General features: G+C 71.1%; 51 protein-coding genes, 1 tRNA gene and 1 pseudogene (1 of these 53 only partly in view). 21 read left to right on the top strand and 32 right to left on the bottom strand.

What is annotated here, in order from left to right; translation table 11 throughout:
• Nucleotides 1–439, top strand: partial view of a serine hydrolase domain-containing protein gene (locus ADL25_RS28360; RefSeq protein WP_059130675.1) — the end only. Its footprint begins 719 nt before the window's first position; 439 of the gene's 1,158 nt are visible here — the last part of the coding sequence; its start codon lies beyond the left edge, outside the window; it ends in the stop codon at nucleotides 437–439.
• A gap of 80 nt (nucleotides 440–519) precedes the next feature.
• On the opposite strand, the gene ADL25_RS28355 is transcribed toward ADL25_RS28360, so the two are convergent.
• From ADL25_RS28355 to ADL25_RS28320, 8 genes are all read right to left on the bottom strand, one after another.
• Nucleotides 520–795: a DUF1876 domain-containing protein gene (locus ADL25_RS28355; RefSeq protein ID WP_059130823.1), complete on the bottom strand. Its 276-nt coding sequence runs from the start codon at nucleotides 793–795 to the stop codon at nucleotides 520–522.
• A gap of 66 nt (nucleotides 796–861) precedes the next feature.
• A complete protein-coding gene (locus ADL25_RS28350) occupies nucleotides 862–1,284 on the bottom strand; it encodes a PPOX class F420-dependent oxidoreductase (protein ID WP_059130674.1) in 423 nt (140 codons plus the stop codon).
• A 17-nt stretch (nucleotides 1,285–1,301) separates the two neighbouring features.
• Nucleotides 1,302–2,246, bottom strand: a complete 945-nt coding sequence (locus ADL25_RS28345; protein WP_267889281.1) for an NAD(P)-dependent oxidoreductase — start codon at nucleotides 2,244–2,246, stop codon at nucleotides 1,302–1,304.
• A gap of 292 nt (nucleotides 2,247–2,538) precedes the next feature.
• A complete protein-coding gene (locus ADL25_RS28340) occupies nucleotides 2,539–3,630 on the bottom strand; it encodes a CU044_5270 family protein (protein WP_059130672.1) in 1,092 nt (363 codons plus the stop codon).
• Nucleotides 3,627–4,301: an RNA polymerase sigma factor gene (locus ADL25_RS28335; RefSeq protein ID WP_234381069.1), complete on the bottom strand. Its 675-nt coding sequence runs from the start codon at nucleotides 4,299–4,301 to the stop codon at nucleotides 3,627–3,629. The genes ADL25_RS28340 and ADL25_RS28335 overlap by 4 nt, the downstream gene beginning before the upstream one ends.
• Before the next feature lie 138 nt (nucleotides 4,302–4,439).
• Nucleotides 4,440–4,985 carry a YbaK/EbsC family protein gene (locus ADL25_RS28330; RefSeq protein WP_059130671.1) on the bottom strand — a complete coding sequence of 182 codons (546 nt, stop codon included), beginning with the start codon at nucleotides 4,983–4,985 and terminating at the stop codon, nucleotides 4,440–4,442.
• A 185-nt stretch (nucleotides 4,986–5,170) separates the two neighbouring features.
• On the bottom strand, nucleotides 5,171–7,390 hold the full coding sequence (locus ADL25_RS28325; protein ID WP_059130670.1) for an MMPL family transporter: 2,220 nt from the start codon (nucleotides 7,388–7,390) through the stop codon (nucleotides 5,171–5,173).
• Nucleotides 7,391–7,491: 101 nt separating this feature from the next.
• Entirely contained in the window at nucleotides 7,492–8,091 is a 600-nt protein-coding gene (locus tag ADL25_RS28320; RefSeq protein ID WP_059130669.1) for a TetR/AcrR family transcriptional regulator, read from the bottom strand.
• Nucleotides 8,092–8,296: 205 nt separating this feature from the next.
• Here ADL25_RS28320 and ADL25_RS28315 point away from each other — a divergent pair, with 205 nt between their 5' ends.
• The gene (locus ADL25_RS28315) at nucleotides 8,297–11,596 is read left to right on the top strand and encodes a S41 family peptidase (protein ID WP_234381068.1); all 3,300 of its coding nucleotides are present in this window, start codon (nucleotides 8,297–8,299) and stop codon (nucleotides 11,594–11,596) included.
• A 109-nt stretch (nucleotides 11,597–11,705) separates the two neighbouring features.
• Here the strand turns inward: ADL25_RS28315 and ADL25_RS28310 are convergent, their stop codons facing one another.
• The 4 genes from ADL25_RS28310 to ADL25_RS28295 form a co-directional block, all read right to left on the bottom strand.
• Complete coding sequence (locus ADL25_RS28310) at nucleotides 11,706–11,921, bottom strand: hypothetical protein (RefSeq protein ID WP_059130668.1); 216 nt, start codon at nucleotides 11,919–11,921, stop codon at nucleotides 11,706–11,708.
• 77 nt (nucleotides 11,922–11,998) lie between these two features.
• Nucleotides 11,999–12,883 (bottom strand): SDR family oxidoreductase, encoded by an 885-nt coding sequence (locus ADL25_RS28305; RefSeq protein WP_059130667.1) that lies wholly within the window; start codon nucleotides 12,881–12,883, stop codon nucleotides 11,999–12,001.
• Complete coding sequence (locus ADL25_RS28300; protein WP_059130666.1) at nucleotides 12,880–13,806, bottom strand: alpha/beta fold hydrolase; 927 nt, start codon at nucleotides 13,804–13,806, stop codon at nucleotides 12,880–12,882. Before ADL25_RS28300 ends, ADL25_RS28305 begins: the two co-directional genes overlap by 4 nt.
• Nucleotides 13,803–15,338: a flavin-containing monooxygenase gene (locus ADL25_RS28295; RefSeq protein WP_059130665.1), complete on the bottom strand. Its 1,536-nt coding sequence runs from the start codon at nucleotides 15,336–15,338 to the stop codon at nucleotides 13,803–13,805. The genes ADL25_RS28300 and ADL25_RS28295 overlap by 4 nt, the downstream gene beginning before the upstream one ends.
• Before the next feature lie 164 nt (nucleotides 15,339–15,502).
• On the opposite strand from ADL25_RS28295, the gene ADL25_RS28290 reads away from it, so the two are divergent.
• On the top strand, nucleotides 15,503–16,123 hold the full coding sequence (locus ADL25_RS28290) for a MerR family transcriptional regulator (protein ID WP_402522227.1): 621 nt from the start codon (nucleotides 15,503–15,505) through the stop codon (nucleotides 16,121–16,123).
• 33 nt (nucleotides 16,124–16,156) lie between these two features.
• On the opposite strand, the gene ADL25_RS28285 is transcribed toward ADL25_RS28290, so the two are convergent.
• The gene (locus ADL25_RS28285) at nucleotides 16,157–16,960 is read right to left on the bottom strand and encodes an exodeoxyribonuclease III (protein WP_059130663.1); all 804 of its coding nucleotides are present in this window, start codon (nucleotides 16,958–16,960) and stop codon (nucleotides 16,157–16,159) included.
• Between the two features lie 68 nt (nucleotides 16,961–17,028).
• Here ADL25_RS28285 and ADL25_RS28280 point away from each other — a divergent pair, with 68 nt between their 5' ends.
• Nucleotides 17,029–17,505, top strand: coding sequence for a GNAT family N-acetyltransferase (locus tag ADL25_RS28280; protein ID WP_059130820.1), 477 nt, complete (start codon nucleotides 17,029–17,031; stop codon nucleotides 17,503–17,505).
• Between the two features lie 165 nt (nucleotides 17,506–17,670).
• Here ADL25_RS28280 and ADL25_RS28275 read toward each other — a convergent pair.
• From ADL25_RS28275 to galU, 7 genes are all read right to left on the bottom strand, one after another.
• Nucleotides 17,671–17,744 (bottom strand) — tRNA-Ala (locus ADL25_RS28275).
• Nucleotides 17,745–17,845: 101 nt separating this feature from the next.
• A complete protein-coding gene (glpR, locus tag ADL25_RS28270) occupies nucleotides 17,846–19,096 on the bottom strand; it encodes a gephyrin-like molybdotransferase receptor GlpR (RefSeq protein ID WP_059130662.1) in 1,251 nt (416 codons plus the stop codon).
• A gap of 173 nt (nucleotides 19,097–19,269) precedes the next feature.
• Entirely contained in the window at nucleotides 19,270–19,941 is a 672-nt protein-coding gene (locus ADL25_RS28265) for a GNAT family N-acetyltransferase (RefSeq protein WP_059130661.1), read from the bottom strand.
• The gene (locus tag ADL25_RS28260) at nucleotides 19,938–20,519 is read right to left on the bottom strand and encodes a MogA/MoaB family molybdenum cofactor biosynthesis protein (RefSeq protein ID WP_059130660.1); all 582 of its coding nucleotides are present in this window, start codon (nucleotides 20,517–20,519) and stop codon (nucleotides 19,938–19,940) included. Before ADL25_RS28260 ends, ADL25_RS28265 begins: the two co-directional genes overlap by 4 nt.
• Nucleotides 20,516–20,995, bottom strand: a complete 480-nt coding sequence (moaC, locus tag ADL25_RS28255; RefSeq protein WP_059130659.1) for a cyclic pyranopterin monophosphate synthase MoaC — start codon at nucleotides 20,993–20,995, stop codon at nucleotides 20,516–20,518. Before moaC ends, ADL25_RS28260 begins: the two co-directional genes overlap by 4 nt.
• Before the next feature lie 196 nt (nucleotides 20,996–21,191).
• The gene (gene glp / locus ADL25_RS28250) at nucleotides 21,192–22,514 is read right to left on the bottom strand and encodes a gephyrin-like molybdotransferase Glp (protein WP_059130658.1); all 1,323 of its coding nucleotides are present in this window, start codon (nucleotides 22,512–22,514) and stop codon (nucleotides 21,192–21,194) included.
• A 5-nt stretch (nucleotides 22,515–22,519) separates the two neighbouring features.
• The gene (galU, locus tag ADL25_RS28245; RefSeq protein ID WP_059130818.1) at nucleotides 22,520–23,422 is read right to left on the bottom strand and encodes a UTP--glucose-1-phosphate uridylyltransferase GalU; all 903 of its coding nucleotides are present in this window, start codon (nucleotides 23,420–23,422) and stop codon (nucleotides 22,520–22,522) included.
• Between the two features lie 158 nt (nucleotides 23,423–23,580).
• Here galU and ADL25_RS28240 point away from each other — a divergent pair, with 158 nt between their 5' ends.
• Complete coding sequence (locus tag ADL25_RS28240; protein WP_416070663.1) at nucleotides 23,581–24,162, top strand: 5-formyltetrahydrofolate cyclo-ligase; 582 nt, start codon at nucleotides 23,581–23,583, stop codon at nucleotides 24,160–24,162.
• Between the two features lie 56 nt (nucleotides 24,163–24,218).
• Here ADL25_RS28240 and ADL25_RS28235 read toward each other — a convergent pair whose 3' ends face one another.
• Nucleotides 24,219–26,963, bottom strand: a complete 2,745-nt coding sequence (locus ADL25_RS28235; protein WP_059130657.1) for a penicillin acylase family protein — start codon at nucleotides 26,961–26,963, stop codon at nucleotides 24,219–24,221.
• 269 nt (nucleotides 26,964–27,232) lie between these two features.
• Between ADL25_RS28235 and ADL25_RS28230 the strand changes: the two genes are divergently transcribed.
• The 6 genes from ADL25_RS28230 (at nucleotide 27,233) to mscL (ending at nucleotide 33,177) form a co-directional block, all read left to right on the top strand.
• Nucleotides 27,233–28,747 (top strand): potassium/proton antiporter, encoded by a 1,515-nt coding sequence (locus ADL25_RS28230; protein WP_059130656.1) that lies wholly within the window; start codon nucleotides 27,233–27,235, stop codon nucleotides 28,745–28,747.
• A 258-nt stretch (nucleotides 28,748–29,005) separates the two neighbouring features.
• Nucleotides 29,006–30,277, top strand: a complete 1,272-nt coding sequence (locus ADL25_RS28225) for an MFS transporter (protein ID WP_059130655.1) — start codon at nucleotides 29,006–29,008, stop codon at nucleotides 30,275–30,277.
• A 68-nt stretch (nucleotides 30,278–30,345) separates the two neighbouring features.
• Nucleotides 30,346–30,657, top strand: coding sequence for an FmdB family zinc ribbon protein (locus tag ADL25_RS28220; RefSeq protein ID WP_059130654.1), 312 nt, complete (start codon nucleotides 30,346–30,348; stop codon nucleotides 30,655–30,657).
• 76 nt (nucleotides 30,658–30,733) lie between these two features.
• Entirely contained in the window at nucleotides 30,734–31,567 is an 834-nt protein-coding gene (locus ADL25_RS28215; RefSeq protein ID WP_059130653.1) for an S-methyl-5'-thioadenosine phosphorylase, read from the top strand.
• A gap of 453 nt (nucleotides 31,568–32,020) precedes the next feature.
• Nucleotides 32,021–32,578: a hypothetical protein gene (locus ADL25_RS28210; protein WP_234381075.1), complete on the top strand. Its 558-nt coding sequence runs from the start codon at nucleotides 32,021–32,023 to the stop codon at nucleotides 32,576–32,578.
• 134 nt (nucleotides 32,579–32,712) lie between these two features.
• Nucleotides 32,713–33,177: a large conductance mechanosensitive channel protein MscL gene (gene mscL / locus ADL25_RS28205; protein ID WP_059130651.1), complete on the top strand. Its 465-nt coding sequence runs from the start codon at nucleotides 32,713–32,715 to the stop codon at nucleotides 33,175–33,177.
• A 43-nt stretch (nucleotides 33,178–33,220) separates the two neighbouring features.
• On the opposite strand, the gene ADL25_RS28200 is transcribed toward mscL, so the two are convergent.
• Nucleotides 33,221–33,415 (bottom strand): hypothetical protein, encoded by a 195-nt coding sequence (locus ADL25_RS28200; RefSeq protein WP_059130650.1) that lies wholly within the window; start codon nucleotides 33,413–33,415, stop codon nucleotides 33,221–33,223.
• A gap of 146 nt (nucleotides 33,416–33,561) precedes the next feature.
• Between ADL25_RS28200 and ADL25_RS28195 the strand changes: the two genes are divergently transcribed.
• The 3 genes from ADL25_RS28195 to ADL25_RS28185 all read left to right on the top strand — a co-directional run bounded on the left by ADL25_RS28195 (nucleotide 33,562) and on the right by ADL25_RS28185 (nucleotide 36,860).
• Nucleotides 33,562–34,590 (top strand): P1 family peptidase, encoded by a 1,029-nt coding sequence (locus ADL25_RS28195; protein WP_059130649.1) that lies wholly within the window; start codon nucleotides 33,562–33,564, stop codon nucleotides 34,588–34,590.
• Nucleotides 34,591–34,783: 193 nt separating this feature from the next.
• Complete coding sequence (locus ADL25_RS28190; protein WP_059130817.1) at nucleotides 34,784–35,953, top strand: L,D-transpeptidase; 1,170 nt, start codon at nucleotides 34,784–34,786, stop codon at nucleotides 35,951–35,953.
• A gap of 157 nt (nucleotides 35,954–36,110) precedes the next feature.
• Complete coding sequence (locus tag ADL25_RS28185; protein WP_059130648.1) at nucleotides 36,111–36,860, top strand: DUF6227 family protein; 750 nt, start codon at nucleotides 36,111–36,113, stop codon at nucleotides 36,858–36,860.
• A 48-nt stretch (nucleotides 36,861–36,908) separates the two neighbouring features.
• Here ADL25_RS28185 and ADL25_RS28180 read toward each other — a convergent pair whose 3' ends face one another.
• The 5 genes from ADL25_RS28180 to ADL25_RS28160 all read right to left on the bottom strand — a co-directional run bounded on the left by ADL25_RS28180 (nucleotide 36,909) and on the right by ADL25_RS28160 (nucleotide 43,102).
• Complete coding sequence (locus tag ADL25_RS28180; protein ID WP_059130647.1) at nucleotides 36,909–37,166, bottom strand: hypothetical protein; 258 nt, start codon at nucleotides 37,164–37,166, stop codon at nucleotides 36,909–36,911.
• A 219-nt stretch (nucleotides 37,167–37,385) separates the two neighbouring features.
• Nucleotides 37,386–39,470 carry a PTS fructose transporter subunit IIABC gene (locus ADL25_RS28175; protein ID WP_059130646.1) on the bottom strand — a complete coding sequence of 695 codons (2,085 nt, stop codon included), beginning with the start codon at nucleotides 39,468–39,470 and terminating at the stop codon, nucleotides 37,386–37,388.
• A 178-nt stretch (nucleotides 39,471–39,648) separates the two neighbouring features.
• Nucleotides 39,649–40,602: a 1-phosphofructokinase gene (gene pfkB / locus ADL25_RS28170; RefSeq protein WP_059130645.1), complete on the bottom strand. Its 954-nt coding sequence runs from the start codon at nucleotides 40,600–40,602 to the stop codon at nucleotides 39,649–39,651.
• Complete coding sequence (locus ADL25_RS28165; RefSeq protein ID WP_059130644.1) at nucleotides 40,599–41,360, bottom strand: DeoR/GlpR family DNA-binding transcription regulator; 762 nt, start codon at nucleotides 41,358–41,360, stop codon at nucleotides 40,599–40,601. Before ADL25_RS28165 ends, pfkB begins: the two co-directional genes overlap by 4 nt.
• Nucleotides 41,361–41,575: 215 nt before the next feature.
• The gene (locus ADL25_RS28160; protein WP_059130643.1) at nucleotides 41,576–43,102 is read right to left on the bottom strand and encodes an MFS transporter; all 1,527 of its coding nucleotides are present in this window, start codon (nucleotides 43,100–43,102) and stop codon (nucleotides 41,576–41,578) included.
• 62 nt (nucleotides 43,103–43,164) lie between these two features.
• On the opposite strand from ADL25_RS28160, the gene ADL25_RS28155 reads away from it, so the two are divergent.
• Nucleotides 43,165–44,139 carry a helix-turn-helix transcriptional regulator gene (locus ADL25_RS28155; RefSeq protein WP_059130642.1) on the top strand — a complete coding sequence of 325 codons (975 nt, stop codon included), beginning with the start codon at nucleotides 43,165–43,167 and terminating at the stop codon, nucleotides 44,137–44,139.
• Between the two features lie 10 nt (nucleotides 44,140–44,149).
• On the opposite strand, the gene ADL25_RS28150 is transcribed toward ADL25_RS28155, so the two are convergent.
• Both ADL25_RS28150 and ADL25_RS28145 read right to left on the bottom strand, forming a co-directional pair.
• A complete protein-coding gene (locus ADL25_RS28150) occupies nucleotides 44,150–44,740 on the bottom strand; it encodes a TetR family transcriptional regulator (RefSeq protein WP_059130816.1) in 591 nt (196 codons plus the stop codon).
• 447 nt (nucleotides 44,741–45,187) lie between these two features.
• The gene (locus ADL25_RS28145; RefSeq protein WP_059130641.1) at nucleotides 45,188–46,186 is read right to left on the bottom strand and encodes a sigma-70 family RNA polymerase sigma factor; all 999 of its coding nucleotides are present in this window, start codon (nucleotides 46,184–46,186) and stop codon (nucleotides 45,188–45,190) included.
• Between the two features lie 170 nt (nucleotides 46,187–46,356).
• On the opposite strand from ADL25_RS28145, the gene ADL25_RS28140 reads away from it, so the two are divergent.
• Nucleotides 46,357–46,875: a GNAT family N-acetyltransferase gene (locus tag ADL25_RS28140; protein WP_059130640.1), complete on the top strand. Its 519-nt coding sequence runs from the start codon at nucleotides 46,357–46,359 to the stop codon at nucleotides 46,873–46,875.
• Between the two features lie 106 nt (nucleotides 46,876–46,981).
• Here ADL25_RS28140 and ADL25_RS28135 read toward each other — a convergent pair whose 3' ends face one another.
• Nucleotides 46,982–47,788 (bottom strand): dioxygenase, encoded by an 807-nt coding sequence (locus ADL25_RS28135; protein WP_059130639.1) that lies wholly within the window; start codon nucleotides 47,786–47,788, stop codon nucleotides 46,982–46,984.
• 102 nt (nucleotides 47,789–47,890) lie between these two features.
• On the opposite strand from ADL25_RS28135, the gene ADL25_RS28130 reads away from it, so the two are divergent.
• Entirely contained in the window at nucleotides 47,891–48,394 is a 504-nt protein-coding gene (locus tag ADL25_RS28130; protein ID WP_059130638.1) for a MarR family winged helix-turn-helix transcriptional regulator, read from the top strand.
• A gap of 183 nt (nucleotides 48,395–48,577) precedes the next feature.
• Here ADL25_RS28130 and ADL25_RS28125 read toward each other — a convergent pair whose 3' ends face one another.
• Both ADL25_RS28125 and ADL25_RS28120 read right to left on the bottom strand, forming a co-directional pair.
• Nucleotides 48,578–50,119, bottom strand: a complete 1,542-nt coding sequence (locus ADL25_RS28125; RefSeq protein ID WP_059130637.1) for an MFS transporter — start codon at nucleotides 50,117–50,119, stop codon at nucleotides 48,578–48,580.
• A 209-nt stretch (nucleotides 50,120–50,328) separates the two neighbouring features.
• Complete coding sequence (locus ADL25_RS28120; RefSeq protein WP_059130636.1) at nucleotides 50,329–50,973, bottom strand: TetR/AcrR family transcriptional regulator; 645 nt, start codon at nucleotides 50,971–50,973, stop codon at nucleotides 50,329–50,331.
• Nucleotides 50,974–51,336: 363 nt separating this feature from the next.
• Here ADL25_RS28120 and ADL25_RS28115 point away from each other — a divergent pair, with 363 nt between their 5' ends.
• From ADL25_RS28115 to ADL25_RS28105, 4 genes and pseudogenes are all read left to right on the top strand, one after another.
• Nucleotides 51,337–52,608 (top strand): M6 family metalloprotease domain-containing protein, encoded by a 1,272-nt coding sequence (locus ADL25_RS28115; protein WP_059130635.1) that lies wholly within the window; start codon nucleotides 51,337–51,339, stop codon nucleotides 52,606–52,608.
• Nucleotides 52,609–52,695: 87 nt separating this feature from the next.
• Nucleotides 52,696–54,363 (top strand): IclR family transcriptional regulator domain-containing protein, encoded by a 1,668-nt coding sequence (locus ADL25_RS28110; protein WP_059130634.1) that lies wholly within the window; start codon nucleotides 52,696–52,698, stop codon nucleotides 54,361–54,363.
• 546 nt (nucleotides 54,364–54,909) lie between these two features.
• A pseudogene (locus ADL25_RS50795) lies at nucleotides 54,910–55,077 on the top strand (alcohol dehydrogenase catalytic domain-containing protein); the annotation flags it as partial.
• Nucleotides 55,078–55,155: 78 nt separating this feature from the next.
• Nucleotides 55,156–55,653, top strand: coding sequence for a cupin domain-containing protein (locus tag ADL25_RS28105; RefSeq protein WP_059130633.1), 498 nt, complete (start codon nucleotides 55,156–55,158; stop codon nucleotides 55,651–55,653).
• Nucleotides 55,654–56,127: the final 474 nt, after the last annotated feature.

The following is a 56,127-nucleotide window of genomic DNA, read 5'->3' as shown; positions in this document are numbered from 1 at the left end:
CCGTGCCTTCGCGGCGATCACCCCACTGCCCGACGAGAACGATCCCGCCTACCGCGCGGCCGTCCTGCCAGCGTCCAACGGCATCGCGACGGCCGACAGTCTCGCCCGCTTCTACGCCGCGTTGGCGGGCGAGGTGGACGGCGTCCGTCTGTTCGCACCGCGGACGCTGGAGCACGCCCGCGCGGATGCCTCGGCGGGCCCCGACCGCGTTCTGGTGGTCGGCACCCGGTTCGGCCTCGGCTACATGCTTCACGGCGGTGCCTCGCCGCTGCTCGCCCCCGGTTCCTTCGGTCACCCGGGCCGCGGTGGCGCTCTCGGCTTCGCCGACCCCGAGTCCGGCATCGCCTTCGGCTATGTCACCAACGGCTTCCGCCAGAGCGTGACGGCGGACCCCCGGGCGCAGTCCCTGGTACGGGCGGTACGCGCGTCCCTCGGGTGACCGCGCGGCCCGGACGGCCGTGAGGCCCGCACACGGTGTCGTGCACGGGCCTCACCGGTACCGGCTTCCCCGGGACCTGTTCAGTGCGTCAGCGGATGCGACGTCCTCCCCGACGCGTCGTCGATCTCCCCGTGCGCCTTCGTGAGCAGCTGCATCGCGAGATCGTTGAGCGCACGCGCCCCCGCGATCTCCTCCCCCACACGTGGCTGATTAGCGTCGGTGTGGTGGCGGCTTGCGTACCCGTGGGACCGGACCTCGTTCCCGTCGGGAAGCCGTACGAGTGCCGCCGCCCGCGTACGCTCCTGGTCCTCCTCGAATTCGAGTTCCACATGCCATCCGACTGCGGTGTGCATCATGTCGATCACCTCCGGAACCGCTGATTCCAGGGTGCCCCTCCTTGTACGGCTGCGCACGGCCGTACCTCAGCCCGGCTGATCGCTGTCCTTCATGTCCCCCCAGCCGTGCCACCGGTCGATGGTGATCCAGGCGCTGACCCGACCGCGCTCCCGGTCCGGGTAGGACCTGCCGATGTAGTGCTCGGAGACGCGGTCGATGTCGCTCAGGTCCTTGTCGGCCTCCATCTCCGTGACCCGGCCGACGACGGTGACATGCGTGTACCAGTCCCCCTTGTCCAGGACGGTGAGGCTCAGACGCGGATCACGGCGCAGATGCGTGAGGCGTACGCGTCCCTCGTCCATGTTGACGAGCACACGGCCGTCCTCCTCCCACAGGTACCAGGTGGGAGTGGAGACGGGCTGACCGTCGGCGCGCAGGGTGGCGATGACGGCCGGGTTGGGGCGGCGCAGCATCTCGACGGCCGCGGCGGGCAGCGGGGGCTTGGACATATGGACTCCTCAGGTCGTCAGGAACGGGGCTCGTCCTCGAAGCTGGCGAAGTAGGCGGCGGCCATGTCCTCGTCCCCATGGCCCTGGGCCGCGGCCCGGCGGAACCGTTCGGCGGCCGCGGCGGCGACGTCGAGACGGACTCCGTTGTGCTCACCGGCCCCCACGATCAGGCGGGCGTCCTTCTCCGCGGTCGCCACCGCGAAACTGGCCGGGGTCAGCCCGCCGTCGCGAATGAGATCGATCTTGGCGCGCAGATATCCCATGTCGAGGGGACCACCGCCGATGAGGCCGAAGAAGTCCTGCGGGTCCACGCCCAGCGCCTCGGCGAGGGCCAGTACCTCGCCGGCCGCGGCGGTCGCCGCGAGCACCCAACTGTTGGCCACCAGCTTCAGCCGGGTGGCGCTGCCCGCCGCACCGTCCTCGCCGGTCCACAGCGTGCGGGCGCCGACGGCGTCGAAGACCGGCGCCACCGCGTCCCGGCCCTCGACGGGACCCGCGGCGAGCACGGTCAGCTGCCCCGCCTCGGCCGGCTGGCGTGTGCCGAGCACCGGGGCCTCGTAGAAGACCAGTCCGTGTTCATCGGCGAAGGCGGCCATTTCGGCGGCGTCCTCGATCCCCGCGGTGGTCGACTGCACCCAGAGGATGCCCGGGCGCAGCCCGCGCATGGCCTCGTCCATGACCTCCACGACGGTTCCGCCGTCGTACAGCATGGTCAGGACGACATCCGCGCCCTGTACCGCCTCGGCAGGGGTGTCGGCGATGTGCGCGCCGTCGGCGGCCAGCGGCTCGGCCTTGGCGCGGGTGCGGTTCCAGGCGCGGACGGCGTGTCCCGCCCGGGCGATGTTGCGGGCCATCGCCGCGCCCATGATCCCGGTGCCCAGGACGCTCACGGTGAGCTTGTCTGTCATGACGCCAACTTCCTGATCCGTACGATGAGTCGTGCGCTTCCCATGCTCGCTCAGGCGCGCGTCTTCCCCGACGCGGGGCGGACCAACCGAAGCCGGCTGCCCGGACACGGACGCCGTCCTCCGGCCCGGGCGGGTCCTTCACCGGGCTGTTCTTCCCTCTGGGCATCGTCGGCCGCCCTGCCCTCGGCCGCCACTCGGCGGTGTGCCGGTGCGGAATCCACCACCGGCAGGAGCCTCCCGACCCGCCGACGTCGCCCGGCACGCCAGACGGCCGGCCCGAAAGGTCGGGTCCGGCCGTCGTGGGGTTGCGCGGGACGGTCCTGCGCAGGCTCGTCCGGTGGGCCCGTCAGCCCGCCTGCGACGGGGTCTGCTTGATGCCGTCGACGATCGCCCGGTTCATGATGGCGCTGGTGTAGGTGACCGTTCCGGGCTTGATCAAGGCGTCCTCGCCGCTGTTCTCCTTCACCTGGACACTGCGCTCGCCCAGGAAGACATGGGTCTTCCTGTCGAAGATCCACTCCTCCCGCTCACCGCTGGTCTCGTCCAGCCGGGCCACGGCCACCCCGTGCCGTCCCACCGCGTCCACCGCGTCCTGCACGACGACGACACCGGGGATCTTCGCGGCGGCCTTGAACAGCGCCGAGTACAGCTCGGCGGGCGGGTAGCTCTCCCCGAGCAGATCGCCGATGGTGGTGAACGCCTGCTGGTCGGGGGAGTTGCCGTGGCCCTTCTCCTCCTTGTAGATCTTGGCGAGGAGTGCGTCGGGGTCGGTGGTCAGCTTGGCCAGGTAGTCGTACGAAGGCCCGTTCAAACCGGCCTCCCGAGGGTTTCCCTGCTCGTCGGGGAGGCTCAGGGTCTCCCCCTCGGGGCTGTCGTTGACGGCGGGGTCGATCAGCCAGCCCTCGGTGCCGTCGGGAGAGTTCCAGATCTGGCGGCGGTGCAGCTCGTGGCTGGCCAGGGTGGTCTTGTCGCCGACCGTCTTGGTGAAGGTGTCGGCCGTCCTGGACTCGATGTAGATGTACTGGCCGGGCTTGACCGCCGGGTGGGAGGTCTCGGCCGCCGCCAGCGAGATCCGGTCGAGCAGCTGCGGCACACCCTTGGTGGTCGCGGCACCGACCGTCGTGGTCAGGGCGGGTCCGGTGGCGACTCCGCCGCCGCCCGCCCCATTGCCTGCGGGCATCGCCACCAGGGCGATGACCGCCCCGGTCAGGGCCGCGGCCACGGCCGGCAGCACGATCGCCGGGCGCGACAGCCGAAAGCGCCCTGCCTTCTCCGGGGCCGCTGCCGTCCGTGTGCGCTGTTCCTGCTGAATTCGAGCCATCAGACGCTCCTTGTGGAACTGGTGACGGCCCATCGGCAGGTCGCGCGCCGTGTGGGAGAGCAACTGCGCGTCCTCGTCCCACTCGGCCGGGTTCTGCCGGGAAGTGTTCGTGTTCATCGGTTTCCTCCCTGCACGGGCCGGACCACGTGTGCGTGATCGCCTCTTATCTGTCGGCCCGGGCGGCCGGCTTCCCGATTTCCGCGCACATTCTTCGGCGTCGTCCTGACGGCCGGGGCGGCCGCCTCGTCCTCGGTGAGCGCGCGCAGCTTCTTGCGCGCCCGGGACAGCCGGGAGGCGACCGTGCCCACCGGGATCCCGAGCGCTTCGGCCGCGGCCTCGTAGTCCAGGCCCTCCCCGAGGCACAGCGCCACCACCTCACGCTCCGTCCGGCGCAATGAGGCAAGGGCGCTCAGGGCCTTGGCGAGGCGGCGCCGGTCGTCGACGCGTTCGGCCACCTCTTCGGCGTGGTCGGGAACCGACAGCTCGGCCGCGGCGGCGGCGCTCGCGGCCGCCCGGTACCGCCGGTTGCTCCGGTACTGGTTGCGCGCGGTGTTGGTGGCGATACCCAGCAACCAGGGCCGCAGGGAGCCGCCCTCGGGATCGACCCTGTCGCGCAGCCGCCACGCCTCCATGAACGTCGCGGCCATCACGTCCTCGGCCGTCGACCAGTCGGCGGTCAGCCGGAAGGCGTGGTTGTAGACCGCGCGCGCACAGCTGTCGAAAAGCTCCGCGAACGCGCTCGAATCCCCGGCCCGTATCCGGGTTCGCAGTTGAGTGCTCACTTCCATGAGCTGTCCGGCCCCGCGCACCGGCTTCCCGTGATCTGCGCCACACCTCGCCGATCGGTCCGGCTCGAGTTCCCGGGCAACGCCTCCTGGGTGCTCACCGGCCAGGGGGCCGAAGAGCGTCCCGGGGCCCGCGATCCGTCACGCCGGCCGCTCGCGCACGTCGACCAGCGTGCCGCCCGCGTGCGTGATCAGCGTCCTGGGATCCATCGGGAACACGGTGTGCGGGGTGCCGGCCGCGGCCCACACCGTGTCGTGGTCCAGCAGGGAGCGATCGGCGAGCACACGTGTCGCCGTGCGGTGCCCGAAGGGGGGTACGCCGCCGATCGCGTACCCGGTGCTCTCCCGCACGACGTCGGCCTTGGCCCGGGTCACCTCGGCGACCCCCAGTTCCCGCCGGACCCGCTCCACGTCCACCCGGGACGCCCCGTCCATGAGGACGAGGACCGGCGTCCCTCCCGCGGGCTCCCCGCTCCCGTCGGACCGGGGGGACTCCCATGCCACGAAGATCAGCGACTTGCAGATCTGGCTGAGTTCGCATCCGATGGCGGCGGCTGCCTCGGCGGCGGTACGGGTCGCGTCGGGGAACCGCCGGATCCGCGCCTGGAGCTCGCCCAGTCCCAGCTCTTCGAGGGCCTCGGCGAAACGGGGATGGGCTCCGGAGTTCGCTGCGTCGGTGGTGGTCATGCAGGGCAGGCTAGTCGCCGCTCACCCGGGTCACGAACGGATTCCCTCCGCTCACCACGCGCAGCGGCCAGGACTCCCGGCGGTCCGGGTCCCGCCGGGAGCGGCCATGTCGACCCGTTCGGAGCAGCGGACCGCCGCGCCACCCTTGTGCGGTGGCGCGGCGGTCCGCGTCCGTGAGGCGGGGCTCAGACCCCCACCAGCTCCCGGTCCTGGTCCGGGTCCCTGCGGCCCTCGTCCCGCCGCGTGCGCAGTCCTTCGCCCTCGACGTCCACGTTCGGCAGAACGCGGTCCAGCCACTTCGGAAGCCACCAGGCCTTCCTGCCGAGCAGGGCCAGCACCGCCGGGACGAGCGCCATCCGCACCACGAAGGCGTCGAAGAAGACAGCGATCGCGAGGCCGAAGCCGATCATCTTGATCATCGACTCGCTGGAGCCGATGAAGCCGGAGAAGACGGCGATCATGATGACCGCGGCGGCGGTGACGACCCGCGCACCGTGCCGGAAGCCGGTCACGATCGCCTGACCGGGGTTCTCCCCGTGGACATGGGCCTCGCGCATGCGGGTCACGAGGAAGACCTCGTAGTCCATGGCCAGGCCGAAGACCACGCCCACCATGAAGATCGGCATCATCGACATGACGGGTCCGGTCTCCTCGACGCCCATCAACCCGGACAGCCAGCCCCACTGGAACACCGCGACCACCGCACCGAGCGCCGCCGTCACCGAGAGCAGGAAGCCGAGCGCCGCCTTCAGCGGGACCAGGATCGAGCGGAAGACCACGATCAGCAGGAGGAAGGCGAGACCCACCACCAGCGCCAGATACGGGATCAGCGCGTCGTTCAGCTTCTGCGAGACGTCGATGTTCATCGCCGTCGAGCCCGTGACCAGCAGCTTCGCTCCCGTGTCCGCGGTGATGCCGGCGCCCGCACCGCGAATGCCGTGCACCAGGTCCTCGGTGGTCGCCGAGGACGGCTTGGATCCGGGGACGACCGTGATCATCGCCGTGTCGCCGGAGGCGTTGTAGGTCGGGGGCGTCACCGTCACGACGTCCCGCATGCCCTTGATGTCGTCGGTCACGGTCGCGACCGCAGCCTTCGGATGCTCGCTCGACTTCGCGTCGACCACGACCATCAGCGGACCGTTGAACCCGGGGCCGAAGCCCTCCGAGAGGAGGTCGTAGGCCCGGCGCTGTGTCGTGGCCGTCGGCTGCGAACCGTCGTCCGGCAGGCCCAGCTCCAGCTGGGACGCCGGGAGGGCCGCGGCACCGAGTCCGATCACGCCCAGCAGCAGGACCGCGACCGGTCGGCGCACGACGAAGCTCGCCCAGCGCGTGCCCATGTTCGGCCTGCCCTTGGCGGCGGCGGCCCGGCCGCCGCCCAGCATCCGGCTCTTCTCGCCCGCCGGCTTGACCTTGCGGCCCGCGTAACCCAGCAGGGCGGGGATCAGCGTCAACGCGATCAGGACCGCGATGGCGACGGTGCCCGCCGCAGCGACGCCCATCTTCGTCAGCATCGGGATGTTCACGACCGCGAGACCCACGAGGGCGATCACGACCGTCAGACCCGCGAAGACCACCGCCGAACCGGCCGTACCGACCGCCCGGCCCGCCGCCTCCTCGCGCTCGCGGCCCTCGGCCAGTTCGGCGCGGTAGCGGGAGACGATGAACAGCGCGTAGTCGATGCCGACCGCGAGGCCGATCATCATCGCCAGTGTGGAGGTGGTCGAGCCGAGGTCCAGCGCGTTCGCCAGGGCCGTGATCGTACTGACGCCGATGCCCACACCGATCAGAGCGGTGAGCAGGGGCAGGCCGGCCGCGACCAGCGAGCCGAAGGTGATGACGAGGACGACCGCGGCGATCGCGATGCCGATGACCTCCGTGGCGCCCGTCTCCGGTACCGCCGACAGGGCGTCACCGCCGATCTCGACCGTCAGCCCGTCGTCCCGCGCGCTCTGCGCGGCCTGCTTCAGGGCGTCCTTCGAGGCGTCCTCCAGCTCCATGCCGGAGACCTTGTACTTCACCTGTGCGTAGGCGATCATGCCGTCCTTGCTGACGGCGTGCCCGGAGAACGGGTCGGCGACGGAGGTGACCTCGGAGCCGTCGCGCAGCTCCCTGACGGTCCTCTCGACGACCGCCTTGTGGTGCTTGGCGGTCACCTTCTCCCCGCCCGGCGCCTCGAAGACGACCCGGGCGGTCGCGCCGTCGGCGCTCATACCGGGAAATCGCTGTTCCAGCAGGTCGAAGGCCTTCTGAGCCTCCGTCCCCGGGATCGAGAAGGAGGAGGAGCCCGCTGCGGGGGCACTGGTGGCGCCGACGCCCGCGAGGGTCAGCAGCGCCACCCAGATCAGGGCGACGAAGTGCCGGCGCCGGAAGGCGAGCCGGCCGATTTTGTAGAGGAATGTGGCCACGAGGGCGTACTCCCGGTCAGGTCGTGGGGTGTTCAGGGCAGGAGGGATCAGCCCGACGACGTGAGCGGTGACGTCAGGTGGGGGTCAGGTGATGGGGCTGGTCAGGGGGTGGGCACGCCGAGTGCGGGGAGCACCACGGCGTCGATGTACGACGTGAGGAAGGCCTGGGTCGGCGGCTGGTCGTCGATCAGGGCCCGGGTGGCGAAACCGCCGATCAGCATGTGCACCAGGAATTCCAGTGCCGGGCAGTCCGGACGGATCTCACCCCGCTCGATGGCGCGCTGCAGCACACGCTGGAACTCCGCCATCTCCGGCTCGATCAGCTGCTCCCGGAACGCCTGGCGCAGGTCCGCGTTGTGGTGCATCGCCATGGCGACACCCCTCATCAGCGCGGAGTTCTGCTCCATGACACAGTCGTCCTCGCGCGTCACGAGGGTGTGCAGGTCACCCCGGAGCGAGCCGGTGTCGATCGCGTCGATGGAGCCGGGCTTCCCGTGCCGGATGGCCTTCACCACCAGCTCGGCCTTGCCGCCCCACTGTCGGTAGAGCGTCGCCTTGCTGGAGCGCGTACGGGCGGCCACGGCGTCCATCGTCAGGGTGTCGTAGCCGACTTCCCGGAGCAGGTCGAGCACGGCCTCGTACAGTTCGGCCTCGCGCTCGGGGGTGATCCGCGTGCGACGTGCCGCTGCGACCTCAGCCACCCGACTCACCTTCCTGCTCCGCGCCGGAGCTGCAGACTCCGAACGACACCGTTTCGTACGTTCATGACGATACCCCCGCTGTCAACGAAACGAAACCGTTTCGTACGTGTCATGAATCACGGCTCCCGGGCTCAACCGCCCGCCCGGTCGGCCACGGCCCGGCGTACGAGTTGCCGCGGCCGGTCCGCGGGAAAAACATGGGTAGGTGAGCGACGCGAGCGACGTGTTCGAGAACGCACCCGGCTACCTCCGCTTCCCGCACCTGCACGGCGACCGCCTGTGCTTCGCCGCCGAGGACGATCTGTGGGTGGCCCGGGTGGACGGCTCGGGCCGAGCCTGGCGGCTCACCGTCGACCGTACGAAGGTCGGCCATCCCCGCTTCTCGCCCGACGGCCGCCTGATCGCCTACACGAGCTGGCGCAGCCTCGTCCCGGAGATCCATCTGACCCCCGTGGACGGCGGGCCCGCGCGAAGGCTCACCTACTGGGGCAGCTCCGACACACGCGTGTGCGGCTGGACCCCGGAGGGCGACATCCTCGCCGTCGCCTCGCACGGTGAGCCCTTCTCCTACTTCACCTGGGCCTACAAGGTCCCCACCGACGGCGACCCCGGCGGCAAGCTCCCCTGGGGTCCCGTCTCCGACATCGCGGTGGCCGATGTCGACGGCGAGCACAGGACCCTGCTGCTGACGGGCACGCCGCCGCACGAACCGGCTTCCTGGAAGCGCTACCGCGGCGGCGCCATGGGCCGGTTGTGGCTGCACGGTCAGCGGCTGCTCGCCGACCTCGAGGGCCATCTCGAGTCACCGATGTTCGTGGACGGGCGCATCGCGTTCCTCTCCGACCACGAGGGCATCGGGAACCTCTACTCGTGCGCGTACGACGGCGGCGACCTGCGCCGGCACACCGACCACGACGCCTTCTACGCCCGCAGCGCCGCCAGCGACGGGCGGCGCGTGGTGTACCAGTGTGCGGGCGACATCTGGATCGTCGACGACCTCTCCCCCGACTCGATCCCGCGCCGCCTCGACATCCGCCTGGGCGGACCGCGTGCGGGGCGCCGCCCCTATCAGGTGCCGGCCGCGCAGCACATCGACGGGATCTCGGTCGACGAGACGGGCCGGGCCTCCGCCGTCGTCGTGCGCGGCAGCCTGTACTGGCTCACGCACCGGGACGGCCCCGCCCGGACCATCACCGACACGCCCGGTGTGCGGATCCGGCTGCCGGAGATGCTGGGCGTGGGCGGGCAGGTCGCCTACATCACGGACGCCGACGGCGAGGACGCCGTCGAGATCGCCTATCTGCCCCGCGCCTCGGGCGACCGTGCGCCGCGCCGCATGGCCTCCGGCGAACTGGGCTGCGTCCTGGAGATGGTGGCGGACCCGCAGGGAGAGCGGCTCGCGATCGCCTCCAACGACGGGCGGCTGCTGCTGCTCACCGTCGGGGACGAGACCGGGGAAGCCGCGGAGGCCACGGAGACCGACGAGCCGGCCGGCGCGGTCACCGAGCTGATCCGCTCGGTCAACGGGCCTGTGCGGGACCTCGCGTTCTCGCCGGACGGCCACTGGCTCACCTGGTCGCATCCGGGGATCGGCCGGTCGCTGCGCCAGATCAAGATGGCCCGGATCAAGGACCGGCTGATCGTCGACGTAACCAACGGCCGATTCGAGGACGAGAACCCGGTGTTCACCAGGGACGGGCGCTATCTGGCCTTCCTGTCCTGGCGCGGGTTCGATCCGGTGTACGACGTGCACACCGGGGACCTGTCCTTCCCGCTCGGCTGCCGCCCGTATCTGGTGCCCCTGTCGTCGGCGACCCCCTCCCCCTTCGCGGTGAACCCGGAAGGACGGCCCGCCGCCGGAGGCCTCGACCCGCTGGAGGAGGAAGAGGGCGACGGGGTGGTGACCGTCGAGACGGAAGGACTCGAGAACCGGGTGACCCCGTTCCCGGTCACCGCCTCGAAGTACTCGGAGCTGCGCCCCGTCGCGGGCGGCGGCCTGGTGTGGATGCGGTGGCCGATCTCGGGCGCGCTCGGCGAGACGTTCGTGAACCCGGACGACACCTCCGGCCGCCCGACGCTGGAGCACTTCACCATCAGCAAGGCCAAGAAGTCCGAACTGGTCGGCCATCTCGACTGGTTCTCCGTCAGCGGGGACGGCACACGGCTGGTGGTGCTGGACGAGGGCGACCTGCGGGCCGTCCCGTCCACCGAGTCAGGCGACGCCGACTCGACCGTGTGGATCGATGTGCGCCGGATCATGCACGAGGTGAACCCGGGGGCGGAGTGGCGGCAGGCGTACGCGGAGGCGGGACGGCTCATCCGGGCCTACTTCTGGGAGCCCGACATGTGCGGGATCGACTGGGACGCGATCCTGGAGCAGTACCGTCCGCTGGTCGAACGGGTCGCCTCACCGGACGAGTTCGCGGACCTGCTGCGTGAGGTGCTGGGCGAGCTCGGCACGTCGCACGCGTATGTGTCGCCGGCCCGGCGCAACGAGGGCCCTGCGCACTACCAGCGCTACCAGGGCCTGCTCGGTGCCAACTTCGGGCGCCGCGAGGAGGGCTGGGTGGTCGGGCGGATCCTGCCGGGCGACTCCTCGGACTCCAAGGCACGCTCACCGCTCGCGGGCACGGGGATCCGGGACGGCGCGGTCCTGACCCATGTGGACGGGCGGCCGGTCGACCCGTTGACGGGACCGGCTCCGCTGCTGGCGGCGGCGGGCGGCACAACGGTGGAGTTGACGTTCGTCCCCGCGGAGGCGGACGCCGGACCCCGCCGTGTGGCCGTGGTCCCCCTCGTCGACGAGCGGCCCCTGCGCTACCAGGACTGGGTGGCCAAGCGGCGCAAGGTCGTGCGGGAGTTGAGCGAAGGCCGCTGCGGGTATCTACACATCCCGGACATGGGGGGCTCGGGCTGGGCGCAGTTCAACCGGGACCTGCGGATGGAGGTCTCCCGGCCCGCGCTCATCGTGGACGTACGGGGCAACGCGGGCGGTCACATCAGCGAGCTGGTCGTCGAGAAGCTGACACGCACGATCCTGGGCTGGGACCTGACACGCAACGCCCAGCCGGTGTCGTACGCGTCCAACGCACCGCGGGGGCCGATCGTGGCGCTGACCGACGAGGCGACGTCCTCCGACGGCGACATGATCACCGCTGCGATCAAACTGCTGAAACTCGGGCCGGTGGTCGGCTCGCGCACCTGGGGCGGGGTGGTCGGGATGACGGGCCGGCACCGGCTGGGCGACGGCACGGTGATCACGGTCCCGATGAACGCCGCCTGGTTCGAGGAGTACGGCTGGTCGATCGAGAACCGCGGCGTGGAGCCGGACCTGGAGATCCTGCGCACCCCGCTGGACTGGGCCGAAGGCCGCTACAAGCAGTTGGCCGACGCGGTACGTATGGCCCTGGACCTTCTGAACGCCGAACCGCCCGCCACACCGCCGGACTACACCGGCGTCCCCGACAGGACCCGTCCGAAACTGCCCCCACGCAGGACCGGTTGAGGGGCAGCCGGCCCACTGCCCGCCGCCCCGGTGCGGCCGCGGGCGTCGAGAACGGGGTGCCCCGAAAAGACGGGGCACCCCGTTCGACGGCCGAAGCCGGGCACGACGCCTAGGCGTCGTAGTCCTGGTTGAAGCGGTCCTCCGCCTCGTCCTGCTGCCGCCGCGCATCGTGCTGACCCTGCTGGCCGCGCTGCTGCGCCTGCTGGCCGCGCTCCTGGGCCTGCTGCTTGCCCTGCTGGGCCTGCTGCTTGCCCTGCTCCATCTTGCGCTTGGCCTGCTGCTTCGCCTGCCCGGACTTCTCCTGGAACTGGTCCTTCATGCCCATGGGTGTTCACTCCCGTTGTGGGTGAGGGGATTGGGCCTCGACCAGAGTGACACGCCCGGACACTCTACGCATTTCGATCAGTTACGCAGCGTATTGCGCTGCTGCTCATCGGCCTCGCCACCGGCCCCCACCAGCCCCGTGCTCACGCTCTTGAGCCGCGGCTCGAACCGGCGTACGTCCCTCTGCCCCACCGTCGCGATGATCCCCGGCAGCCAGCCGCGCACGGCCTGCATCCCGCGCAGCCACCCCTGCCCGTACACATGGCTCGACCGCCGTTCGATCCCGGCCACGATCCGGTCGACCGCCGGCCCCAGCGGATAGGTCTTGTTGGAGGGCCACGGCAGCCGCTGCCGCAGCTCCCGCATCACCTCGTCCCGGTCGGCGCCCCGCACCATGTCCGTGTCGGTCCACGACAGATACCCGACCCCGACCCGCACGCCCTTGTGCGCGACCTCGGCGCGCAGACTGTGCGCAAACGCCTCCACACCCGACTTGGACGCGCAGTACGCGGTCATCATCGGCGCGGGCGTGATCGCCGCGAGCGAGGCGATCTGGAGCAGATAGCCGCGGCTCTCCAGCAGCACCGGCAGGAAGGCGCGGGCGGTCACCACGGAGCCGATCAGATTCACCTCGACGACCCGGCGCCACGACTGAGGGTCGGAGTCGGCGAACGGCCCGCCGTTGGCCACACCGGCGTTGGCGACGACGATGTCGACCTTCCCGAACCGCTCCTTCACCTCGCGCGCGACCCGGGTCATCGCCTGATGGTCGGTGACATCCGCGTGCCAGTGGCCGTTCTCCCCGTACAACTGCTCCGAGACCTGCTTGAGCGCGTCCGGTTCCAGACCGACGAGCGCCACCGTCGCGCCGCGCGCCGACAGCTTGCGGGCCAGCAGCTCGCCCACACCCCGCGCGGCACCGGTGACGACCGCGACCTGCCCCTCCAGACCCACCCTGGTCATGCGCCCTCCTCGATCGTCACGTCCGCCGCGTACGCCGCGGCCAGTTCCCGGATCCGCCCGGCCACCAGCTCCGGCGCCTCCACCGGTGTCATATGGCCGAGCCCGGGCAGTTCCGTACTGCCCACGCAGTTCGGCAGCGCGGCGACCAGCGCCCTGGCGTGCACCGGCGGTGTGAGGCGGTCTGCCGTGCCCACCACGACCTCCGTCGGCACCGTCAACTCCCGTATGCCGGCCTCCAGATCCAGCCCCGCGAGCACGCGCGACCAGTCGTGGCGGACCGCGCGGGGGCAGGCGTGCACCACCCGGGCGCATGCCTCGACCATGTCCGGCGCCGAACCGGCTCCCATGGTGGCGTACTTGAGGATGCGCTTCGCCAACGGCGTGACCGGCCCGAGCGGCGCACGCGATCCGAGGACGCGGGTCGTGAGCCAGGTGCGGACGCGTCCGGCGGGCAGCGGCACCACCAGCGCCTCGGCGACCAGGCGCGAACTCCCCGTGCTGCACAGCAGGACGGCCGCCGCGTGCTCCCGGAACCGGGGGCGTGCGGCCGCCGCCAGCACGGTCATCCCGCCCATGGAGTGGCCCACGACCACGGCCTTCTCCTCCGGCGCCAGCGTGGCGGCGAGCACCGCCTCCAGATCGTCCGCCAGCGCCTGTGTGCTGCACGCGGGGCTCGCGGGGCTGCGTCCGTGTCCGCGCTGGTCGTAGGCGATCACCCGGTGGTCGGCGGCGAGATCCCGTATCTGCGCCGCCCAGAAGGCGGTCGAGCAGGTCCAGCCGTGGGAGAGGACGACCGGGGGCGCGGCCTCGGGTCCGTGCACCTCCACGTGCAGCCGGGCGCCGTCGGCGGAGCGGACGGTCAGCTCCCGGGTGGGGGCGGGCGGCGCGTACGGCCCGCTCACCACGTGTGTCGGCCGGCTCATGCCCCCACCCCCAGCTTCGTGTCGTCCGGGCCCCGGCCCGGCTCCGCAGCCCCGGTGGCGCGGATCACCTCGTACTCGGCGAGGTCCACCCGCCGCGTCGCGCCCCGGAACTCCGATGTCGTACCGGGCCAGATGGTGGTGTTGCGACCGCGGGCGTCGAGGTACCAGCTGGTGCAGCCGCCGGTGTTCCACACGGTGCGCTTCATGCGCTCCTGCACCCTGTGGTTCCAGTCGTCGACGGCTTGCGGGCGGGCGTCGAGGGCGACCCGGCCGCCGAGGACGTCCAACTGCCGCACATAGTCGGCCAGATAGTTCAGCTGGGACTCGATCATCAGGATCATCGAGGAGTTCCCGAGGCCCGTGTTGGGCCCGATGATCGTCATCCAGTTGGGGAAGCCGGCCGCGGTGGCCCCCCGAAGGGCCGCCATCCCGTCCTTCCACGTCTCCGCCAGGGTCCGGCCGTCCGCCCCGACGACCCGCTCGGCGATCGGCATGTCGGTGACGTGGAAACCCGTTCCGAAGATGATCGCGTCGGCCTCGGTCTCGGTCCCGTCCACGGCGACGAGAGTCGATCCGCGGACCTCCGCCAGCCCGCTGGCGACGACGTCCACATTGGGGCGTGTCAGGGCCGGGTAGTAGCTGCTGGACAGCAGGATCCGCTTGCAGCCGATGCGGTAGTCGGGGGTGAGCTTCGCCCGCAGTGCGGGGTCCTTGATCGCGCGGGCCATGTTGCGCTTGGCCAGCCGCTCGACGAAGCCGAGTTCGTCGGGGTGCTTGGTGAACGCCTGGACCTGCATCTCCCGGATGCCCCACAACAGACCGCGCCGCAACTGCGTGGTGAAGGGCAGCGCCCGGTGCAGCCCGCGCTCGAGGCCGCTGATGGCGCGGTCGACCCGGGGCATCACCCAGGGCGGGGTGCGCTGGAAGAGGGTGAGTTCGGCGACCTCGGGCTGGATGGAGGGCACGATCTGAATGGCGGACGCACCGGTGCCGATCATGGCGACGCGCTTGTCGCGCAGATCGTACTCGTGGTCCCAGCGCGCGGAGTGGAACACCTTGCCGGGAAAGGAGTCGAGGCCGGGGATGTCCGGGATCCTGGGATCGGACAGCGGTCCGGTGGCGGAGACGACCACGTCGGCGGTCAGCTCGCCGCTGCTGGTCTCGATCGCCCAGCGCAGCCGCTCCGCGTCCCATGTCATCTGCTTGACCTCGGAGTCGAAGCGGATGTGAGGGCGCAGCCGGAAGACGTCCGCCACGTGCTCCAGATACGCCCGGATGTGCTCCTGCCCCGAAAAGGTGCGCGGCCAGTCGGGGTTGGGCGCGAAGGAGAAGGAGTACAGATGGGAGGGCACATCGCAGGCGCACCCGGGGTAGCTGTTGTCGCGCCAGGTGCCGCCGACGCTGCCGGACCGCTCCAGGACGACGAAGTCGGTGATTCCCTCGCGGCGCAGCCGCACCGCGGCGCCGAGGCCGCCGAATCCGGACCCGATCACCGCTACTCGTACATGAGGCACATGCTCGTGCTCGGCCATCCCGACGCCCCTCCATGCCTATGCGACTCCGCCAGTGAACGCTGGCGCAATGGGAGGGTAGGCCAGCAACGTACCGATGGGTAGGGGGCGGGCCAAGGAAAGTTACCCCGGGTACGACGTAGGGTTCGGGAGTGGCAGACGACGGGGAGCGGCGCGAGTACCGCATGGAGGAGCTGGCCAAGGAGGCCGGCATCACGGTGCGTACGCTGCGCTTCTACCGCGAGCGCAAGCTGATCCAACCGCCGCGCCGCGAGGGCCGCATAGCCTGGTACGACGACACGCATCTGGCCAGACTGCGTACGATCTCCGCCCTCCTGGAACGCGGCCACACCCTGAACGGCATCGCGGAGCTGGCCGAGGCTTTCGACCACGGACGCGGCGTGGGCGATCTGCTCGGCCTCGGCGCACCCACCGAGGAGACCCCGGTCCGCCTCACCCCGGAGGCGCTGGCCGACGTCTTCGGCTCCGAGGCCACTCCGGAGAACCTCGCCGCGGCCCTCGATCTCGGCTACCTCGGCACGGACGGCGGCGAGATCGTGCACATCAGCCGCCGGCTGCTGGAGGTCTCGGCGGCCCTGGTCCGCGAGGGCATCCCGCTCGCGGACGTCCTGGCCGCCGGCCGGCGTGTCCGGGAACACGCCGAGGCCCTGGCGGAGGTCTTCGCCGATCTGATGATCTCCCACAATCGATCCCCGCAGGACGCCAACCGGCTTCGCCCGCTGGCGAAGAGCGTCGCGGAGGCGGAACTCTCCCTCGCCCTGGACCGGCGGTTGCGCGAGCGGTAGCCCCCCGCTGGCGTTCCCGCTCGGCCTGCGCCGCTACCGCTCGAAGGTCACCGTCACGGGCGCGTGGTCGGACCATCGTTCGCCGTGGGTCGCCGCGCGCTCCACGACCGCCTTGACGGCCCTGCCCGCAAGCCCGGGGGTCGCCACGGCCAGGTCGATCCGCCACCCCGTGTCGTTGTCGAAGGCCCGCCCTCGGTAGGACCACCACGTGTACGGTCCCTCGACGTCCGGGTGCAGCGCCCGCACGACGTCGACATAGCCGCCGTCCTCGGGATCGAGGACCCGGCCCAGCCACTCCCGCTCCTCGGGCAGAAAGCCGGAGTTCTTCTGGTTCCCGCGCCAGTTCCTCAGATCAGCCGGGCGGTGGGCGATGTTCCAGTCGCCGCAGACCAGGACCTCGCGGCCGTCGGCGGCGGCTCGCTGCCTGAGGTCCTTGAGATGACCGAGGAACTCGGCCATGAAACGGTCCTTCTCGTCCTGCCGCGCGGTTCCGACCTCACCGGAGGGCAGGTAGAGGGAGGCGACCGTGACTCCCGGCAGATCGACCTCGACGTACCGGCCGCTGCCGTCGAACTCGGCCGACCCGAACCCGACCCGCACCCGGTCCGGCTCGCGCCGGGTGTAGAGCGACACCCCCGCGCGCCCCTTGGCGGCGGCGGGCGCGTGGACGACATGCCACCCCTCGGGCTCCCGGACGCTCTCCGGCATCTGCCCCGGCTCGGCGCGCACCTCCTGCAGGCACAGCACGTCGGCCGAGGTCCCGGCCAGCCACTCCACGAAGCCCTTCTTCGCGGCGGCACGAATCCCGTTCACGTTCACGGAGGTCACAGTCAGCACCCGGGAACCCTACCGGCACACTGGTGGGGCCGACATGTCCGCCTATGCATAGAAGTACGATGAACAGCATGAATATTCGCCGTGTTCCGTTCGACCACCCCGACGCCGTCAAGCTCAACGACCAGGTCCAGGCCGAGTACCACGTGCGCTACGGCGACGGGGGCGACGCCACGCACCTGGACCCGGCGATGTTCCTGCCCCCGGCCGGGCTCTATCTGATCGCGTACGACGAGCAGGACCGCCCCGTCGCCACCGGCGGCTGGCGCACACAGAACAAGAGCGACGAGGGCTACCTGGACGGGGACGCCGAACTCAAGCGCATGTACGTCATGGAGGAGCTGCGCGGCCGCGGGCTGGCCCGGCGCATCCTGGCCGCGCTGGAGGAGGACGCCCGCTCGGCCGGCCGCACCCGCATGGTCCTGGAGACGGGCAGCAAGCAGCCCGAGGCCGTGGCCCTGTATTCCTCCAGCGGTTACGAGCCGTGCGCCAAGTTCGGCTACTACCGCTTCCACGAGCTCAGCATGTGCTTCGCGAAGCCTCTGTAGCGCGACGCGGGGGCCGGGCCACCCGGTCCCCGCACGCCACTACTGCCGTGAACTGCGCGCGCTGAGCGCCGCGTTCGCCGGTTTCGGGGCACAACAAAGATCCCGCCCGATCTTCCGATCGGACGGGATCTCTCAACTGCCCTGAGCCTCAGGGAGTTGTTGCGGTGGACCTGAGGGGATTTGAACCCCTGGCCCCCTCGATGCGAACGAGGTGCGCTACCGGACTGCGCCACAGGCCCTTGCAACGAGTGAAACTCTAGCATCCTCATCGGCCTGCCCGGAAATCCGTTCCGCCCCTGGTCAGCACCGGGGGCGCGGCAGGGTCGCCGTCGAACCGCCACTACTCGTTGGCGGCCCGGGGCCGTTCACCGTCCTCGTACTGGTCGAACAGCGGAGTGCGCCCCCGCTCCCGGGACCGCCTCGCGGAAGCCGCCCGGCGGGCGTCACTGCGGCCGCCGTCCACGGAGTCGGCCCGGTCGTCCGCCGCGGCATCGTCCTCCGCGGAGTCCGCCTCGGCGGCGGCGCCGGACGCCGCCGGCACGGGCGCCGCCTCCGCCGTACTCGACCGGGCGGAACTCCACGCGTCGGGCGCCCCGAGGTCGACGTCCGGTGTCGCACGCGGAGCGACCGGGGCGGTCACATACGTGGGCAGCGGCACCGGCACCGGCTCCCAGCTGTCGCCGTGGCCCGGCCGGCGCTGCCGCTCGCGCTGCTGGTCCACCCACTCCGCGTGATCGGTCTGCTCGACGAGCGCCCGGCGGTCGGCCGCGAGCGCGGACAGCCCCGCGTCGCTCTCCGGCTCGGACGCGTCCTCCGGCTCGCCCCCGCCGGAGTCCGCCGGCGGCCGCCGTCTGGGCTGCCGCTCCCGGAGTCGCTGCGCCGCCGCCTCGGCCCGGCGGCGGTCCATCGTGTACGTGAACCGCTTGCGCTCCTGCGCCCGCAGATACGCGATGTACACGCTGAGCAGCACGGCGGGTGCACCCGGTGCCCACAGAAAGGCCAGGCCCCCGACCGCGGCGACGATCGCGCCGAACGTGAACGCCAGGAAGAGCAGGACGGTCGTACGCCGCCGGCGCGCGAGCGCCTTCATACGGCGGGCCCGCGCCATGGCCTCCGCCGAGGACGCCGTCGTCCGCGCCCGCGGTACGGCCTTGCCCGCAGAAGGCCGGGCACTCTTCGGCTCGGGGGCGGAGACGCCCTTGGCGGCCCGCTCGGGGGCGGTGGCCTGCGACGGGGCGCCGGATGCGGAGGCACCCTGGGCTCCCGGCTCCCGCCGGACCGTCCCCTCCGGCTCCACCCGGGCCCGTGCCTGCTGCCCGGTGGGGGGCATGGCGAAGGCCCGGACGTCCACCGAATCGGTGACGCCGTCCGGGGCGGGGTTGTGCTCCCCCTCTTCGGTGGAGCGCGCCCGCAGGTCCTTGGCGTATCGACGCTCCATCCCCGCCCGTCCGGACAGCAGCCGGATGGCGGTGCTGAAGCGTTCCGTCGGACGAGACTCGTTCAGCTCGTCCTGCCTACGGAGCCACATAGGCACCAAGTAGGCGGCCCAGGCCCCGACAATGACTGCGTAGATGAGGCCGCTGCTGCTCACGCCTCACACGGTAGAGGGGTTTGCGTGAGGCCATCTGCCAATTGCGCCGGTGTGTCGCACGATCTGGCTGATATTTCGAACTTTTTTTGGGACCGATGCGATCAACGGGCCGACGCGCCCGCTAATTCATTGCGCCCAGTCGATCGCAGCTCGATCAATTTCGAACATACTTTTTATTTGCCGGGGTGCGCCGGCTTGCCCGGATCGGCGCTCGGACTCTTCGCGTGTGCCTGCTGCGAGCGTGCCCGCTGCCAGCGCGCCAGCAACCCCTCGGGCACCTCCTCCGCGGTGAGCGCGAAGACCAGGTGGTCCCGCCAGGCCCCGTCGATGTGCAGATAACGCGGGCGGAGGCCCTCCGAACGGAATCCGAGTTTCTCCACCACCCGGCGGCTCGGCCCGTTCTCGGGGCGAATGCAGACTTCGATGCGGTGCAGTCCGACGGTCCTGAAGCAGTGGTCGACGACGAGGGCCACGGCGGTCGGCATCACACCGCGGCCCGCGACCGCCTGGTCCACCCAGTAGCCGACATGCCCCGAGCACATCGAGCCCCAGGTGATGCCGGCGACCGTCAACTGCCCGACGAGCCGGCCCTGGTACTCGATGACGAAGGGCAGCATCCGGCCCGCGTTGGCCTCGCCGCGCAGATGCCGGACCATCTGGCGGTAGGTCGGCCGGTGGGTGATGGGACCGCTGGGCGTAGGCGGCGGAATGGTCGCCTCCCAGGGCCGCAGCCAGTCCCGGTTGCGGCGGTTGACCTCGCGCCAGACCCGCTGGTCGCGCAGCTTTATCGGCCGGAGGACGACATCGCCGTCCGCCAGCTCGACTGGCCAGGATGGGCTGTTCAGCTCGCACCCCCACTCGGTCCGGACCCGTCCTCGCCGACCGGGGGACCGGCCGACTCGGCCCTCGGGTGGTCGCCGCCGCGGATCTGGTCGACGGCGTGCACCAACAGGGTCTCCAGAACGGCCAGTCCGTCCTTCACCCCGCCGGTGGAACCAGGCAGGTTGACGATCAGCGTCCTTCCGGCGACTCCCGCGAGTCCCCGGGAGAGGGCCGCCGTCGGCACCTTCTCTCTTCCGAACGCCCTGATGGCCTCGGGAATGCCCGGCACCTCGAAGTCGATCACGGCCCGGGTCGCCTCGGGTGTGCGGTCGGTGGGCGAGACGCCGGTGCCCCCGGTCGTCACGATCACGTCGTAGCCCGCGCGGGCACCGGTCCGCAGCGCGTTCTCCACCGGCTCCCCGTCGGGGACCACCAAGGGCCCGTCGACCGTGAAGCCGAACCGGAGGAGCCCCTGCACGACGAGGGGACCGCCCTTGTCCTCGTACACGCCCGCAGCCGCCCGGTTGGACGCGGTGACGACCAGGGCCGCGTACGCCGCCGACAGGGCATCGCCCACCGGCGGGCCTCCCGGTGCCGTCATGCCCGGCTCCAGTCGCCCGACGTGCCGCCCGTCTTCTCCTCCACCCGCACGTCCGTGATCACCGCCGCCTTGTCGACCGCCTTGACCATGTCGATCACGGTCAGCGCCGCGACACCGACCGCGGTGAGCGCCTCCATCTCGACACCCGTGCGGTCGGTGGTCTTCACGGTCGCCGTGATCTCGACGGCGTCGTCCGCGACGGACAGGTCCAGCTTCACACCCGAGATCGCCAGTGGGTGGCACAGGGGAATGAGGTCGGGCGTGCGCTTCGCGCCCATGATCCCCGCGATCCGCGCGGTGGCGAGTGCGTCGCCCTTGGGGACTCCCTCGCCGCGCAGCAGTTCCACCACACGCGGCGAGACGAGCACGCGACCGCTGGCGCGCGCGGTGCGCTCGGTCACGTCCTTCCCGGAGACGTCGACCATGCGGGCCGCGCCCGCGTCGTCGATGTGGGTCAGTCGGTCGTGCGTACTCATCTGCTGCGGCGCTCCCGGTCCCTGCCCGGCGCGGTACGGCGCGCGGGGCTGCTGTGCGCGACACGGTACCGCCACGGGCGCGCGATCACCGGAGCAAGGTCCGGTGAACGGGCCCTCCGACCAGGAAGGGACCCCGGACAGGGCAACACGCCCGGCCCGGAGTGCCTCCGCGCCGCCCCGCGCGGGCGGGCGCGCGTCAGCCGAGGAGGACGACCTCGACCTCGGCACCCGGCTCGACGGACGTGTGGTCCTCGGGCACGACGATCAGAGCGTCGGCGTGCGCGAGTGCCGCGACCAGATGCGAGCCGGCGCCGCCGACCGGGGTCACCTGCCCGTCCGCGTACTTCCCGCGGAGGAACTGCCTGCGCCCCTCGGGCGAGGTCAGTGCCTTGTCCGCGGTGAGGACGGCCTTGACCCTGGGCCGGTGCACCTCCTGCAGCCCCATGAGGGTGCGGATCGCGGGACGCACGAACAGCTCGAAGGAGACGTACGACGACACCGGGTTGCCCGGCAGGGCGAGCAGCGGTGTGTGGTCGGGGCCGATGGAACCGAAGCCCTGTGGCTTGCCCGGCTGCATGGCGAGCTTGCGGAACTCGATGCCGCCGCCCGGCTCGTCCTCGTCGCCGACGGAGGAGAGCGCCTCCTTGACGACGTCGTACGCTCCGACGCTCACCCCGCCGGTGGTGACCACGAGGTCGGCGCGGACGAGCTGGTCCTCGACGGTGGACCGCAGGGTGTCGGCGTCGTCGGCGACGGCGCCGACCCGGTAGGCGATGGCCCCGGCGTCCCGCGCGGCGGCGGTGAGGGCGAAGCTGTTGGAGTCGTAGATCTGGCCGGCCGCCAACTCCTCGTCGGGCTGGACCAGTTCGCTTCCGGTGGACATGACGACCACGCGCGGGCGGGGGCGCACCCGCACCGTGCCCCGGCCGATGGCGGCGAGCAGCCCGATCTGCGGCGGACCGAGCACGGTACCCGCCTCGAGGGCGAGGTCGCCGGCCCTCACATCGCTGCCCTTGTCCCGCACATGCGCACGCGCCCCGGCCGGACGGTGCACCCGCACCTGCCCCGAGGCGCCCTCGGGGGAAAGACTGCGGGCCGGCATCCCGGAGACGGGACCCCCGCCGAGACCGCCGTCGGTCCACTCGACGGGGACGACGGCCTCCGCACCGGGCGGCAGCGGGGCGCCGGTCATGATGCGCGCGGCCTCGCCCGGACCCACCCGCATCGCGCCGGCCGAGCCCGCCGCGACGTCCCCGACCACCGTGAGGACGGCCGGGAACTCCTCGCTCGCGCCCGCGACGTCCGCGACCCGTACCGCGTATCCGTCCATCGAGCTGTTGTCGAACGGCGGAAGCGAGACCGGGACCGTGACGTCGTCGACCAGCACGCACCCCTGGGCGTCGAGCAATTGCAGCTCGATGGGCTCGAGAGGCCGGATGCCGGCGAGGATGTCCTCCAGATGGTCGTCCACCGACCAGAGGTGGTCCTGGCCGGTGGTGCGGGTCGCGGCGGCGCTCAAATTCCCTACATCTCCTCGTTCACGTAACTGCGAAGCCAGGTCCGGAAGTCCGGACCCAGATCTTCACGTTCGCACGCGAGTCTGACAATGGCACGCAGATAGTCGCCACGGTCGCCGGTGTCATAACGGCGGCCCTTGAAGACGACACCGTGCACGGGACCGCCGACCTTCTCGTCCTGCGCGAGCTGCTGGAGGGCGTCGGTGAGCTGGATCTCGCCGCCACGGCCCGGCTCGGTCTTGCGGAGTATCTCGAAGATCTGCGGGTCGAGGACGTAGCGGCCGATGACCGCGTAGTTCGACGGGGCGTCCTTCGGCTCCGGCTTCTCGACCAGGCCGGTCACCCTGACGACGTCGCCGTCCTCGGTGGGTTCGACGGCGGCGCTGCCGTAGAGGTGGATCTGCTCGGGCGCGACCTCCATCAGGGCGATGACGCTGCCGCCGTTGCGCTCCTGGACCTCGACCATGCGCGCGAGCAGGGGGTCGCGCGGGTCGATCAGGTCGTCACCGAGCAGGACGGCGAACGGCTCGTGGCCGACGTGCGGTGCGGCGCAGAGCACGGCGTGCCCGAGGCCCTTGGGGTCGCCCTGGCGCACGTAGTGCATCGTGGCGAGGTCGCTGGACTCCTGGACCTTCGCGAGCCGTGCGGCGTCGCCCTTCTTCTGCAGGGCGGATTCGAGCTCGTAGTTGCGGTCGAAGTGGTCCTCGAGGGGCCGCTTGTTGCGGCCGGTGATCATCAGAACGTCGTCGAGCCCCGCGGACACGGCCTCTTCGACCACGTACTGGATCGCGGGCTTGTCGACGACCGGCAGCATCTCTTTGGGGGTGGCTTTGGTGGCCGGCAGGAACCGCGTGCCAAGGCCTGCTGCGGGAATGACAGCCTTGGTGATCCTGGGGTGCGACTCAGTCATGCTCACAACCATATCCGGTGGCTATGTACTGAATCTGCGCCTCCGGCTAATTCGCTCTCATATGAGCGCATTGAGGAAGGGCAGGGCACTGACCAGTGGTTCCCATGGGAGACCAGGCCGAGCCTGGCAAGCGAATGTTGCGGCGAAGGCTCCTCGAGATGAGAAACAGGTTGACGTCCGGTGACGTACGTGAGGCGGCGGACGCACTGGCCGGGCGGGCGCTCGAGTTGCCCGAGCTGGCGCGCGCCCGCACGGTGGCCGCGTACGTCTCCGTGGGCGGCGAACCGGGGACCACACCCCTGCTGGACGCGCTGCGCGCACGGGACGTGCGGGTGCTGCTGCCGGTCCTCCTGCCGGACAACGACCTCGACTGGGGCGTGTACGCCGGGCCCGGATCCCTCGTACGCGTCCGGCACGGCGGACGGATGGCCCTCCTGGAGCCGGCCGGAGAGCGTCTGGGCCCGGAGGCCGTGGGGCGGGCGGACGCCGTGCTGCTGCCCGGTGTGGCGGTCGACGCGTGCGGTATGCGTCTCGGCCGCGGCGGGGGCTCGTACGACCGTGTACTGGCCCGTCTGGAGCGTGCGGGCGCCGACCCGGCCCTGGTGGTGCTCCTGTACGACACGGAGGTCGTGGAGCGCGTACCCGAGGAGCCCCACGACCGGCCGGTGCACGCGGTGGTGACCCCCTCGGGCGTGCGCCGTTTCCGGGAGTCCCCGCCCGGTCGCCGGCAACCCGCTTGATGTGGAACCGGCCCCGCACGCGCGCGTGCGGGGCCGGTTCCACATCGAGGCGTCCGTCAGGGCTCGAGCACGAGGGTGTCGGTCGTGCTCTTGTCGACCGCCGTCTTGGAGAAGCTCCACGACAGCAGCTCGCCCTGGGCCCATTTGTCCGTCTGATCGGTGTAGTGGGCGCTGTAGGCGTGGCCGGAGGCGCCGGTGAGGTTGATCCACTTGGACTTGTCGAGGTCGGCCAGGTTGACCACCATCCGCATCGACGGAACCCACACGACGCTGTAGCCGCCCGCCGCGTTCCAGCCGCTGGCGTTCACCGTCGCCTCGCCGCCGTCGAGCTTCCACGGGCCCCGGTTGAGCATGTACTGCAGCACCCCGGGACCGCTGGTGCCGAGGGTCTGATTCTTCAGGAACAGGCGGTGCAGCCGGCCCCAGTTCCAGGTGTCGATGTCCTTGCCGAGCTTGGCGGTCAGCTCCCAGCGCGCGTCCGTCAGTGCGCGCTTGAACAGGTCGTCGCGCGTCGTGGTGGCCTTCTGGGTGCGGGTCTTGGGCAGGTGCCACCAGTCGTTCGTCTGGTCGTTGATGATGTTGTTCACCACCTGGAACCACCGGTCGCCGCCGTCCGGCTGCGCCTGGTCCGCGTCCCGCTCACCGCACTCGCGCACCTTCTGGTCCTCGTCCGCGGGCCCGGTGCTGTCGGCCGGCTCGACCCACAGGCACTGGCTCTTGACGCGGAGCTCCTTGGGCAGCTTGTTGCCGAAGGCGAGCTTGAGGATGTTGCGCCAGACGGCGTTGAAGTACGCGGCCGCCGCCGAGTCGGCGTCCTGTGTGTAGTCCCAGCCCTCGAGCAGCTTCTGCGCCTCGCGGACGTTCTTGTCGGAGACGTCGATCTTGAGGAGCTTGGGCACCAGCAGCCTGGCGATGTCGCTGAAGTTGTCGAGCTGGATCTGGCGCATGTCGTCGGTCGACATCTTGCCGCCGCCCTTGATCTTCGACTCGATCAGGTCGGTGATCCGCTGACTGCGCGTGCCGTACCCCCAGTCCGTGGTGAGCGTGTAGGGGTACTTGCTCTTGTCGATCACGGCCTGGTTGGCGGTGACGATGTAGCCCCGCGACGGGTTGAACTCGTAGGGCAGCGCGTTCTGCGGGATGTACTTGCCGGTCCAGCTGTACGCGGAGTCCCAGCCCGGCGAGGGCAGCCGGCCGTTCCCCTTGCCGCGCACCGGGATCTTGCCCGGCAGCTGGTAGCCGATGTTGCCCTTGGTGTCCGCGTAGACCAGGTTCTGCGACGGCACGTCGAAGGAACGGGACGCCAACCGGAACTCGTCCCAGTTCGACGCCTTGTCGATCGCGAAGACGGCGTCCATGGAGGTGCCCGGGTCCAGGGCGGTCCAGCGCAGGGCGATGCCGTAGCCGTCGCCGCGGTCGGGTGCCGCGGTCTCGACCGTCGCCTTCTTGCCGACCTTGACCAGCTCGTCGTCACGGTCGGACAGCAACGGCCCGTTGTTCGTCTCCCGTACGACGATCTTCTTGGAATCGCCGCCGGCGACCTTGATCGTCTCGGTGCGGGTGGTGAACGGGCGCACCTTGTTGTCGTAGAGGTAGCCGCTGCCCGACAGCTTCTCCAGGTAGAGGTCGGTGACGTCCACCCCGGAGTTGGTCATGCCCCAGGCGATGTCCTTGTTGTGGCCGATTATCACGCCGGGCATGCCCGCGAAGGTGTAGCCGGTGACGTCGTACTGGCACTTGCTGGAGAGCGTGGTGCAGTGCAGGCCCATCTGGTACCAGACGGACGGCAGCGAGGCCGACAGATGCGGGTCGTTGGCCAGCAACGGCTTACCGGTGATGGTGTGCTTGCCGTCCACGACCCAGGAGTTGGAGCCGATGCCGTTGCCGTTCACTCCGACGGCGGTCGGAACGTTGTCCAGGACGTTGTAGAGGCCCGCGAGCTGGCTCTGGAGGGCCGAGGACGACGAGTTCGCCGTGGAGGTGCCGGTCGACGACTGCGTGCCCGTGGAGCCGCTCTGCTCGAACGCCTTGGTGATCTCGTTGTACTGGCCGGTCCGGACGATCGGCTTGTTCCGGCTGTACGGGTAGTCCGGGTAGAGGTCGTCGATCTGCTTCGGGCCGAGACGGCTGGTCATCAGGGAGCGGTCGATCTCGTCCTGCATGTTGCCGCGCAGGTCCCAGGCCATCGCCTTGAGCCAGGACACCGAGTCGACCGGGGTCCACTGCTGCGGCTTGTAGTCGTTGACGAGGCCCAGCGCGGCGTACTCCAAGGAGATGTCCTTGCCGCTCTTGCCCTTCAGGTAGGCGTTGACGCCCTTGGCGTAGGCATCGAGGTACTTCTTCGTCGAGGGGGACAGCTTGGTGTCGTACTCCTGCTCGGCGACCCGGTCCCAGCCGAGGGTCCGCAGGAACTCGTCGTTCTTGACCTGACTCTTGCCGAACATCTCGGACAGGCGCCCCGAGGTCAGGTGCCGGCGCACGTCCATCTCGTAGAACCGGTCCTGCGCCTGGACATAACCCTGCGCCATGAAGAGGTCCTCGTCGGACGAGGCGTAGATCTGCGGGATCCCGTAACCGTCGCGCTTGACGTCGACGGGGCCCGACAGGCCTTCGAGCGTGATCGACCCACTGGTCTGCGGGAAGGAAGCTCGCACGGTGCTGACGGACCAGTACCCTCCGTAACCGAACCCTCCCACAAGGGCCAGAACCAGGACGATCAGAAGCAGACGGGCTCTGCGCCCTTTCCTCCTGCCGGACTTGCCGGGCTTCTGGCCGGAAGAGGCGTTGGTGTTGGCGGGCATCGCTGTCCTTGCTGTCCTAACACGAGCGGCAGGGCGGGCTGTGCTTTCTACTGAGCGCTGGAGCAACCATAGGCGCAGGGCCCGGCATGCCTTGACGCGGAGTCCGGATCCGGCCCGGACTGAAGTTCGATCAGATCGCAGGAATGTCAAGAAAGCGTCAAGAGTTAGGTAAGGTAACGAAGTAGTTGTCCTGAAGCCCGCACCGGCTTCAGCAGCTCGGATCGGGGCGTTCGCATCGCGGCTCCCGCACTGCGAGAAGGGAACGGCCGCTGACTGTCCACCACCTCAACCAGCTCCTGCTCGTCTGCTCGCTCGTTCTGCTCATCGCGGTGGCAGCGGTTCGGATCTCGTCGCGCAGCGGGCTCCCCAGCCTGCTCATCTACCTGGGCATCGGCATCGCCATGGGCCAGGACGGCGTCGGCGACATCCACTTCGACAACGCCGAACTCACCCAGGTCATCGGATACGCGGCTCTGGTCGTGATCCTGGCGGAGGGCGGTCTCGGTACGAAGTGGAAGGACATCCGGCCGGCGCTGTCCGCGGCCACCTCCATGGCGCTGATCGGTGTCGCGGTGAGCGTCGGTGTCACGGCGGTCGGCGCGCACTTCCTGACCGGGCTCGAGTGGCGGCAGTCGCTCATCATCGGAGCGGTGGTGTCGTCGACCGACGCGGCGGCGGTCTTCTCGGTGCTGCGCAGGGTCCCGCTGCCCACGCGCGTGACCGGGGCCCTGGAAGCCGAATCCGGCTTCAACGACGCCCCGGTGGTGATCCTCGTCGTCGCCTTCTCCGCGGCCGGCCCGGTGGAGCACTGGTACACACTGCTGCTGACGATCGTCGCGGAGCTGGCCGTCGGAGCCGCGATCGGCCTCGCGGTCGGCTGGCTGGGCTCCTGGGGCCTGCGGCACGTGGCCCTGCCCGCCTCCGGCCTGTACCCGATCGCCGTCATGGCCATCGCGGTCGCGGCCTACGCGGCCGGTGCGCTGGCCCACGGCAGCGGCTTCCTCGCCGTGTACCTCGCGTCGATGATGCTCGGCAACGCGAAGCTGCCGCACTGGCCCGCGACGCGCGGCTTCGCCGAGGGGCTCGGCTGGATCGCGCAGATCGGCATGTTCGTCCTGCTCGGTCTGCTGGTGACCCCGCACGAACTGGGCGCCGACGTACTGCCCGCCCTGGTCATCGGCCTGGTGCTGACCATGGTGGCGCGGCCGCTGAGCGTGGTGGTGAGTCTGCTGCCCTTCCGGCTGCCTTGGCAGGAACAGACGCTCATGTCATGGGCCGGCCTGCGCGGCGCGGTGCCCATCATCCTGGCCACGATCCCGATGGTGAACGGCGTCGCCGCCAGTCGCCACATCTTCAACATCGTCTTCGTCCTCGTGGTCGCGTACACCCTGGTCCAGGGCCCGACACTGCCCTGGCTGGCCCGCACGCTGCGCCTGGCCGGCGACCCCGAGGCCTCCGACCTCGGCATCGAGTCGGCGCCCCTGGAGCGGCTGCGCGGGCATCTGCTGTCCGTCGCGATCCCCGAGGGCTCACGGATGCACGGCGTCGAGGTCAGCGAGCTGCGCCTGCCGGCCGGTGCCGCGGTCACGCTCGTGGTCCGGGAGGGAAAGTCGTTCGTGCCGCTGCCGACCACGGAGCTGCGGCGCGGGGACGAACTCCTCGTGGTCACCACCGACCAGGTCCGCGACGCGGCGGAGAAGCGTCTGCGGGCGGTCGGCCAGGGCGGCAAGCTCGCCGGATGGCTCGGCATGACCGGGAACGGGACGCCCGGGCGCAGGCGTTGAGACCCCGGTCCGGTCGCCGCACACGTCTGGCGATCCCAGGTCGAGCTGCCGCATGGTGCCCTGTTTCACAAGGGTCCCGGCCGGGTGTCTCTGTACACTCGAGGCGCACCTGATCGAACCAACTCTGCCTGACGCAGAGCTGGCGCGACCGTATGGCGGCCGGGACGCCCCCGCAGCGGGCGCCGGTATCTACCGCAGTCCGCGCATGAGGACAGCTCTCGGCGCCCCGCGCTACCAGGCGGCAGAAAGGCACGGGCCGTGGCGTCCACGGTCACCTCGAAGTCGTCCCGTCCGGGGTACGGACAGCTGCTGCGGACCCGTGGCGCCTGGACGTTCCTGCTCCCCGGCTTCGCGGCGCGTCAGCCGTTCGCGATGCTCACCCTCTCCATCGTGCTGCTCGTCCAGCACACGACCGGCTCGTACGGCGCCGCGGGCGCCGTCGCGGCGGCCACCGGCGTCTCCATGGCCCTGTTCGCGCCCTACAGCGGCCGTCTCGCCGACCGCCACGGCCAGCGGGCGGTACTGCTTCCCGGCGTCCTGGTGCACGCCGTGGCGGGCGTGTCCCTCACGGCGCTGGCGCTGGCCCACGCGCCGTTGTGGGTCCTGTTCGCGGCCGCCGTCCCGACCGGCGCCTCGGTGCCGCAGATCGGCCCCATGGTGCGGGCCCGCTGGGGCGTGAAGCTCCAGGACTCACCCCTGATGACGACGGCGGCGGCCTTCGAGTCCGTCACCGACGAGCTGACCTTCGTGGTCGGCCCGCTGCTGGCGACCGCCCTGTGCACGGCGGTCGACCCGGCCGCCGGCCTGCTCACGGAGGCGACCCTGACCCTGGTCGGCGGTGTGCTGTTCGCCGCGCAGAAGGGCACCCAGCCGTCCGTGGCCGCGCAGAAGCACGCGCACCTGGAGCACGTCTCCGCGCTGCGCGTCCCCGGTGTGCGGGTCCTGATCGCGACCTTCCTGGGCATCGGCTCCGTCTTCGGCGGCATGCAGGTCTCGCTCGCCGCGTTCAGCCAGTCGATCGACGAGCCCGGCCTGAACGGAGTCCTGTACGGGATCTTCGCGGCGGGCAACATGCTCTCCGGCGTCGTGTGCGGCGCCGTCGCCTGGAAGACCGCGCCGCAGCGCCGCCTGGTGATCGGCTACACGGCCCTCGCGCTGGCCGCCTCCGGCCTGTGGACCGCGCACTCGGTACTCGTCCTCGCCGGTCTCGGGCTCCTGGTGGGCATGTGCATCGCACCGTCCCTGATCACCGGCTACACGCTGGTCGAGGGGCTGGTCCCGGTGGGTGCCCGCACCGAGGCGTTCACCTGGCTCACCGGCGCGGTCGCGCTCGGCCAGGCGGCGGCGGTCACGGTTGCCGGACAATTGGAGGACCGGCTGTGGGACGGTGCCGGTTTCCTGGTCCCGATGGCCGGAACGGTGCTGGCACTGGCGACCCTGGTGTCCCTGCGGTCCCGGCTGACGACACGCCCGGGCGGCCGCACGGTGGCACGTGGCGTCGGTCACCGCGTGCCGCTCTCGGTGGACTGAACCCGAGGAATGCGTCAGTATAGATCGTCGTTAGCACTCATTAAGTGAGAGTGCCAGGAGGAAGACAAGTGCCGACCTACCAGTACCAGTGCACCGAGTGCGGCGAGGGCCTCGAGGCGGTGCAGAAGTTCACCGACGACGCCCTGACCGAGTGCCCCAACTGCGGTGGCCGCCTGAAGAAGGTGTTCTCCGCGGTCGGCATCGTCTTCAAGGGCTCCGGCTTCTACCGCAACGACAGCCGCGGCTCCTCCTCGAGCAGCAGCCCGGCCTCGTCGAAGCCGTCGAGCTCCACCTCGTCGTCCGGCTCCACCTCGTCCGGCTCCACCTCGTCGGACTCCGGCTCGTCCTCGGGCAGCACCTCCTCGAGTTCCGCCGCATAAGGCCGGCCGACCGCTCCCCCGCCGTCACGGGACGGCGGGGTCCTTGGTGTCCTCCCGGCCAGCTACTGTGCTCGCCATGGAGAACGCAGAGATAGGTGTCATCGGCGGCTCGGGCTTCTACTCCTTCCTCGACGACGTGACCGAGATCCGCGTCGACACCCCTTACGGGGCGCCCAGCGACTCCCTCTTCCTCGGCGAGGTCGCCGGCCGGCGGGTCGCCTTCCTCCCCCGCCACGGCCGCGGCCACCATCTGCCGCCCCACCGCATCAACTATCGCGCCAACCTCTGGGCCCTGCGCTCCGTCGGTGTGCGGCAGGTCCTCGGCCCCTGCGCGGTGGGCGGACTGCGGCCCGAGCTCGGACCCGGGACCCTGCTCGTGCCCGACCAGCTGGTGGACCGCACGAAGGCCCGGGCGCAGACGTACTTCGACGGGCTCCCCCTGCCCGACGGCACCGTGCCGAACGTGGTGCACGTGTCCCTCGCCGACCCGTACTGCCCCGTCGGCCGTGCTGCCGCGCTGCGTGCCGCGCGCGGGCGGGACTGGGAGCCGGTGGACGGCGGCACGCTGGTGGTGGTCGAGGGCCCGCGTTTCTCCACTCGCGCCGAGTCGCTGTGGCACCGGGCGCAGGGCTGGTCCGTGGTGGGCATGACCGGTCATCCCGAGGCGGCACTCGCCCGTGAACTGGAGCTCTGCTACACGTCGTTGACCCTGGTCACGGATCTGGACGCGGGCGCGGAGACCGGCGAGGGCGTCTCGCACGACGAGGTGCTGAGGGTCTTCGCGGGAAATGTGGACCGGCTGCGGGGCGTGCTGTTCGACGCGGTGGCCGCACTGCCGGCCGACGAGAAGCGGGACTGCCCGTGCAGGACGGCGCTGGGCGGGATGGATCCGGGGTTCGAGCTGCCGTGACCGTGACGGCGGCCGCCTCGGCCATGAGGGCGGCCGCGTCGACCGTGCCGGCGGCAGCGGACGAGGGCTGAGACGGAGCGGGGGCAGAGTCAGGGGCAGGGGCAGTGCGACGACGTCCGGAACCTCACGTTCGGGTGGGCGAGTTGTCCACAACCGGCCGGTGATCCACGGGCGTCGGCGGACTTCGCCGCGAGGCCTCATCGTTGGTCGCGTCCCGATCTCGCGACGCAGGTGGTGGTCAGCATGGCCCGGTTCTCCCCCTCCCCACAGCCCTCGTACCTCGCCCCTTCCGTGCCGCGCGTCGGCACGGACGCCTCCGTGACGCACATGCCACCGGACGGATCCGCACCCGCACTTCGCGGGGAAGCCCTCATGGCACCGCCCTACGGAGAAGGCCTCGTGCGGCGGGCCCGCGGTTCCGCCCTCGGCCACCCGCCCCATGAGGAGGCCCCCATGGTCCTGCCGGGCGCCGATGGCCCGGCGCCCCCACCCGAGGCGGATCTCGCGGGCCGTGCGGACACGCCTCCCAGGTGCACGGTGCCGCACTTCGCCCCTGTGCGTGTGCGCGGCGGGTGCCACGGGCTGCGGCGCCTCGTGAGGCACCGCAGGAGGGCCGTGGCCATGGGCCTGGCGGTCACGGCGGCCTCCCTCGTGGCCGCAGGACCGGGCGGCTCCGGGGACGCTCGCGCACACCCGGACGCCGTCGCGCATCCGCGGGCGGCGCCCGGGCCCGCGCCGGAGCAGGGCGCGGTCGGGACGGTGACGGCGCCGGTGCGGATCGCGGACGGGGCCACGGTGCGGTTGCTGCGGCCCGGCGCGAAGGTCGACGTGATCGCCGCCGACGGTGACGGCGGCGCGAAGGTCGTGGCGGCAGGGGCACTTGTCACGCGGGTTCCGGAAGTCGATCCCACCGAGAACGGCGCGCTGGTCGTGCTGTCCGTACCGCGCACCACGGCCGCCCGTCTGGCCGGTGCCGGCGCCGTCTCACGGCTGACGGTGACGCTGTGCTGAGCCGCCCGCCGGACCCCGTCCCGCGAGCACGGATTCCGGTTCACCCGGCATGGACTGGACAGGCACGGGACACCCTGCCGTAGGTTGCGGAGCTGTTCGTTCCGCTGTTTGTGCAGTCGAGGAGGGGCTCACTGGTGAGCGAGAAGAAGGAGCCGGGGCTCATGCAGGGCTTCAAGGCTTTCCTGATGCGGGGAAACGTCGTCGATCTGGCGGTTGCGGTCGTCATCGGCGCCGCTTTCACCAACATCGTCAACTCCGTGGTGAAGGGAGTCATCAACCCGGTCGTGGGTGCCCTCGGCACCAAGAGCCTGGACAGCTACAGCTCCTGCCTCCGGGAACCCTGCACGGGCACCGGTGACACCGCGACGGGCGTGCGCATCCTGTGGGGCTCGGTCCTCGGCGCCACGCTCAACTTCCTGATCACGGCCGCCGTCGTCTACTTCCTGATGGTCCTGCCCATGGCCAAGTTCCTGGCCCGCCAGGAGGCCCGCCGCAGGGCCAAGGAAGGCACGCAGGAGGTGGTCGGTGTGACGGAGCTGGAGGTGCTCAAGGAGATACGCGACACGCTGGTCGCGCAGCGGGGACCGGGCCGCGGCTAGGGTCTGCTCCACTGGCGGCGGTGCGGCATCGCGCGCACGCCGCTCACAGGTGGTGGGGCGGCTTCTCGTCGAGGAAGCGCGCCAGATCGGCGGCGCTGTCCCCGCTCGGCCGGGGACGCTCGCCCCACCCCTGGTCCGTGTCGTCCGAGGACTGCCGGCTCAGCGGGTCGTCGAAGACCAGGGCGTCCTTGGGGTCGGGCTTCGGGTCCCGTCGATCACGGGCGGGGGCGGTGCTCATGCCACCAGCGTACGTCCACGGTGTCCTGGGCGGACGCCCCAGGATCCCGGGCCTCTGACGGACGTCGGTGGCCGATGGGCGACACAAGTCAGGTGTATTCCGACCCGGGTGGTGGTGACCGGCGAATGCCGAAGGATCATGGGGCCATGACAGTTGACGCGCTGACGGATGTCATGGGTCTGCGTGTGGGGCACGCCACACGGATCGGCGACGGCTGGCTCACCGGCACCACGGTCGTCCTCGCCCCGGAGGGCGGGGCGGTCGCGGCGGTGGACGTGCGGGGCGGCGGGCCGGGCACGAAGGAGACCGACGCGCTCGATCCCCGCAACCTGGTGCAGAAGGTCGAAGCGGTCGTGCTGACCGGCGGCAGCGCGTACGGACTCGACTCGGCGTCGGGCGTGATGGCCTGGCTGGAGGAGCGCGGGCGTGGTGTGCGGGTCGGCCCCGGACCGACGCATGTGGTGCCGGTCGTGCCCGCCGCCTGCGTCTTCGACCTGGGACGCGGCGGCGACTTCACCGCCCGGCCGGACGCGGCCGTCGGCCGGGCCGCCGTGGAGGCGGCCGCCGCGAGCGAGCCGGGCGCGCAGGTGCCGGAGGGCTGTGTGGGAGCGGGCACGGGAGCGACGATCGGACCCGTCAAGGGCGGCGTCGGCACCGCGAGCACGGTGCTGGAATCGGGGGTCACGGTGGGCGCCCTGGTCGTGTGCAACGCGGTGGGTTCGGCGGTCGACCCCGAAACAGGTGCCCTCTACGGGGAGTTGTTCCAGGGCGGGGCCGAGCGTCCCGCACCGGACGTGCACGACGCGGCGCGGCGGCGGCTGGCCGGGCTCGCCGCACACCGACCGCAGCCCCCGCTGAACACCACCGTCGCCGTCGTGGCGACCGACGCCGAACTCACCAAGGCCCAGGCGCAGAAGCTCGCGGGTGTGGCGCACGACGGCATCGCGCGCGCCGTGCGTCCGGCCCATCTGCTCACCGACGGGGACACGGTGTTCGGGCTGGCGACCGGGACGCGTCCGCTCGACTCCACGAGCCCTCTCGCACTGAACGAGGTGCTGGCGGCGGGCGCGGACCTCGTGACGCGCGCGATCGTACGGGCGGTGCGTGCCGCCGAGTCGGTGGACGCACAGGGCGGAACCTGGCCCTCGTACACGGAGTTATACGGCGCCCGGTAGTCGCCGGAGCAGGCGATTGTCCCGGTTCTGTCACGCGATGGCGTAGACGGCGACGAGCGGGAACCCGTGGTCGTGGCATTCGCTCTTTCTCCACGTACTCGAGCGGAACCCCCACACCATGACGAATCTGGAGAAGCCCGTGACAACGCCGGACATGCGAGCGCGGCGCGTACTGGCGGCCTGCGCCGCCCTGATGGTCGGCGCACTGACCCTCACCGCCTGCGGCGGCGACGCCAAGGCCGACAACAACAAGAACGGGGCCGGTGCGCAGGACTCCCCCAAGACCTCGGCCGCCGAGATCGTCATCTCCGCGAAGGACGGTTCGACCGGCGCGTCGATCAATACGACCGGAGTGAAGGTCAGTGGCGGAAAGCTGACGGAGGTGAAGATGACGGTGGCCGGGTCCGGCACGGCCGTGCCCGGCGAGGTGTCCGCGGACGGGACGTCCTGGAAGCCGGAGCAGCAGCTGGAGCGCGGGACGAAGTACGAGATCTCGGCCACGGCCAAGGACGCGGACAACCGCGTGGCGGCCGCCAACTCGATATTCACCACGGTCACATCGGCCAACAGCTTCATCGGGACGTACACGCCCGACAACGGGACGACGGTCGGCGTCGGGATGCCGGTGTCCTTCACCTTCGACAAGGCGATCAGCAACAAGAAGAGCGTGCAGTCCCACATCACGGTGACCTCCAGCAGCGGGCAGCAGGTCGTCGGGCACTGGTTCGGGGCGCAGCGGCTGGACTTCAGGCCCGAGGAGTACTGGAAGGCCGGCTCCAAGGTCACGATGAAGATCGACCTCGACGGGGTCGAGGGCGCGAACGGCGTCCACGGGGTGCAGAAGAAGACCGTGTCCTTCACCATCGGCCGCTCGCAGGTCTCCACGGTCGACGTCCGCACCCAGACCATGACGGTCGTGCGGGACGGCAGGACGCTCAGGACGGTTCCGATCTCGTCGGGCAGCCCGCAGCACACCACGTACAACGGGCAGATGGTGATCTCCGAGAAGTTCGTGCAGACCCGTATGAACAGCAGGACGGTCGGTCTGGGCGGCGAGTACGACATACCGGACGTGCCGCACGCGATGCGGCTGACCGCCTCGGGCACCTTCATCCACGGCAACTACTGGTACAACAAGGGCAACCCGCCCTTCGGCCGTGAGGGCACGAGCCACGGCTGCGTCGGCATGCAGGACGTACGGGGCGCGCGGGCCGACTCGACCGCCAAGTGGTTCTACGACAACTCGCTCGTCGGGGACGTCGTGATCGTCAAGAACTCCCCCGACAAGACGGTCGCACCGGACAACGGACTCAACGGCTGGAACGTCCCGTGGAGCACCTGGACCGCGGGAAGTGCCGCCTGACCAGCACGGCATGACGATCGATCGGGTCGCGCGGGAACACACCGCGCGGCCCGTCCGTTTTCCCACCGTACGTTTTCTCGGTTCCCGGACATGATGTCCGACCGAAGGGCTACGGTATGCACCCACAAGGTGACATGCAGCGACGCCGGGAGAAACCTTGAGCGTTCCGTACGAGACGGCGGCGTACGAGCCAGCCGAGTCGCCCGAGGCTCCGGAGGAACACCTCGCGCGACTCCTCGGCCGCGCCCTGAACTCCTTCGAGCTGCCGGACGAGACGATGGTGCGGCTCGACTGCGCGTTGGCGTACGACAGTTCCCTGCACTCCGCGCACCACAGCGCGGGGCTGCACCGGGAAACCTACCGGCATACATGGCTGCTCGCGGACGGTTCGGCGGTCACGCTGTGGGAGCTCGTGCACAACACCGGGCCGGACGGTCACCTGGAGCACGAGGTGTACGTGGACGAAGAGGAGCTGCGCGCCGCCACGTCCCGGCTGCCGCTGCCGCCGGACACGCCCGACTTCGAACTGCCCGTGCTCGTACAGCCCTCGCCCGTCCCCGAGCCCCGTCACGCGTACGCTCCGGACGACTCGGCCGACCACGTGCGCCGGCTGCTGCGCCGGGCGGAGAACCCGGACCCCCCGGACGGTGATCTCGCGAGGTTACTCCTGGGCTCCGCCCTCGCCCACGAGATCACACAGGCCTTCGGCCGTCCGTCCCGGGCCGCTCAGGCAGGTCTGTCCTACGCGCTCTACGAGCATGCGTTCCTGCTGCGGGACGGCCGCGAGGTGTCCCTGTGGGAGGTCGAGCACACGGCGACGCCGGACGGCCGGCACATGTGCGAGGTGTATCCGTCCGAGGAGGCGGCGCGGGAGGCGATGGAGCGGCGCGCGGCGACGCTCGGCTGACCCGGAGCGACACTCGGCCGACCCGGCGCGCGCCCCGATGCACACGGTCTAGGAACGGCCCTCGTCGAACTGCCGCATGAGGCCCGCGAAGGCGTCGCGTTCGGCCGGGGTGAGTTCGACGGACTCCACGGCCGGCCCCTGCTTCGGCTGACGGGGAAGAGCGCCGAGCCTGTTGCGGTAACGCCGGGCAGCCTCCTCGTAGCGGCGGCGGCGCAGAATGCGGCCCGCACAGACGATCCAGACTGCGCTCGCCAGGGCGAGCAGGGGCACACCCAGCAGCTGGAAGATCGACGTGTCGGCAGGCATGCCCCAAGTAGACACCACGATCCGGGCTTTTGGCCCCGGACCGTGACGCATATCGCAGATACGACGAGTGCCCCGAAGTGCCCAGAGTGGCCGCAATGGACACCCCGAAACGGGCCCCTCGACACGCGGGCCCACGCAGTGTCCACAGCCCGCCCGACGCGGCTCGGCCGCAACCCCTCGGAGGGGTTGCGGCCGAGCGGCGTGACGATGGCCTCGCCGTCAGGCGGCGACCGGCTGCTGGGACTCTTCGAGCGCCACTGTCGCCGCTCCCCGGGCCTGCTTCCCCACGCCCTCGGGGCTCTGCCTGCGCATTCCCTTCAGAACGACCACCAGGGCCGTGGTCACGCACACACCGGCGGCGATCGCGACCAGGTAGAGGAACGGGTTGCCGATCAGCGGGACCACGAAGATGCCGCCGTGCGGGGCGCGCAGGGTGGCTCCGAAGGACATCGACAGAGCGCCGGTGACCGCACCGCCGATCATCGACGAGGGGATCACGCGCAGCGGATCCGCCGCGGCGAACGGGATGGCGCCCTCGGAGATGAAGGAGGCACCGAGCACCCAGGCGGCCTTGCCGTTCTCCCGCTCGGTCTGGGTGAAGAGCCTGCCGCGCACGGTCGTCGCCAGTGCCATCGCCAGCGGCGGGACCATACCGGCGGCCATCACCGCGGCCATGATCCTCATCGCCGAGTCGCTCGGGTCGGAGACCGCGATCCCGGCCGTCGCGAAGGTGTAGGCGACCTTGTTGACCGGGCCGCCCAGGTCGAAGCACATCATCAGGCCCAGCAGCGTGCCGAGCAGGATCGCGTTGGCGCCGGAGAGGCCGTTCAGCCAGTCGGTCATGCCCTTCTGCGCGGAGGCGATGGGTTTGCCGACGACCACGAACATCAGGAACCCGACGACCGCCGAGGAGATCAGCGGGATCACCACCACCGGCATGATGCCGCGCAGTGCAGGAGCGATCCTGACCCGCTGGATCGCCATCACCACACCGCCCGCGAGCAGACCGGCCACCAGACCGCCGAGGAAGCCCGCGTTGATGGTGAGCGCGATCGAGCCGCCCACGAAGCCGGGCACAAGGCCCGGCCGGTCCGCCATGCCGTAGGCGATGTAGCCGGCCAGGACCGGGATGAGGAAGTTGAAGGCCACGCCGCCGATCTGGAACAGCAGCGCGCCCCAACTGTCCGCCTGCGTCCACACGAAGTGGTCCATGACCGACGGGGCCTTGTTGATCTTGTAGCCGCCGATCGCGAAGCCGACGGCGATGAGCAGACCGCCCGCGGCGACGAACGGGACCATGTAACTGACACCGGACATCAACCACTTGCGGAGCCTGGTGCCGTAGCCCTCGCCGGCGTCACCGGAACGCTCGACCGGCGTCCCCGCAGCGGCGGCAGCGGTCACCTCGCCGCGCGCGGCCCTGCCGCGCACCTCGGCGATGAGCTCGGCGGGGCGGTTGATGCCCGCCTTCACCCCGACGTCCACGGTCGGCTTCCCGGCGAAACGCTCCTTGTCCCGCACGGGGACGTCATGGGCGAAGATCACACCGTCCGCCGCCGCGATCACGGCCGGGTCGAGCCGGGTGAACCCGGCCGAACCCTGAGTCTCGACGACGACTTCGACGCCCGCTCCACGGCCCGCGTTCTCCAGCGACTCGGCGGCCATGTAGGTGTGCGCGATTCCGGTGGGGCAGGAGGTGACGGCGACGATCCGGAACGGACGTTCGGCGGCACCCGGCTGCGGGGCGGTCCCGTCCTCGGCGCGCGCATCCGTCATCGGGGGCGCGCCGTCCGCAGCGGCGCCGGAGGGGGCCGTTCCCGCCGGGGCCGTCTCCCCGGACGACGCGACCTCGGCCGCGGGCGCCTCGTCCCCGCGGATGAGCGCCGCCGCGGCCGCCGCGTCGTCCACGGCCCGCAGCGCGGACGTGAACTCGGCGTTCATGAGCTGGCGGGCGAGGGAGGACAGGATCGTCAGATGGGCGTCGTCCGCACCCGCCGGAGCGGCGATCAGGAAGATCAGGTCGGCGGGACCGTCCGGGGCACCGAAGTCGATGCCCCGCGCGCTTCGCCCAAAGGCGAGGGTCGGCTCGGTGACGTGCTCGCTGCGGCAGTGCGGGATGCCGATGCCGCCGTCGAGCCCGGTCGGCATCTGCGCCTCGCGTGCCGCGACGTCGGCGAGGAAGCCGTCCAGGTCGGTCACCCGGCCCTCGGTCACCATCCGCTCGGCGAGGGCGCGTGCCGCCGCCTCCTTGGTTTCGGCGGACAGGTCGAGGTCGACCAGGTCCGCGGTGATCATCTCGCTCATCGCGGGCTCCTTCGCACGCGTATCGCCCGGGGAGTCTCATGGGCGTTGGTGGGGACGGGGATGCGGTGGGGTGGTACGGCGGAGGACGGGACGGCCGGGTGGCCGGGGGAGACCCGCCTCCGGGTGGCGGTGGGATTGGCCGGCTCCCGCCGCGGTCCGGGGGATGTGGGACTGCCGTTCATGACACGGGCTCCGTGAGAACGCGGTCCACGGGTACCTCCGACGTGACCGTCACGGCGGAGGGGTCCAGATCGGCCGGGGTCGGCATCAGGCTGCCGGGCAGCTGGACCGCCGCGGCACCGTGGGCGACGGCGGAGGCCAGTGCCTTCGGGCCGCTGCCGCCGGCGATCAGGAAACCGGCGAGGGAGGCGTCACCTGCGCCGACGTTGCTGCGTACGACGTCGACGCGCGCGCTGCCGAACCAGACTCCGTCGGCCGACACGAGCAGCTGGCCGTCCGCACCGAGGCTTGCCAGCACGGCGCCCGCCCCCAGCTCGCGCAGTTCCTCCGCGGCCTTCACCGCGTCGCCCACCGTGGCCAGGGGACGTCCTACGGCCTCGGCGAGTTCCTCGGCGTTCGGCTTCACCACGTCGGGGCGTTCCCGCAACGCCTCCCGCAGGGCGGGCCCCGAGGTGTCCAGTGCGATCCGGGCCCCGGCCGCATGGGCGCGGGCCACCAGGTCCGCGTACCAGGAGGGGGCCAGGCCGCGCGGGAGGCTGCCGCAGCAGGCGACCCAGCCGGTCTCGGCCGCGCGGTACTGCTCGCGGACCGCCTCCAGCAGGAGTTCGGCTTCGGCGGCGGAGAGCTCGGGACCGGGTGCGTTGATCTTGGTGAGGGTGCCGTCGGGCTCGGCGACCGAGATGTTGGAGCGGGTGGCCCCCGCGATCGGGACGGGCGCGACCTCGATGCCCTGTGCGTGCAGCAGATCGGCGACGAGCGCACCCGGCGCGCCGCCCAGGGGCAGGACGGCGACCGTGCGCCGTCCTGCAGCCGCGACCGCCCGCGAGACGTTCACGCCCTTGCCGCCCGGGTCCATCCGTTCGCCGGTGGCGCGGATGACCTCACCGCGGCCGAGGGACGGGACCTCGTAGGTGCGGTCGAGGGAAGGGTTCGGGGTGACGGTGAGGATCATGCGCGCACTACTTCCGTGCCGCCGCTCTCGATCGCGGTGGCGTCCTCGGGGCTCAGCCCGCTGTCGGTGACGAGCAGATCCACGTCGCCGAGCTCGCCGAACCGGGCGAAGTGCTCCTGACCGTGCTTGGAGGAGTCGGCCAGCAGCACCACGCGGCGTGCGGCGCGGATCGCGGCGCGCTTGACGGCGGCCTCGGCGAGATCGGGCGTGGTCAGTCCGTGATCGGCGGAGAAGCCGTTGGCCGCGATGAACGCGACGTCGGCGCGGATCTCGCCGTACGCGCGCAGCGCCCAGGCGTCCACGGCGGCGCGCGTGCGGTGCCGTACACGCCCGCCCACCAGATGGAGCTGGATGCCGGGGTGGTCCGCGAGGCGGGCCGCCGTGGGCAGGCTGTGCGTGACCACCGTGAGCGTCGCGTCCAGGGGGATGGCGCCGGCCAGCCGGGCGACGCTCGAACCGGCGTCGAGGATCATCGTGCCCTCGCCCGGCAGCTCCGCGAGGGCCGCCTTCGCGATCCGGTCCTTCTCGTCGGCCGCGGTGGACTCCCGTTCCGCGAGGTCGGGCTCGAAGTCCAGACGTCCGACGGGTATGGCACCGCCGTGCACCCGCCGCACCAGTCCGGCCCGGTCCAGGGCCTTCAGATCGCGCCGGATCGTTTCCGCCGTGACCTGGAACTCCTCGGCCAGGGACACCACGTCCACCCGTCCGCCGTCACGGGCGAGCCGGAGAATCTCCTGCTGCCGCTCCGGTGCGTACATGTCCGCTCGCCTCCGCCTCGTGCCCGAACGTGTGGTTTCCCCTGGGAGGCTACGTCTGGATTGCTGAAAAGTAAACGGGTTCGGGCATGGACCCGGACACAAACGGGCCCGGGACCTTGTGTGGGCTGTGCCGCCACACGCGGCGGCGCCCGGCGGTCTCGCGCAGAACGCGACCGCCGGGCGCCGTCGACCACCGCTCGGGAGACGACCACCGCTCAGGGGACGAGCGCCGGCTCCGGCTCCCCGGCCTGCTCCTCCTCCGCGTCCGGCGCCCCCTCCATGTGCTGCGCCGGCCGCTTCGGCAGGGCGAACATCAGCAGGAAGATCACCCCCAGCACGGCCGCCACCCAGCCCAGCGCGTACTGGAAGGCGTGCACGAAGGCCGGTCCCACCCGCGCCGGGGCCAAGCGGTCGGCGATCCGCCCGAAGAAGACCACCGACACCAGGCCGAGACCCAGCGCGTTGCCCATCTGCTGCACCGTGTTGATCAGGCCGGAGGCCGAACCCGAGTGCTCCTGCGGCACATCGGACAGGACCGCGTCCGTCAGCGGGGCGACGATGAGCCCCATTCCGGCCCCCATCACCACGAGGGGCAGGGCCATCTGCCAGGACGCTATGGCGAGGCCGTACCGGTCGGACTCCCAGATGTAGAGGAGCACACCCACCGCCATCACCAGCGCGCCCGCCTGAAGCACCTTGCGGCCGAAGCGCGGGACCAGCTTCTGTACGGACAACCCGGCCGCGGTGGAGACCGCGAGCGAGAACGGCACACCCGTCAGGCCCGCCCGCAGCGCGCTCCAGCCCAGGCCGACCTGCATGTACAGCGTCCACACCAGGAAGAAGATCCCGAGACTGACGCCGAAGACCGTCTGCACCGCGATGCCCGCCGCGAAGCTCTTCACGCGGAAGAGGGAGAGTTCGACCAGCGGGGAGCCGTCCCGCCGGGTCTTGTGCCTCTCGTACGCCACGAGCAACGCGAAGACGACGAGCGCTCCCGCCATCGACGCATACCCCCACAGCGGCCAGCCCAGCTCACGGCCGCGCGTGAGCGGGTAGAGCAGCATCAGCAGACCCAGCGTGACCAGGGCGACGCCGACGAGGTCGAGGCGCAGGGCCCGCGGCGCCCGGGACTCCGTGATGAAGCGCCGGCCCAGAAGCAAGGCACCGACGCCGACCGGCAGGTTGATCAGGAAGATGGGCCGCCACTCGAGGCCGAAGAGGTTCCACTCGGTCAGCAGCGCGCCGAGGAGCGGTCCGGAGACGGCCCCGAGGCCGACGATCGCGCCGAAGAGGCCGAAGACCTTGCCCCGCTCGTGTGCCGGGAAGGTGGCGTGCACGATCGACAGCACCTGCGGCACCATCAGCGCCGCCATCGCGCCCTGCAGGATCCGCGAGGCGACGAGCATCTCCGGGTTCGCCGCGAAGCCGCACAGCGCCGAGGCGAGCGTGAAGCCGCCTATGCCGATCAGGAAGAGGCGCTTGCGCCCGTGGATGTCGCCGAGCCGGCCGCCGGTGATGAGCCCCGCGGCGAAAGCGAGCGCGTACCCCGCGGTGATCCACTGGATCTGGCCGAAGGACGCGCCCGCGTCCCGCTGGATCGACGGGATCGCGATGTTGACGATCGTGACGTCGACCAGGTCCATGAAGGCCGCGGTCATCACGATGGCGAGCGCGAACCAACGCCTTCGGTCGCCCGCGCCGCCGGCCGCGGTGCTGCTGAGTGTGCTCTCGGTGGAGGTCATGGCCCGACGCTAGGACGCCATTAGGTCGGATCGTGTCCTAGTTATGCGGCATCCTCGGATTCATGACGACGGACACTCCCGCCCGGCTCCTGCAGCTGCTCTCCCTGCTCCAGACCCCGCGCGAATGGCCGGGCGGCGAGCTCGCCGAGCGGCTCGGAGTCTCCCGGCGCACGGTCCGCCGGGACATCGACCGGCTGCGCGAGCTGGGCTACCCGGTCCAGGCCACCAAGGGCGCCGACGGCGGATACCGGCTGGTCGCGGGGAAGGCCATGCCGCCGCTCGTGCTCGACGACGAGGAGGCCGTGGCGATCGCGGTCGGGCTGCGGGCCGGCGCCGGACATGCGGTCGAGGGCGTCGACGAGGCGTCCGTACGGGCCCTGGCCAAGCTGGAGCAGGTGCTGCCGGCCCGGCTGCGCCATCGCGTCGCCACGCTCCAGGCCGCCACCACTCATCTGACCAGTGGTGACGGGGCGAGCATCGCGCCCGAGACGCTGACCGTGATGGCCTCGACGATCGCGGGCCACGAGCGGCTGCGGTTCGGCTACCGCTCCGGGGACGGAACCCGGTCACGGCGTCTGACCGAGCCGTACCGCCTGGTCTCGACGGGACGCCGCTGGTACCTCGTCGCCTACGACCTCGAGCGGGACGACTGGCGGACGTTCCGGGTCGACCGGATCGCCGAGCCGTCGGCGACGGGCGCCCGGTTCCCGCCGCGCGAACTGCCGGCGGGGAGCGCGGCGGAGTATCTGCGCCGGTCGGTGTACCGGCGGCAGGAGACATACGAGTTCGAGGCGACCTTCGCCGCACCGGCGGAGGTGGTCGCCGCCCGCCTGCCCCACTGGTTCGAGCCGCCGCAGCCGCTCGGCGAGGGCGGGTGCCGGCTGCGCGGCGCGGCGAGCGACTCCGTGGAGTGGCTCGCGGTGCGGCTCGCCATGGTCGGCTGCGAGTTCACGGTGCATCGCCCGGAGCAACTCATCACGCGGACAAGGGAACTGGGTGAGCTTCTCGGCCGGGCGGCGCAGGCGCCGCAGCCCTGAGAGGCGGGGCTCAGCCGATCTCCCACACGAAGTCCCGCAGGGCCTCCAGGTTACGGACGGCGAGGCAGGCCGGACCGTTCGGGCCGGCGGCCGATTCGTTGCCCGCGGCCCAACTCTCCACCGCCACGCGCACGGAGGCACTGGCGAGGGCGGCGGCGAAGCGCAGAGCGGGGGTGTTGTCCGCCGACGCCTCGTCACCTCCCTGGGTCCGCGCCGCCAGGACCTCGGCGAGTTCCTGCTCCCCCGCCTGGCAGATCTCGGCCCACACCTTGGTGAGCGCGGGGTTGGTGCCGGTGAGGCGCAGCAGGGCGCGCACCCACTCGAGGGACCTCGCGGAGACTCCGACCCCGGGGGTCAGGGTGTGGACCACCGCGTGATGCAGGGCCTCGGCGACGGAGAGGCCCGCGGGGGCCTCGCGGACGGCCTGCGCCCACTGGTGCGCACCCGCCGAGAACAGCGGGGAGAGCGCCTCCTCCTTGGTCGCGAAGTACCGGTAGAAGGTGCGCGGTGCGACCCCGGCGGCGCGGGCGATGTCCTCCGCGCGGGTGGCGCGCAGGCCGTCGGCCATGAAGAGCCCTGCCGCGGCCCGGGCGATCTCCATCCGGGTCGCCGCCTTGCGTCGCTCGGTGAGCGACAGAGCCTCGGGTTCTTGCGCCGCACGGCCGGAGGATGCCCCGGTCATACGCTTGGTACCGGTCACGACGGCAGGTTATGCCGCTGTGGCACAATCTGCCATTCGGGGCCGCCCCGGGGTTCAGGTCCGGGGCGGCCCGTCGATTTCTGCCGTCCGCGGCGGGGGCAGCAAAGGAGCCGGGCCCCGGCGCCAGGGGGGAGTGGCGCCGAAGCCCGGCTCGGGAGAGCCCCGGCACCGGGGGGAGGTGCGTCGGGACTCGGCTCGTGGGGGCCGCACGATACGGCCCGTGCCGTACGGGACCTGGAGGTCTTGTGCCCCGGACCCGGCGGGTTGAAGCGACGGAACCCGCCAAGTCCGTGCGGTGCGGCGGGCCGCCCGGGGCGGCGTCGCCGCCCGCCGCCCGGGCGGAAGCCGTCAGGCCGCCGCGTCGAAGCCCGTCTGCCGTGCGAGCTTCTTCAGCTCCAGCAGCGCGTGCTTCTCGATCTGCCGGATGCGCTCACGCGTCAGTCCGTGCTCCTTGCCGACCTCCGTGAGCGTGCGCTCCCGGCCGTCCTCGATGCCGTACCGCATCTTGATGATGGAGGCCGTCCGCTCGTCGAGCCGTCCGATCAGGTCGTCCAGTTCCTCGCTGCGCAGCAGCGTGAGCACCGACTGCTCCGGGGACACCGCGGAGGTGTCCTCCAGCAGGTCGCCGAACTGGGTCTCGCCCTCGTCGTCCACCGACATGTTCAGGGAGACCGGGTCACGGGCCCAGTCGAGGACGTCGCTGACGCGGTCCGCCGAGGAGTCCAACTCGGCCGCGATCTCGGCCGGCTCGGGGTCGCGCCCGTGCTCACGGTTGAACTCCCGCTGGACACGGCGGATCCGGCCCAGCTCCTCGACCAGGTGCACGGGCAGCCGGATGGTCCGGGACTGGTCGGCGATGGACCGCGTGATCGCCTGACGGATCCACCAGGTCGCATAGGTCGAGAACTTGAAGCCCTTGCGGTAGTCGAACTTCTCGACCGCGCGCACCAGGCCCGCGTTGCCTTCCTGGATCAGGTCGAGCAGCGGAAGACCGCTGCGCGGGTAGCGCCGCGCCACGGCGACGACGAGCCGAAGGTTCGAGCGGATGAAGATGTCCTTGGCCCGCTCGCCGGCGGCGACCAGGGCCTCGAGCTCCTCACGGGTGGCCTCGGCCTTGGCCTTCTCCTCCCCGTCGAGGATCTGGCGCGCGAACACACCCGCCTCGATGACCTGGGACAGCTCGACCTCCCTCGCGGCGTCGAGCAGCGGCGTGCGAGCGATCTCGTCGAGGTACATGCCGACCAGGTCGCGATCGGCGATCTCGCCGCCATGGGCGCGAACACTGTTAGCCGCGTCGACGGTCTCGCTCTCGGCGGACTTGCGACGGGCGACGGCACGGGTTGCCATGCGTGCTCCCTTGCGATGGTGGGCTGGCGGATGGTCCTGTGACGCTTCGGTCACCCTCCCGGGTGCCCTGCATCCGATGGAAACAACGACTGGAATCAGGACAGAATTCCCAACGGGCCCCTCAATTTTTCTGATCATGCAGTACCCTGTGCCGCCACCAGGGAGGCCGGATGTTGTCCGAATTCAGAGAGGTGCAGGTCAGGCCGGGAGTCGAGAGCGACCTCGTGGCCCTCACCGACCTCTACAACCACTATGTGCGCGAGACGCCCATCACCTTCGACACCGCGGTCTTCACCCCGCAGGAGCGACGCCCCTGGCTGCTCTCCCACCCTGAAGACGGGCCGCACCGCCTGATGGTTGCCACGGATCCCGAATCGGGGACGATTCTCGGGTACACCACATCCAGCGCCTTCCGGCCGAAACCGGCGTACGCGACCTCGGTGGAGGTCACGGTCTACCTCGCCCCGCAGGCCAAGGGGCGCGGCGTCGGCACACGTCTCTACAGCGCCCTCTTCGACTCCCTCGCCGGGCAGGACCTGCACCGGGCGTACGCGGGCATCGCCCAGCCCAACGAGGCGTCCGTGCGACTGCACGAGCGCCTGGGCTTCCGGCACATCGGCACATACCGCGAGGTGGGGTACAAGTTCGGCCGCTACTGGGACGTGGCCTGGTACGAGAAGGAGCTCTGACGGCGGAGACCGGGTCGCGCCGCGCTCGCGCGGAAGGGCGGGCGACATGCCGCCGCCCGCCGTCGCGTCCGCGGAGTTCCGGTGGCCGCCCGGGCCCCGTCGGCGGTCAGCCGAACTGCACCGACCGCTTCGCCAGACCCATCCAGAACCCGTCGATCACCGACTTCTGCGCGTCGAGCTCACCGGTCGCGTCCGCCGCGCCCAGGGTCACGAAGAGCGGGGCGAAGTGCTCCGTGCGGGGGTGGGCGAGGCGGCCCGCCGGGGACTTGCGGACGAAGTCGACGAGCGAGTCGACGTCGCCGGCCTCCAGCGCGCGGTGCCCCCAGTCGTCGAACTCCGCCGACCAGCCCGGCACTCCCCCGCCCGGCTGCCGCAGGGCCGCCAGGTTGTGGGTGAAGAAGCCCGAACCGAGGATCAGGACGCCCTCGTCGCGCAACGGCGCCAGCTTCCGGCCGATCTCCATGAGCCTCAGCGGATCGAGGGTCGGCATGGAGACCTGAAGGACCGGGATGTCGGCCCCCGGATACATCTCGACCAGCGGAACGTACGCGCCGTGGTCGAGACCGCGTTCCGGCACGTCCTGTACGGGGATGCCGGGGGCGCGCAGCAGCTTGCGCACCGCTTCGGCGAGTTCGGGGGCGCCCGGGGCCCCGTACCGCACCCGGTAGTAGTGCTCGGGGAAGCCCCAGAAGTCGTAGACCAGCGGGACCGTCTCCACGGCGCCGAGCGCCAGCGGTGCTTCCTCCCAGTGGGCGGACACCACCAGGATCGCCTTGGGGCGCGGCAGGTCCGCGGACCAGGCGGCGAGCTGGCCGGGCCAGACCGGGTCGTCGGCGAGCGAGGGTGCGCCATGGCTCAGGTAGAGGGCGGGCATGCGCTCGGGCACGGTGCGCTCCTCGGTGACGGCGGGCATGGCGGCCACTCCCTTCGCAATTTGCTTGAAGTCTCAAGTTATATCGGCCAGCCTACTCCGCACTTGTTTAACCTTCAAGAAGGAGCCTCGTACAGTGGTCCCATGACGACGGCACCCGCTGATGACACACGCTGGCTCACCGACGAGGAGCAGCGCGTCTGGCGTGCGTACATGCACGCCGTCACTCTTCTCGAGGACCACCTCGACCGCCAGCTCCAGCGCGACGCGGGCATGCCGCACGTGTACTACGGACTGCTCGTCCAGCTCGCCGAGGCGCCGCAGCGGCGGCTGCGGATGACAGAGCTGGCCATGCGGGCGAAGATCACGCGCTCCCGGCTCTCGCACGCCGTCGCCCGCCTCGAGCAGAACGGCTGGGTGCGGCGCGAGGACTGCCCTTCGGACAAGCGCGGGCAGCTCGCGGTCCTCACCGACCAGGGATACGCGGTGCTGTCGGACACCGCGCCGGGGCATGTGGCCGCCGTGCGCCAGGCCCTCTTCGACCGGCTCACCCCCGAACAGCAGCAGTCCCTCGGCGAGATCATGTCGATCATCGCCGAGGGTCTGCAGCCCTCGGAGGCAGGCGCGGATCTGCCCTGGCTGCGCTGAGCCACCGGGCGGATCGGCGCCGACACGGGTGTGCCCCGGCCCCCCGCGGGGGGCCGGGGCACACCCGGAGTGCTCGGACGAGGCGTCCCGGCCCTCGTCCGTGGTGTCCGGCTCGCCTCCGGGGCCAAGCCCCTCGGGCTCACTCCCGTGACCTGCCGGTGGACGGACGACCACCGGCCACGGTCAGTGGGCGACCACCGGAACGTGCAGCTCGTCCTCGGCGCCCGTGCCCGTGTCCTGGCCGGAGACCGACGCCGCGCCGGGGCGGCCGGCGTTGACGAGGGTCAGGGCGATGGCCGCGGCCACCACGAGGATGCCGACGGCGAACCAGATCGCGCTCGCGTAGCCGTGCACCTGTCCCTGCAGCTGGACCAGCTGCGACTGCGACTTCGAGGTGGCGGTCGCGATGTGGTCCTTGATGTAGGACGTGGTCGCCGAGGCCGCGATCGTGTTCAGCAGGGCCGTGCCGATCGCGCCGCCCACCTGCTGCGAGGTGTTGACCATCGCGGAGGCGACACCGGCGTCCCGCGGCTGCACCCCGTGCGTGGCCAGCGCCATGGCCGGCATGAACGCCGTACCCATGCCGAGGCCGAGCAGCAGCATGGCCGGCAGGATCAGGGCCGCGTAGGCCGAATCGAGCTCGATCTGGGCCAGCAGGAACATACCGGCGGCCGCGACCAGGAATCCGGGGCCCATCAGCAGCCGCGCGGGCACACGGGTCATCAGCCGGGCGCCGATCTGGGTCGAGCCCGTGATCATGCCCGCGATCATGGGCAGGAAGGCGAAGCCGGTCTTGACCGGCGAGAAGCCCTTCACGACCTGCAGGTAGTAGGTCAGGAAGAGGAACGTGCCGAACATCGCGATGATCGCGAGACCGAGGGAGAGGTAGACGCCTCCACGGTTGCGGTCGGTGATGACACGCAGCGGCAGCAGCGGGGCCTTGACCTTGGCCTCGGTGATCACGAAGGCCACGAGCAGCACCGCGGACGCGACGAACAGGCCGACCGTCATGGAGTCGCCCCAGCCGTCCGACTCGGCACGCGTGAAGCCGTAGACGAGCGAGACCAGACCGAGGGTGGAGAGGATGACGCCCGGGATGTCGAGCGGCGAGCGGTTGCGGCCGCCCTCCGGCTCCCGGATGACCAAGTAGGCGCCCGCCGCCGCGACGACGGCGAAGGGGATGTTGACGAAGAACGTCCAGCGCCAGTCCAGGTACTCGGTGAGGAAGCCACCGAGGATCAGGCCGACGGCGCCACCGCCACCGGCGATCGCACCGTAGATACCGAACGCCTTGGCGCGCTCCTTGGCGTCCGTGAACATGACCGCGAGCAAGGACAGCGCGGCAGGGGCGAGGAGTGCGCCGAAGATGCCCTGGAGGGCACGGGAGCCGAACATCATCGCGCCGCTCTGCGCGGCACCGCCGAGCGCGGAGGCGAGGGCGAAACCGCCGAGGCCGATGACGAAGGCGCGCTTACGGCCCCACAGGTCCGCGACACGGCCGCCGAAGAGCAGCAGACCACCGAAGGCCAGGGCGTAGGCGGTGACCACCCACTGGCGGTTGCCGTCGGATATCCCCAGGTCCTGCTGGGCGGACGGAAGCGCGATGTTCACGATGGTGGCGTCGAGGACGACCATCAGCTGGGCGAGTGCGATGAAGACGAGGGCCCGCCAGCGACTGGGGTCGGGGGCGGAGGCGCCCGGGATGTTTCGGGCTGTTTCAGACATGGAGGTATCCACTTCGGGACTTCGTGACGGAAAAGTCAGGACTCGGGAGCGAAAAGGGATCGTGCGGAAGGAGGGCAGGCGGAAAGGAAGGCGGGAAGGCGTGGCCCGTCGACGGTGACGGCTGGGACGCCTGTCATGTCACAGCTGTCCGGCGTCTGTCACAGCTGTCTGGTGTCGTGCGGACGGGCGGCGCCCGTTGAACTCGTCGCTCAGGACTGGCGCAGATCCTCCATGGTCGCGGCCGTACCCGGCAGTTCGGAGCGGGCCGGAGCCCGCAGACCGTCCAGGAACAGCTGCAGATGGCGGTGGACGAAGCGGTCGAGGCTCACACAGCCGGTGCCGGCCGGAGGCCTGCTCAGCTGTGCGACGGCGATCATCAGATCCCCGACGCCGATGTCGGGGCGGAGCTGCCCGGCCGCGCGGGCGCGGTCCATGAGCTCGACGATCAGTCGCTCGACCCGTTCACGTGCCGCTTCCAGATCGGGGTGGTGCTCGTCGAACGCGCTGGCCGCCATCGGACACAGCGCGCTGATCCGTTCGTCGGCGGCAGCGTGCACGAAGTGCGACAGCGCCTCGAAGGCATCGCCGCTCTCGGCGAGGGCCCGTTCGGCGTCCTCGGCCGTTCGATCCATGACCCAACAGACGACCTCGCGGGCGAGTGCGTCGCGGTCGGGGAAGTTGCGGTACACCGTGGCATTGCCGACACCGGCCCTGCGGGCGATCTCGTCGAACGGCACCTCGGGGCCGAACTCGACGAACATCTCCCGGGCCGCGGTGACGATCCGCTCCCGGTTGCGCAGAGCATCGGCACGCGGCCGGGTCACTCGGCGCGGCACTGGGGGCGCGGTCTGCACGGCGTACTCCTCAGGTGGAGTGGAAGCGCGTTCCGGGGACTGGGTCCCCGTTTCGCTCGGACACAGGTCTAAACGGGGAATCGGTCCCCGGTTATTTCCCGCCCCGACCCGGATTTTCTGTGACGTGGGACACATGCCTCACCCGGTTGGTGGAACCGCGGCCCGGGCACCGTCCCGGCCCGTCCGCGCCGGGCCGCCGACGCCCTCGCACGCCCCTCCCACAGCCGTCGCGCCCTCACCTCTTCCGCACCCCTGAACCCTCGTTCGGGCTGCTCCAGCGCGCGCCCGACCTCCCCTCGGCACAGGGTGAGCGCAAGGGTGCAGTCGGTGACGGGCGGCTGCCGTGCAGCGAGGGGTCACCGCATGCAGTTGTCCCGCCGCCGGATACGCTCCCGCCGCGTCGCCTCGCTGGCCTCGGTCGCCGTTCTGACGCTCGCGGTCTCCACCTCCGCCGGCACCGGACATCTCATCACCGGCTCCACGACACCGGGACCCATCGCACCGGCCCGCGGAGCACTGCGCGCCTGCATGATCCACGGCAGCAGCAGCGTCCAGATGCCGGAGGGCATCCCGACCCCCGCCGGGTACGTCCGCTCCACCGGAACCGTCCACGCCCTGAACCTGATGGTCGACTTCTCCGACGCTCCCGGGCAGGGCAGCGCGATGGACCGGTTCGCGGAGTTCTTCCCGCAAACCCGGAAGTGGTTCACGACCAGCTCCTACGGCCGGCTCGACTACCGTCCCGAGGCCCCGATACAGCACTGGCTGCGGATGCCCAAGCCCTTCTCGGCGTACGGCCTGGAGCGTGGCGCCCCCTTCGACCCCGGCTACCGCCGGCTGGTGCAGGACATCGTGGCAGCCGCCGACCCCGAGGTGGACTTCCGCCGCTACGACCTGCTGAACGTACTCGTGACGCCGAACGCGGGCCCCTCGGCCCTGGACACGGTCCTGTCGGTGACCTTCGCCGGCAACACCGACGCCCCGATAGCCGACGGCGTGCCGCTGTCCAACGCGTCCTTCATCTACAGCCGCCAGGACGACGGCTCGGGCTCCTACGCCCGGACCGGCTACCGGGTCCTGCCGCACGAGAACAGCCACACCTTCGGTCTGCCCGACCTCTACACCCAGGAGGGCGGGGCGGCCGTCGGCCACTGGGACATCATGAGCGAGGACTGGGGCGCCGACAACGACCTGCTGGCCTGGCACAAGTGGAAGCTGGGCTGGCTCGCGGACTCCCAGGTCAGCTGTGTCAGCACCCGCGGCACCAGCGAGTACACGCTGACCCCGCTCGGCCTCGCGGGCGGCCGCAAACTGGTCTTCATACCGATCAGCTCCAGAGCCGGATACGCCCTCGAACTGCGCACCCGCGCGGGCAACGACGCGACGATGTGCCGGCCCGGCATCCTCGTCTACCGCGTCGACGCCAACGTCGACACCGGCAACGGGCCCATCATGGTCCACGACGCCCAGCGCGACAGCGGCGGCTGCACCCACAGCCCCAACGTCCAGGCCGAAATGTCCGACGCCACCTTCCTCCCCGGTCAGAGCTTCACGGACCCGAAGACGGGGATCGTGGTCACCGTCCTGGACCGTGACGATTCCGGGAACTTCCGCGTCCGCGTGACACGCCGGTGAGCAATCCCCGGACATCCCGGGGCCCGGGGCGGCGCACGGGGCGGGCTTACCCGGCGCAGGCGGCCTGACCGGCATTACCGTGACCTCATGCGCCCGAACGCCATGCCCGCCCAGGACTCGGCCGCCCCCGCCGAGGCCGTCACGCCCCTGATGCGAGGGCTCACCGTGCTGCGGCGGCTCACCGACACGGACGGCAGCTGCAGCCTCAGCGCTCTGGAGCGGGCCAGTGGGCTCGCCCGGTCCACGGTCGACCGGATCACGGCGACGCTGGCCCGCATGGGCTATGTACGACTCGACGGCCGGGACGCCGTCGTCGCACCACGGCTGATGGAACTGGGCAATGCCTACCTTGCCGCGCTGCGGCTGCCGAAACTGCTGGATCCGCACGCGGACGCGCTCGCCGACGGACTCGACGAATCGGTGTCGCTTGCCGTCGCCGACCGGGACGGCATCCGCTTCATCCACCAGGCGACCCGCCGCCGCGCGATGTCCCTGAGCTTCCGCATCGGTGATCTGCTGCCCGCGGAGCGGACCGCCCCCGGACCGCTGTTCGCCACGGAGTGGGACGAGGCGGACTGGAAGCGCTGGCACGAGCGGCGGGCCGCGGACCCCGAGGACCGCGGCTTCCCGGCGGTGCCGCTACGCAGCCGCCCACTGGCCGGGTCCGGCGGCAGCGCCCTCGGCGACGACTTCGAGGAGCGCACCCAGCAGGCCCGCGAGCAGGGCTGGGCCCTGGACGACCAGCTGATCGAGCCGGGTCTGGTGGCGCTCGCCATGCCCGTGAGGAAGGCGGACGGCCGGATCGCGTGTGTGGTCAGCGTGGTCAGCCATACGAGCCGTCACTCCGCGGACGATCTGCACGGGACCCTGCTGCCCCGGCTGCGCTCGGCGGTGGCGGCGATGGAACGGGAGCTGCACGAGGCGCCGCCCGCCGCCCCCGACGCGCCGTCCGGACTCGCGACCTGGACCGGGGCGTCCAAGCAGGAGCTCGGACGGGAGTTCGTGGAGTCACTGGCCCGCGGACTGACGGTGATCACGTCCTTCGGCGAAGGACGCGCCGAACTGACACTCACCGAGGTGGCCGAGGCGACTGGGCTGGCGCGGGCGACGGCACGGCGGGCTCTGATCACGCTGGAGCACCTCGGATACGTCACCGCGCACGATCGCGTCTTCCGGCTCACCCCGCGCGTGCTGGGCCTCGGCTACCCCTCCCTTTCCCGGGTCACGCTGCCGGACATCGCGGCTCCCCATCTGAGGACCCTGTCCGAGCAGGTGCTCGAGTCGACCTCGTTGGCGGTGCTGGCGGGCGACGAGATCCAGTACACGGCCCGGGTCGCGCCCAGCCGCATCATGAGTGTCAACTTCACGGTCGGCACCCGGCTGCCGGCGTATCCGACGTCACTGGGCCGGGTGATGCTGGCGGACCAGACGGAACCGAAGCTGCCCGAGGTGACCTCCCTGACGTCGCGCACGGTCACGGACCCGGACGAACTGAGGGCGGCGCTCGACCGCGTCCGGCGCGAGGGATACGCCCTGGTCGACGAGGAGTTGGAGGAGGGCCTGCGGTCGATCGCGGTACCGGTGCGGGACCGCGGGGGCAAAGTGGTCGCCGCGGTGAACATCGCCATGCACAGCAGCCGTCGCACGATCGAGGAGTGCGTGGCCGAGCTGCTGCCGGAACTGCGTGCGACGGCGGCACGGATCGAGGCGGACCTGCATGTGGCGGGGCGATTCAGGAAGGTGCCGAGCATCTGACGACGTTCCTGCCGGCGATCCGTACGGCCGCACCGGCGATCACCGCACCTCGCATCCCTGACCCCGCCTGGGGTCGAGCCCTGGGCCCGCCGTCAGTTGCTGCTCGACCGGGACGAGTTGCCGTCCGGCACACGACGCACGCGTGCACATGAGCCGGGTCCGGCGACGAGTGCCGAGCGGCACCGCCGTGCACTCGGCGGGCGACGAGCACACGGCATCACCCGTTCGCGTTCTCCCGGACGACGAGCCGAGACGGCCGGTGGGCGGGGCGCGTCACCGAGGTGACGACGGCTCCGGAGCCCTGCCGGACCTTCCGCGGAGCGGTTACGCGTTCCGCGAGCGCCGGACGTGTGTGTGCCGCTGAAGCTGCGGGCTTGCCGGTGTCGTGATCCCATGAACGCCGGGAGCGCACGGTACATACTCCGCGGTCGATGCCGTGCTCACGGATACCGAAGTCACCGGTACCGGTTTCTTGCCGACCACGCTCCACCACACGGCCGTTCGCGGGAGCTACTCCGCCCGTGCGAGTCCGCGCGTGCGGGACCGTTGCCCCACCCCCCTGCGGCCGAGAACGACGTCGTCGTACGGGTGCACGACGCGGGGCTCACGCGGTGAGAGCTGGACTGGCCGGGGACCTGGACCGATCGCGCCGGCCACGACCGGACACCGCGCGTGCCCGGGCACGAGTTGTCGGGTGTCGTCACGGAACCGGGAGACGTCCTGGACCGCTCGGCCAGGGACTGAAGAAGAGGGCGGACGAGGACAGAAGAGAGCAGAAGAAGGAGAGCAATCATGATCGGAATGCGGATCACAGGCGGCGTTCTGGCCGCCGGCATAGCGGCCACGGCCATCGTGTGCTCCACCGCGGCAGACCGTGCCCCGGCCACAGCCCAGGCGGCGCCGGCCGCCGCCGTGGCCTCTCCGCGCCCGACCGAGACGCTGACGCCCGTACTCGAACAACCACTGACGAACGTGGAGGGCAAGACATTCACCTCGGCGATCGTGGACTTCCCGCCCGGTTCACACGCCCTGCCGCATCGGCACGGCGCGGCCTTCGTCTACGCGTATGTGCTGGAGGGCACGGTGCGCAGCCGGCTTGCCGGGGAGCAGGCGCACGAGTACCACCAGGGCCAGTACTGGGTCGAACCGCCGGGCGCCCACCATGTACTCACGGAGAACACAAGCTCGACCAAGCCGGCGAAACTGCTGGTCATCTTCATCTCCAACACGGGAGACAAGCTCAAGACCGAGGACGCCCCGACCCAGGGCACGAGCTCCACGCGGGGCTGACCGCGGGGCGTCTTGTTGCGCGCAGCTCGGGGCCGGTGCGGGTGTGGATGTAGGTGCACCTGACCGAGCAGGCCCTGTACTGAGACGAGGCCGCAGGCCACCTGCCCGTGCCGGGTCGGCCGGCCGACTTGGCATCACCGGAGTCCGAACACTCCCCGCGGCGTCGAAGCCCGGCACCTCCCGGCCCTCGACTTCGTCCCCGCACACCACGCGAGCGGCCGCCCGAAGGCACCGCGGAGAAGCCGGTCCGCCGGCCGGCACGGCCCGAGCACTGCGACTCGGCTGCCCGACACCAGCGCCCGCCAGAGCCCTGATCCGGTACGCTGTGCAACGAGCGCCCCGGCAGGGCGCTGCGGCGTGTCACGCGGCTCCCCGCGCTCCTCACCGCAGCAGCCCTCCCCAGGTCGTTCAAGGCTTGCCCGGAAAACCTGACCGCGACCCGTACACCGAGCGACGGGCAGGATTCCACCCAGG

This window comes from Streptomyces sp. NRRL F-5122 (genome assembly GCF_001507435.1).
GTDB classification, from domain to species: Bacteria; Actinomycetota; Actinomycetes; order Streptomycetales; family Streptomycetaceae; genus Streptomyces; species Streptomyces lannensis.
The sequence above is the reverse complement of the archived record's forward strand: the minus strand, read 5'-3'. Positions and strand labels throughout refer to the sequence as shown.

Excerpts from the sequence above, each read along its gene's own strand:
- ADL25_RS28355 (WP_059130823.1), bottom strand. The coding sequence starts at position 795 with ATGATGCACACCGCAGTCGGATGGCATGTGGAACTCGAATTCGAGGAG.
- ADL25_RS28350 (WP_059130674.1), bottom strand. The coding sequence starts at position 1,284 with ATGTCCAAGCCCCCGCTGCCCGCCGCGGCCGTCGAGATGCTGCGCCGC.
- ADL25_RS28340 (WP_059130672.1), bottom strand. The coding sequence starts at position 3,630 with ATGAACACGAACACTTCCCGGCAGAACCCGGCCGAGTGGGACGAGGAC.
- ADL25_RS28335 (WP_234381069.1), bottom strand. The coding sequence starts at position 4,301 with ATGGAAGTGAGCACTCAACTGCGAACCCGGATACGGGCCGGGGATTCG.
- ADL25_RS28330 (WP_059130671.1), bottom strand. The coding sequence starts at position 4,985 with ATGACCACCACCGACGCAGCGAACTCCGGAGCCCATCCCCGTTTCGCC.
- ADL25_RS28310 (WP_059130668.1), bottom strand. The coding sequence starts at position 11,921 with ATGGGCATGAAGGACCAGTTCCAGGAGAAGTCCGGGCAGGCGAAGCAG.
- ADL25_RS28305 (WP_059130667.1), bottom strand. The coding sequence starts at position 12,883 with ATGACCAGGGTGGGTCTGGAGGGGCAGGTCGCGGTCGTCACCGGTGCC.
- ADL25_RS28300 (WP_059130666.1), bottom strand. The coding sequence starts at position 13,806 with ATGAGCCGGCCGACACACGTGGTGAGCGGGCCGTACGCGCCGCCCGCC.
- ADL25_RS28295 (WP_059130665.1), bottom strand. The coding sequence starts at position 15,338 with ATGGCCGAGCACGAGCATGTGCCTCATGTACGAGTAGCGGTGATCGGG.
- ADL25_RS28290 (WP_402522227.1), top strand. The coding sequence starts at position 15,503 with ATGGAGGAGCTGGCCAAGGAGGCCGGCATCACGGTGCGTACGCTGCGC.
- ADL25_RS28280 (WP_059130820.1), top strand. The coding sequence starts at position 17,029 with ATGAATATTCGCCGTGTTCCGTTCGACCACCCCGACGCCGTCAAGCTC.
- ADL25_RS28260 (WP_059130660.1), bottom strand. The coding sequence starts at position 20,519 with ATGACGGCACCGGGAGGCCCGCCGGTGGGCGATGCCCTGTCGGCGGCG.
- moaC (WP_059130659.1), bottom strand. The coding sequence starts at position 20,995 with ATGAGTACGCACGACCGACTGACCCACATCGACGACGCGGGCGCGGCC.
- galU (WP_059130818.1), bottom strand. The coding sequence starts at position 23,422 with ATGACTGAGTCGCACCCCAGGATCACCAAGGCTGTCATTCCCGCAGCA.
- ADL25_RS28240 (WP_416070663.1), top strand. The coding sequence starts at position 23,581 with ATGAGAAACAGGTTGACGTCCGGTGACGTACGTGAGGCGGCGGACGCA.
- ADL25_RS28235 (WP_059130657.1), bottom strand. The coding sequence starts at position 26,963 with ATGCCCGCCAACACCAACGCCTCTTCCGGCCAGAAGCCCGGCAAGTCC.
- ADL25_RS28215 (WP_059130653.1), top strand. The coding sequence starts at position 30,734 with ATGGAGAACGCAGAGATAGGTGTCATCGGCGGCTCGGGCTTCTACTCC.
- ADL25_RS28210 (WP_234381075.1), top strand. The coding sequence starts at position 32,021 with ATGGTCCTGCCGGGCGCCGATGGCCCGGCGCCCCCACCCGAGGCGGAT.
- ADL25_RS28200 (WP_059130650.1), bottom strand. The coding sequence starts at position 33,415 with ATGAGCACCGCCCCCGCCCGTGATCGACGGGACCCGAAGCCCGACCCC.
- ADL25_RS28195 (WP_059130649.1), top strand. The coding sequence starts at position 33,562 with ATGACAGTTGACGCGCTGACGGATGTCATGGGTCTGCGTGTGGGGCAC.
- ADL25_RS28190 (WP_059130817.1), top strand. The coding sequence starts at position 34,784 with ATGGTCGGCGCACTGACCCTCACCGCCTGCGGCGGCGACGCCAAGGCC.
- ADL25_RS28180 (WP_059130647.1), bottom strand. The coding sequence starts at position 37,166 with ATGCCTGCCGACACGTCGATCTTCCAGCTGCTGGGTGTGCCCCTGCTC.
- ADL25_RS28175 (WP_059130646.1), bottom strand. The coding sequence starts at position 39,470 with ATGAGCGAGATGATCACCGCGGACCTGGTCGACCTCGACCTGTCCGCC.
- pfkB (WP_059130645.1), bottom strand. The coding sequence starts at position 40,602 with ATGATCCTCACCGTCACCCCGAACCCTTCCCTCGACCGCACCTACGAG.
- ADL25_RS28165 (WP_059130644.1), bottom strand. The coding sequence starts at position 41,360 with ATGTACGCACCGGAGCGGCAGCAGGAGATTCTCCGGCTCGCCCGTGAC.
- ADL25_RS28160 (WP_059130643.1), bottom strand. The coding sequence starts at position 43,102 with ATGACCTCCACCGAGAGCACACTCAGCAGCACCGCGGCCGGCGGCGCG.
- ADL25_RS28155 (WP_059130642.1), top strand. The coding sequence starts at position 43,165 with ATGACGACGGACACTCCCGCCCGGCTCCTGCAGCTGCTCTCCCTGCTC.
- ADL25_RS28150 (WP_059130816.1), bottom strand. The coding sequence starts at position 44,740 with ATGGAGATCGCCCGGGCCGCGGCAGGGCTCTTCATGGCCGACGGCCTG.
- ADL25_RS28145 (WP_059130641.1), bottom strand. The coding sequence starts at position 46,186 with ATGGCAACCCGTGCCGTCGCCCGTCGCAAGTCCGCCGAGAGCGAGACC.
- ADL25_RS28140 (WP_059130640.1), top strand. The coding sequence starts at position 46,357 with ATGTTGTCCGAATTCAGAGAGGTGCAGGTCAGGCCGGGAGTCGAGAGC.
- ADL25_RS28135 (WP_059130639.1), bottom strand. The coding sequence starts at position 47,788 with ATGCCCGCCGTCACCGAGGAGCGCACCGTGCCCGAGCGCATGCCCGCC.
- ADL25_RS28130 (WP_059130638.1), top strand. The coding sequence starts at position 47,891 with ATGACGACGGCACCCGCTGATGACACACGCTGGCTCACCGACGAGGAG.
- ADL25_RS28125 (WP_059130637.1), bottom strand. The coding sequence starts at position 50,119 with ATGTCTGAAACAGCCCGAAACATCCCGGGCGCCTCCGCCCCCGACCCC.
- ADL25_RS28115 (WP_059130635.1), top strand. The coding sequence starts at position 51,337 with ATGCAGTTGTCCCGCCGCCGGATACGCTCCCGCCGCGTCGCCTCGCTG.
- ADL25_RS28110 (WP_059130634.1), top strand. The coding sequence starts at position 52,696 with ATGCGCCCGAACGCCATGCCCGCCCAGGACTCGGCCGCCCCCGCCGAG.
- ADL25_RS28105 (WP_059130633.1), top strand. The coding sequence starts at position 55,156 with ATGATCGGAATGCGGATCACAGGCGGCGTTCTGGCCGCCGGCATAGCG.